Consider the following 50,694-nt stretch of genomic DNA (forward strand, 5'->3'; position numbering starts at 1 on the left):
CTGAGTGGTCACAGTCCTGGCATTTTTCGCACCACGCTTTGGCGAACGCTTGGCCGAAGGCGTTGCAGCCGCGCCATCTGCCGCATCGCTGTCGGAAAGATCGGCAATGCGCTTATCCGGGCGCAGCGCCTTGAACGATGCCTGCCGCAGCAACTTTTGCCCACCGATGCCGCGGTAGAACACTTCCACCACGAAGCGTGGCGCAAACCAGGTGGCGCCGCGCAAGTCGGTGTCGTCGGTGGGAACGTGCGCAGTGGGTTTACGGTCACCACCACCCTCCAACTGCTGGGTGACTTCGCGCATCAAGGCATCGGAAAAGCCGGACCCAACGCGGCCCACGTACAACCAGCCATGTACCGGGTCCGGCGTGGCCAATAACAGCGAGCCAAAGCCACTGCGGCTGCCCTTGGGCGCGGTATAGCCGACCACCGCATATTCCTGGCTTGCCAGCTGCTTGGTCTTGCGCCAATCGTCGCTGCGCCCGTCGCGATAGGGGCGATCGGCACGTTTGGAAATGATGCCTTCGAAATGTTGCTCGCCGGCGACCTGGAATGCCTCGGTGCCATCGCCTTCCACATGTGAGCTGTAGGCCAGATGCGTGCTGGACGCCGCCTCAAGCACTTGCTGCAACAAGTGCTTGCGCTCGCGCAGCGGCGCCTCGCGAATGTCCACGCCGTCCACGTGCAGCAAATCGAACACCGCCAGTGCCAGCGGCATTTGGCGTTCGCCAGACAGGGCGGCCTGCAGCAGGTTGAAGTCTTCTTTGGTGCCGCGTCCGGCAATCAATTCGCCATCGATCTGCGCGCTGCGCAGGCCCAGCGACCGGATTGCATCGGCAATCTCCGGCGTCTTGTCGGTCCACTCCAGCGCATTGCGCGACCACAGCCGCACCTTGCCTGCGGTGACCGTTGCCAGGATGCGGTAACCGTCCCATTTGATTTCATGCAGCCACTGCGCGCCTTCGGGCGGGGACTGGCCCAGCTTGGCCAGCTGCGGCGCAAATGCGGCATCTTCCATCTCGGCACGCCGTGCATTGGTCAGCGCCAGCGCCTTCTTCGCCCAGCCGCCGCGCTTTTTCGCGGCCGGCAGCGGCACCGTCTTCAGCGTTTTTCGCTGGGGCTTGCCCGCGCCTGCGCGGCGCACATCCTCCGCGGGCGCGGCAGCGACATCGGCCAGCAGATCGTCTGCTTCCAGCCTGCCCGCATAGGCATCGTCCTCCTTGAATAGCAGCCACTGCGGCTGCCGCGCCGGCTTGCTGGAGCGCACCAGATGCCAGCCGCCCTTGAGCTTGTTGCCGAACAATTCGAAGCGCAGATGTCCCTTGGCCAGCTGCGCTTCCGCATCGCCCGTGGTCGCCCACACGCCATGGTCGAACTGCGCCACATGCCCGCCGCCGTATTCGCCTTTGGGAATCTCGCCCTCGAAGCTCGCGTAGTCGACCGGGTGATCTTCGACCTCCACTGCCATGCGCTTGACCTTGGGGTCGTAGCTTGGCCCCTTCGGTACCGCCCAGCTCTTGAGTGCATCGCCAACCTGCAGGCGGAAGTCGTAGTGGCGGCGACTGGCGTGGTGCAACTGCACGACGAAGATCGCGCGCCGCCCTTGCGGCAGGGCCTTGCCCGGCTCTGGCTCACGGGTCTTGTCGAAGCTGCGCTTGCGGCGGTACTCGCTCAGGCTCATGGCAAACCTTCCCGCTTATTTGCCCAAGTGCTGACGCACGCTGGCAGCGGCCGGGCCAACCTTCTGCACGGCGGCGCGTAACTCCTCGGCGCTGACGCCCAGGGTCTTGGTCCAGTACTGCAGCTCGTAGGGTTCATTGACGTTGATGCGGTCGCGGTCTGGCGAGCCAACGTTACGTTTGTCGTCACTCATTGCATGCTCCTGTATCGTCATTGTCGGGTCTGCTAACGTCAGCCTGTGGCCAAGTAGCGCCTGTAGCGACAATGCGAAAGCGCTTGAACAGGCGTCGTGAAAGGCCCGTTCACGCTGTGTGCAAACCCCTGTTCCATAACGGCCGCCCCCGGGCCACATGCCATAATGCCGCGCGCCCTTCGGGCAGCGTGTCCACTCTTTATTCCGAGGCCATACCTCTGTGAGCAATACCTCTTCGAAACTGGATTCCATCGCGCAAGCCAAAGCCAAGCTGCTGGACGAACTGCAGAAGCTGGAAGAACAGGAGAAAACCGAGCGCGCGAGCGAGGCATCCTCTGCGCATGCCACCATCGTCTCGCTGCTCGAACAGTTCGCCGGTCACTTCAACACCAAGCAGCGCAACGACATTGCCGCCTACTTGGGCACCACCGCTGCCCGCAAGGAAGTGGTCAAGAGCGGCCGCAGCGAAGTGAAGCCCAAGTACGAGCTGCCGCACACCGGCGAAACCTGGTCCGGCCGTGGCCGCACCCCGAAGGCCTTCGCTGCCTGGGAAGGTTCGGTGTCGTACAAGGAATGGAAGGCAAAGAACCCGGACCTCAAGTTCCCGCTGGTTCGCGAGTAAGACCAAGGCCCACATGACTGCAGCGTTGCACGGTCGGCTGCGTCCTTCGCTTGGCGAACCGCGCAGCTTGTGGGTAGAATCGAAGCACGTGGGGCGGTAGCTCAGCTGGGAGAGCGTCGCGTTCGCATCGCGAAGGTCGAGGGTTCGATCCCCTTCCGCTCCACCATTGCATCAAACGCACGAGCCCTGGAAACGTCATGTTTCCGGGGCTCGTGCGTTACTGGAGGGCGCTGCTGGGCGAAGAGCTGTGCAAGGCAACTGGTCGCCGTGGCGCCGGGATCACATCGCGCGCGCTAACGTTCGGCTTCACTCCAACGGTGGATCCAGACCATGAGCAATAAAGGCCAACAACCCGACGAAGTCGCCGACGATGCGCACGGCGTGACTGAGAGCCAGCAGGACCGCCAGCACGACGATGCCGCCAAGCAACGCCCGGGCCAGGAAGATCTGAAGGTGCACGACGAACACAGCCGCCGCCCCAAGGGCAAAGTTAGTCAGGGAGAGTGAGTTGGCCCAAGCCGCAGCCTGGCACCGCGCAGTACCCGGGCCGCTGATACGGTCGCCCCCCCCCGCACCATCGCCCGCGCGGCCTTGCAACGTATCAGGCGACTGTCAACGCGGGGTCTGCAGGACTAGACTCAAGCGCCGGACGCGCCAGTGCTCCTGTAGCAAGATCAGGACAGGCACCCGCCGGTATGCCGGTGTCCAGAGAGCAGTGCCATGGCAGCACTACAATTGCATCCGCCAGCGCCTCGCCGCTTTATTCCTTCATCGCCTTGATGGCGCCTTGTTCCGGTGGTGCTTCGCATGCAGATACCCGACGCACCCGCGTTGAACCTGATCCACGCAACGCTGCTCCCAGGTGGCGTCAACGCGAATTTCGGTGCGCGCCTGCCGGCCAACGAAGATGAGCGCGTGGATGCGCTGCATGCGTACCGCCTGCTGGACACCGCAGCGGAGCCAAGCTACGACGCGTTCACCTCGATTGCGGCCACGCTCTTCCGCACGCCGATGGCACTGATTTCGCTGATCGATACACATCGGCAGTGGTTCAAATCCAAGGTCGGCATGCAGCCGACCGAGACACCGCGCGAACTCTCGTTCTGCGCGCACGCCATTCTCGAACCCGATCAGGTGATGGAAGTCGGCGACACCCTTCTGGACCCACGCTTCACGCACAATGCGCTGGTTACGGGCGAGCCGCAGATCCGTTTCTATGCGGGCGCGCCGCTGCTGACTTCCGACGGTATCGCGCTGGGCACGCTGTGCGTGCTGGACCGCACCCCGCGGCGCCTGTCGGTCGCCGAGCGCGACGCGTTGCAATCATTGGCCAAGCAAGTCGTCAATACCATCGAACTGCAACAGGCCGCTCGGCTGGTGGAACTGGATGCATTGCGCGACGTGCTCACCGGGCTATGGAATCGCGCCGGCCTGGAGCACGCCTTACATGCGCTTGCAGACGCGCCCAGCGCGCCACCTGACGCCGCATTAGGCTTCATGTTGATCGAACTGGATGGCTTCAAACGGCAGAAATTACAGGCCGGCGCAGCGGCGGCAGATGCCACCTTGCTTCAGTTGGCTGCCGTGCTTGAAGCGCAGCTGCCGCCAGAGGCGATCTTGTCACGCCTGGCCTGCGACCAATTCTGCGTGGCGCTGCCGACAACGACGGCATCGGCGGTACTCGCTGCTGCCGAAGGCGTGCGCAAGGCCGTGGAAGACGCACCCTGGCCTACCGGCCCGTTGACCATAAGCGCCGGGCTGGTGGACGTTGCCGCGCACGCTGCGCTTGAGAGTAATACCTTGCTGGCACGCGCCCGTCATGCGCTACAACAGGCGCGTCGCGATGGCCGCAACCGCGTGCAGCGCTTCGACGGATGGCACCTGCGGGACTGACCAGCGCACTCAGCGCTGATCGTCCTGCCACACTGCTATAGCTCAGGCCGCCAGCGCGTCGGTATTGCCGGCGATCTCGTCCACCTGCAGCACCTGCTCCATGTCCAGCAACACCACAAAGCGCTCGCCGACCTTGCCCATGCCGCGCAGCAAATCACGGCGGATATGCGTGCCGAACGAAGGTGCTGCTTCGATGTCCTGATCGGCCAGTTCGATCACTGCATTGACCGCATCCACCAGCACGCCGATCACCTGCGTGCCTTGTGCCTGCTCGGTGGCCAGAATCACGATGCAGCTGCGTTTGCCGATTGCGCTGTCCGCACGGCCCAGCCGCGATTGCAGGTCCACCACCGGCACCACCGCGCCGCGCAGATTGATTACCCCGCGCACGCACTCCGGCATCGACGGCACCGGCGTGGGCGTGCGGTATTGAATAATTTCGCGAATGCCCAGAATGCTGGTGGCGAAGGTTTCGCCATCCAGTTGGAAGGTCAGATATTGCGCGGCGGCATTAGCGTCGCCGGGCATCACATCAAGTGTCGCTGCGGTCATGGGTCGCTCTCTCAGAAACGCGCGAATTGGCCTTCGTCGGGGCCCTCGGACATCGCATACGCCGGCGCTGCATTGCTGCGCCAACCACGCGTTCCTGCAGCACGCGCCGTACGCGCGGCCACCTGCTTGCCGCGCTTGGGTGGCACAGTGCTCGCGCCCTGCCCGCCCAGGCGGAAGAACGCCATGCTCTGCTGCATCTGTTCGGCCTGCGCGCTCATCTCCTCAGCGGTGGCGGCCAGCTCTTCGGACGCGCTGGCGTTCTGCTGGGTTGTCTGGCTCAGCTGCACGACTGCCGAGTTGATCTGGCTGACGCCGGAGGATTGCTCTTCGGAGGCGGCGGAAATTTCCTGCACCAGATCGGAAGTGCGCTTGATGTTGGGCACGATCGAATCCAGCAAACGGCCGGCACGATCAGCCAATTCCACACTGGAACTGGCCACCTCACCGATCTCCTGCGCGGCCACCTGGCTGCGTTCGGCCAGCTTGCGCACTTCGGCAGCCACCACGGCAAAGCCCTTGCCATGTTCGCCGGCACGCGCCGCGTCGATCGCGGCATTGAGCGCGAGCAGATTGGTCTGGTACGCGATGTCGTCGATGATGCCGATCTTCTGCGCAATCTGCTTCATCGCCTGGGTGGTGGCAACCACCGCTTCGCCACCTTCCACGGTTTCTTTCGCGGCCTGGGTGGCCATGCCGTCGGTGACGCGTGCGTTTTCGGTGTTCTGGCTGATCGAGGCGGTCATCTGCTCCAGCGAGGCGCTGGTTTCTTCCACGCCGGCCGCCTGTTCGCTTGCCGCCTGCGACAACGACTGCGCAGTGGCGCTGACTTCTTCTGACGCACTGGCGAGCGTTTCGGCGCTGGTGTTGACCTCGCCGACCACCTGCGCCAGCTTCTGCACCATGGTGCGCATCGCTTCGAGCAATTGCGCGGTTTCATCGCGGCCATGCACATCGATACGCATGGTGAGATCGCCTTCGGACAAGCCGTTGGCCACGCCTACTGCACGGCGGATCGGCCCGGTGACGCTGCGGCTGATCACCACGCCGAGAATGGCACCGAGCAACACGCCGCCGCAGATGATGGCGACCAGTAGCCGGGAACTGCGCGTGTGGATTGCATCGGCTTCTGCGTTAGCCGCGGCGGCGCTGCGCTCGCGCAGGCCGCTCAGGTCGGTCATCAGGTTATCCACTTCGTCCGAACTGGCGCGCACCGCACGCGAGAGCACGGCCAGTTCCGGATTAGCCTCGCGCAGCGCTTCGCGGTTGGCGGCTTCGATAAAGCGGCCGCGCTCGTCCAGATACTTCTGCCAGGCGCGATCGAATTGCGCCAACTTGTTCTTGCCTTCTTCGCTTTGGAAGCTGGCGCGCGCACGGGTCATGTAATCGACCACCTTGGCGGTGTGTTTGTCGATGTTCTGAACATGCGACTGGCGCTCTTCCGCGCTGCTGGCCAACAACAGATTGGCGCGCGCACGGCCGGCATAGATGAGATTGATGTTGGCTTCCTTGACGTTGGACATACCGAGCAATTCGCGCTCGTACAACGAACTCGACAACGCATTGATGCGGCCGGAGTTGGAATAGCCCACCCACCCGATGCATGCGCCGATCGCCGAGACGATCAGGAATGCCACGATCAGTCTGGTTCCGATTCTGAAGTTGCCTAACATTTAGGGAGTTCTCTCAAAAAGATGCGTGGGCGACATGCGCTGCATGACGGCGATGGCGCTGTGCGGACCGCGGGCTGCGATGCGGCTCGTCAAACCAATCGTTAATGGCTATCGGCGACGACAAAACACGCTTGAGAGGCGGGCATTGCCATACTGCGTATTCATGCAACCGGATCTGCGCTTTTGTGACAGGTCATGCGCTCGCAGCACCGTGTATTCGGAAAAACCCTACCCGGCCCGAGGGCTGTCCAGAGCAATCCGCAGCGACATCACGGGCGCGCAGCTAGGCTTCGTCCATGACGTCTATGCCCCTGCCCCGCGCGTTTTACGCGCACGATGCACGCCACGTTGCGCCGCAATTGCTCAACAAGGTAGTGGTCAGTGCCGACGGACGCCGTGGGCGGATCACCGAGGTGGAAGCCTATTGCGGCAGCGAAGACCCGGCCGCGCACTCGTTCCGCGGCATGACCCCGCGCACGCAGGTGATGTTCGGTTCGCCGGGGCACCTGTATGTGTATTTCATCTATGGCATGCACTGGGCGATCAATGCCGTATGCGGCGGTGCGCCTGGGCATGCGGTACTGATCCGCGCACTGGAACCGCTAGCCGGTCTCGACAGCATGCAGGCCGCACGCGGCGCCGCGCCCCTCAAAGTATTGACCACCGGCCCAGGCCGCCTGGCACAAGCGTTCGATGTGAATGCTGCCGACAATGGGCTGGACCTCACAACTGGCGCTGCGCGGCTGTGGATCGAAGACGACGGTGTGCCGCCACCCGCCAATCCACTGGCGACGCCACGCATCGGCATTCGCAAGGCGGTGGATGCGCCATGGCGTTGGGTGGTTGCCGACAGCCGCTATGTGTCGCGTCCGCTTCCGCGCGTGGCTGGTGCAGGCACTGCGCTTTCGCGCGACTGAGCCAACCAGCGTTCCATCGGCGATTGCTCGGCCGCGCCAGGCACGCGCTGCAACACGCGCAGCGCCTGCTCGGCCTGCTCGGGGGTGAGTTCCTGCACCGCTTGGAAGCGATCTGCCGCCCACACCGCCATCGGCAGCCCATCCAGAAATGCAACACGATTGCCCGGCACACGCGCGACACGCTCGCCTGGCAACAGGCTGCCGAGCAGATTGCTGGGGTCGCTTGCACTCACGCAGATCCACTGTTGCGGCAATGCCTGTGCACGCACACGGCGCAAGGCCGCAATCGCATCCGGCAACGCGAACTGCTCGCCGGACAGCCCGGCGATAAAACGCCCGCCGCGGATTTCGCCACGCGCTTCCAGCCGTTGGTACATGCGCAGCAATTCGCGCCACGGCGGCAGCCACGCCGCCTCGCGTTCGAGCACCCGCCAGCACACCACGCCATAGCGACGCAGCAAGGTGCGCGCCACGTGTTCGAGGGTTTCCTGATGCCGCTCGCCGGCTTCGGCCAACGGCAACTCTGGCAATGCACGCACCGGTGCCCAGCGCCCGGCATCGCGAATGCCCAGCGCACTTGCACGGCGACGGTGACGCGACAGCGCCGAGGGCCGCTTGGACGCCGGCACCAGCAGCGCGCGCAGGCCGGCGTAGCTGTCGCAGTGCGCACGGCCGCGCATCACCAGCTCGCTCAATGCATCTTCCAGCTCGGTGTTCATCAGATGCGCGGCATCGGCAATTTCGTCGAAGAACAACGCGCCTTGCTGCTGCAATACGCCCATGACGCGCTGTGCGCGGGACCCTAGTGGTGCGTCGTCGGCATCGCGCGCCAGCGCACTCCAGCGCTGCGCTTCGCGCCGCGGCAGCAGCACGATCGGCGTGCTGCGCAGCGCGGCGCCGCTGCGGCCGCCGCCGGGCCGCAAGCGTGCCCACAGCGTGCGCCCCGCGGTGCACAACTCGTCCAGCCAGGCCGGTTGATAGTCGCGCACGCGCGCTGGCAACAGCTCACTCTCCCACAGCACCGCAGGCGCCTCGAAGCCTTCGAGCTGCCCGACCACACCGGCCAATGCATCCGGCCCTGCCACGCGGCTACTGCTGTCCACGTGCTGCCACTCGAACAGAAACCGTGCGTAATCGCGCTGCGACACCGGTTCGATCTCGCGGCGCAATCGCCCCAGCGTGTAGCGATGGATGCGTGCCAGCAGATGACGCTCGCACCACTCTTCTGCCTGCGCGTGCGCACTGAACTGCCCGGACATGACGTAGCCCTCGCGCTGCAAGGCCGCCAACGACAGCGCAATCTCTGCGTCCGGCACCTGCAACGCGTGGGACAAGGCTGGCACCTGTGCCGGCCCCACGGCAGACAGGCGCCCGCGCAGCAGTTCGCGCACTGCCCAATCGCGCTCCCAGTCGGCAACGCGGCAATCGGCTGGCGCCTGCAATGGCGGCTGCGCAGTGGCTTGTGGATACAACGGCAGAAACCAGTCGATACGCTCGGCACTGATCCACAGCGCCGGACTTCCATGCAAGGCAATGCAGGCGGCGCGGCCGGCCGCAGCCAGCGCGGACAACCAAACCTGCCACTGGGCATCGGTGGCCTCTTCGACCGGCAACACGCCGAGTCCCACCAGTGCCTCGTGCATTTCTTCGGCATCGCGCGGCTGTGGCCAGGCTTCTTCGCGCACGGCCTCGATGGCCTGCGGATCAAGCCGCCCTAAGTCGTCGCTGCTTTGCGGTGTGTAGCGGCGACTTTGCACGGCCTGGGTGCGGCGTTCTTCCAGTGGTGCATCGTCGAGAAATGCATAGGGACGCGCATTCAAGGCTTCGGCTGCCAGCGGCGAGGGTGCGGGCAGATCGCGCGCAATCAGCGTGATCGCGCCGGATTCCAGCCCGCGCAACACCTGCAGCCAGCCTTCGCTGTCCATGGATTGATGCAGGCAATCTTCCAGCGTCTGCGCTACCAGCGGATGGTCCGGCACCTCGCGTTCGCCGACCAGATTTTCTGCGCAGGCCACTTGATCCGGGAATACGGTGGCCAGCAAATCCTCCGACTTCATCCGCTGCAACTGCGGCGCCACCTTGTTGCCGCCGCTGAAGCGCGGCAGCGCCATCGCATTGGTCGCGTTCCAACGCCAGCGCACGCCGAACAGCGGCGCATCCAGCAATGCCTGGATTAGCACATGCTCGGCCGATGACGAATGCAGGTAGCGGCCAACCTCTTCCAGCGCAAAACTGTGACTGGTGGACAGCGACAGCACGATGGCATCTTCGGTGGCTGCCGCCTGCAATTCGAAATTGAAGGTGCGGCAAAAGCGCTTGCGCAATGCCAGCCCCCACGCACGATTGATGCGGCTACCGTAGGGCGAATGAATCACCAGCTGGGTGCCGCCGCTGGCATCGAAGAAACGCTCCATCACTAGGCACTGCTGGGTGGGCATTGCACCCAGTGCGGTGCATGCGTTGGCCAGATAGTCCACCAGTTGACGCGCCGCTTCGGCAGACATCGCCAGTTCTTTGTGCAGCCAGTTGCAGGCCGCCTGATGCGGTGCGGTGTCCAGCCGCGCAGCAAGTTCACCACGCAGGCGCGACACCGCCGCCGACAGCTCGTCGCTGCGACCGGGCGCTTCGCCCAGCCAGAACGGAATGTTCGGAGGCGCGCCCTTGGCATCTTCCACGCGCACGCGCCCCGCCTCCACACGCAGGATGCGGTAGCTGGCGTTGCCGAGCTGGAACACATCGCCGGTGAGGCTTTCGACGGCGAAATCTTCGTTCACCGTGCCGATCTTTTCGGCCTGCGGTTCCAGCACCACGCTGTAGTCGCCGGTTTCGGGAATGGTGCCGCCGGAGGTCAGCGCGGTCATGCGCGCGCCGCGCCGTGCATGCAGGCGCCGATGCACCGCGTCGCGGTGCAGATACCCGGCGCGCGGACCAAGCCGCGTACTGAAGCCATCGCACAGCATGCGCACCACGCTGTCGAAGGTGGCGCGGCTCAACCCGGCGAATGGCCACGCGCGCCGCACCAGTGCAAACAGCGCATCTTCGTCCCAGTCCTCGCACGCAACTTCGGCCACGATTTGCTGCGCCAATACGTCGACCGGCGCCAACGGAATGCGCAAGGCATCCAGTTCGCCACGACGGATGCTGTCCAGCAGCGCGGCGCATTCGACCAACTCGTCGCGGGTCTGCGGAAATAAGCGCGCCTTCGGCGTACCGCCGACCTTGTGCCCGGAACGCCCGGCGCGTTGCAGGAAGGTGGCGATCGATCGCGGCGAACCGAGCTGACAAACCAGATCGACATCGCCGATATCCAGCCCCAACTCCAGCGATGCGGTCGCAACCAAAACGGTCAGATCGCCAGCCTTGAGCCGTTGTTCGGCCAACAGGCGCGTCTCGCGCGACAGACTGCCGTGATGTGCTGCCACGCGCTGCTTGCCGAGCAGATCGCCCAGATGCCGCGCCGCGCGCTCAGCCATGCGCCGCGTATTGACGAACACCAGCGTGGTGCGATGTTGCTGCGCAAGCGCGGTCACATCGGCGTACACCTGTAGCCATTGGTCGTTGGACATCACCACGCTCAACGGCGTGGGCGGCAACGCCAGCGCTAGATCGCGCGTGCGGGTGTAGCCGATATCGACAACCTCGCACTGCCGCAGCAGGCCGTCTGCGCTGACGCCGACCAGAAACTGCGCCACTGTCTCGATCGGCTTTTGCGTTGCCGACAGCCCTACCCGCGTGATCGGCTGCGCGGCCAGCCGCTGCAAGCGCTCCAGCGTCAGGCTTAGATGGCTGCCGCGTTTGTCCGCAGCCACCGCATGGATTTCATCGACGATCACGGTGCGCACGTGCCGTAGCGCCGTGCGCCCGGATGCCGACCCCAACAGCACATACAACGACTCCGGCGTGGTCACCAGAATATGCGGCGGCGTGCGGCGCGCCTGCGCGCGCTCGCGTTGTGGCGTGTCGCCGGTGCGCACCGCCGTGCGGACCGGCACATCCGACAAACCATTCGCGACCAGCGCCGCGCGGATGCCTTGCAACGGCGCGTCCAGGTTGAGGTGGATGTCGTTGGACAAGGCCTTCAACGGCGACACGTAAACCACGCGGGTTTCGTCGGGCAATACGCCACCGTTGGCCAGCCCGTCGCGAATCAATACATCGATAGCAGCGAAGAATGCGGTCAGCGTCTTGCCCGAACCGGTTGGCGCGGCCACCAGGGTGTGGCGCCCGGCCTGGATCGCCGGCCACGCCGCAATCTGCGCCGGAGTCGGCGCAGCGAAGGTCTGTGCGAACCAACCTGCAACCACGGGATGAAATTGCTGCAGAACAGAGTGCATGGGCGATACCAGTTGCGAATGACCCGCTTCGGGCAGCGAGCCGCATGAGGTCAAGACGGAAACGTAGCTTTACTGCTGGAATGTTCTCGTGAGGTGGCGCCATTGCCGCGCGGATGCAAGTCGGCATCTACAGCGGGCGGTGAATGGATTCACCGGCATTCACAGGCGTCTCCCGAGCACCTCACTACGCTCCCTCGCTCCCCAGGCAACCTCGAGAGGGCAGCATCATGAAGGCAAGCGGCAATACCATCCTGGTGACGGGCGGCGGTTCGGGGATCGGGCGGGCACTCGCCCAGCGCTGGCATGCGGCGGGCAATCGCGTGATCGTCGCAGGGCGTCGCCGCACCGCGCTGGAAGGGACCGCAGCGGGTCACGCCGGCATGCAGGTGCGCACGCTGGACATCGACGATGCCGACGCCGTCCAGGCGTTTGCGCGCGAGCTAATAGAGGCCTTTCCCAATCTCAATGTGCTGGTCAACAACGCAGGCACCTACGCCAGCGAAGATCCCCGGCGACAGCGCGGCCTGGCCGATGCCGAACGCATGCTCCTGACCAACGTGCTCGGTCCCATCCGCTTGATCGACGCACTGATCGAGCATCTGCGCGCGCAGCCGGATGCGGCCCTGCTCAATGTCTCCTCGGGCACGGCCTTCGTGCCCTATCCGGCCGCGCCCACCTACAGTGCTAGCAAGGCCGCGCTGCACAGTTACACCGCCGCGCTGCGGCCATTGCTGCAGGGACGGGTGGAAGTGATCGAGATCGTACCGCCGCAGGTACAGACGGAGCTGACGCCCGGCCAGTCGCAAGATCCGAACTCGATGCCGCTCGACGCCTTCGCCGATGAGGTCATGGCGCTACTGCATCCCGACCCCGCGAGCGCCCGCTCGCCTGCCGAAGTCTGCGTCAGCCGGGTTCGCCCGTTCCGTGATGCCGAGCGCAACGGTCAGTTCAACGCGACCCTGGCAACGATTGTTGCGCACCTGCCAGCTGACTGAGCCAACGTTGCCAGGCCTGCGCACAGCGCGCTTGCTGTAACAGCAACCGAACAGCATCCCAGCACCGGGCATCGACCTAAAACGGCAACACAAGAGGCAAGTAGCTGCTGCACGCCACGGCACATCGGGCGCTTGCGGTATCAGCCAGCGCGCCGGACGGCGGCTCCTCGCGCCAGCCGCCAATTCGAGGAACGCTGCACCTCCAGCACGCCCACGCAGCTCCAGGCAGCGCTGCTCGCGCACCATCTGCCCTCAACGCCGCAACGGCGGAATGCGCATGCGGATCGAAGCCATCGACCACGTTGCGCTTGTCGGGCAAGCAAGGCCATGGCATTGCCGTTATATGCCTTGGTGCCGGCCTCTGCCGCCCACAAGGCGAGGCGTTCGCAACGCTGCGGCGCCTGGACAGCGATTGTCCACCGGCTACATGCCATGGCACATTGGCGCCATGCCCAGCCTGATTCTTTTCATGATTGCCGGCGCCGCGCTGTTCGCGTTCTGGAACTCTTCGCGCGCTGCTGCCGAACGTGCCGACATCCTCGGCCGCAATGCCTGCCGCGCGGCCGATGTGCAGTGGCTGGACCAGAGCGTGCATTCCACCAACATCCGTATCTGCAGGATGCCCAACGGCTGGCTCGGCTTCGAACGCACCTTCCGTTTTGAGTATTCCTATGACGGCGCGGATCGCCATAGCGGCAAGCTGGTATTGCGGGGCGACCAGCTGATTGCCTTCACCGGCCCGCAGGTCGCCACCGTACGGGCGTTGCACCCGGAGCAAGAGCGGCTGGAGTGACGGGTAGATGTGCAGCGTGGGCGATTTGCAGCGGCAGCGAATGTCGCGCGCTGGTGCTGACGCCGCACGCCTCACACCGTCGCAGTGCCACGTGACGCGCATTACGGTGTTGAACGGCCAGCTCCGTTGTGATTTGAGCCCCAGCAACTCTCGCTGCGCGTCGTTACCGTGTAGGGATCGGGCCAAAGAATTCCGGCATCTGGCGGCCCTCCAACGCCGATCACTTCACTCTGCGAGCACGGAACTAGCAGGCACCGCTTCGTAGCCATTCCCTCTGCCACTCAACCAGCACACCTGTTGCTTGCCCTCTCGACGCAGGTGCGCCTGCGCAAATACGCATAAGGGGTCCAGCAAGTCGGCATCCTTCAACAGACGCGACTTGTCACCAACCGCGATGCTAAGAAAGTGCGCCTCATTCGGCGTATCGGCGTAGCTGCGCGCGAAAAGACAGCGCGCGCCGTCCACAAAGCGATAGAGGTCGTACGCGTAGTAGTAGTCATATGCGCCGGAAGCATCCGGAGTACTGCAATCGACATGACGGGTCCGCTCCACGTGCACTGAAAGCCTCACATCGCTCGGACCTTTAACGCGTACGCCCACCACTCCTACCGCGGCTAGAAAAACAGAGTGCGCAGTCGCCAGGCGGCTATGGACAGCAAGCAAGAACCAAAGTGCACGCGTCGTACGTGTGATTCCCGGCACCGGCCGCACCCGCCTGGCGGCGATGCGATCATTTTGTGCGTTGCGCCTACTTCACCACGCGCAGATGCGGGCGCTTACCGCCACTCGGTGGTTCGTCCGGCTTTGGCGCGCTCGGCGGCGACGCACCCGGATCAGGCGGCTCGCTGCTGGTACCGGGGATGTCGTCCGGCAGCGCCATGCCCTGCCCGGTCTCGCGTGCGTATACCGCCAGCACCGCGGCCATCGGCACCATCACCGGGTGGCTCACGCCACCGAAGCGCGCGGTGAAGCTCACGCTTTCGTTGTCAACCTGCAGGCCAACCACGGCGCGCTCTGCGATATTCAATACGACGCGGCCGTCCTTGACGGCACTGGCAGGCACCTGCACACCGGGCAGGCCTGCATCCACCAAAACGTGCGGCGTCATGCCGTTGTCGTTGATCCATTCGACCAAGGCCCGCAACAGGTACGGGCGATGGCTGGTCATGCGGGGGAAATCTTCACTCATTGCATCATTTTACCCGCACACGACTCGTAGCGGCGGCTACGCGTGTGGAAGTCGGTCTGTTGGCATACAGCCGTCGCATCAGCCCGGCAGATCGCGCAGCTTCTTTTCCTGATCCGTCAGGCTGCGGATGAAACCGGGGTTGCGGAAAATGCGGTTGCCGTAATCCTCGATCGCCTTGCCATCCTTGGGCAGGCTGATCTCCAGCGCGTCCAGTCGCCAGATGATCGGCGCCATCGCGCAATCGGCCAGGCTCATTTCCGGATTGAGGAAGAATTTGCTGGCCTTGAACAACGGCACCGATGCAGTAAGCAGTTCTTTCAGACGCTTGCGCCCGGCCTCGGCCTGGGTCTTGTTGCCGAGCTGGACCGCTTGTACCTGCGGCACCCAATCGTGCTCAATGCGCAGCATCGCCAGGCGCAGACGCGCGCGCGATAGCGGGTCAACCGGCATCAGCGGCGGATGCGGATAGCGCTCGTCCAGGTACTCGCTGACGACCGACGCGGCGTACAGCACCAGGTCGCGTTCGACCAGCGTCGGCACCGAATGATAGGGATTGAGATCGATCAGATCTTCGGGAGGATTTTGCGGGTCGACCGGCACCAGGTCGTAGGTCACCCCTTTCGCCGCCAGGACCAGACGGACCCGGTGGCACAACACGTCGTCGTTGGACGAAAACAAAGTCAAGGTATTCCGCATACGCACACTCGTCGCCATTCAAGGCTCTCCGACGACCGGAATCCGCCGGTCGCATCGGTGCAGCCGGCCCAACGCCGACCGTCACCACGGTCTATCGAGTGTGCAATCACGTCACGCAAAAGCCAAGAGTGATAGGGCTTATTAACGTTCCGATAAGGCGGTTGTTGCGCTGTTACACGGAAACTGGGTGACGTGCGGGTGCCACAACGATATTGCAGGCCTCGACGTTGATGGCTTCAACAGAGGCGCTGCTGGTTTACCGGCCCTCACCCCAACCCCTCTCCCGACGGGAGAGGGGCTACGCTCTTCCACATGGGAAGAGGTTCAGAGGCTCAACGATACGGTGACATTTCAAGACATCTGCAGACACCTGCCCTGCATTGCATTCCCTCTTCATTGCGAGCAATGACAGCTGACGGCTACGCAGCGTTCAATGGACGTCCTTCCAATATTCCTTCTTCAGCAAATAGGCGATAAAGGTGAGCAGCGCCAGGAACAGTACCACCCACACGCCCAGGCTCTGGCGCTTCAGTGCAGCCGGTTCGCCGGCGTACTCAAGGAAGTTGGCGATATCGCGCACGGTCTGGTCGAACTCCACCGGCGTTTGGCGACCGGGCTGCCCCAGCTTCAAGGCTTCCACCGGCTTGTCGCCGGTCGCCTTGTCGGGCGGGCCGAATTGCGCCTGCTGCAAGCCTTGCAGCTCCCACAGCGGGTTGGGCATGGACGCGTTCGGGAACAGCTTGTTGTTCCAACCCAGCGGGCGAGTCTGATCCAGATAGAACGACTTGAGGTAGGTATAGACCCAGTCCGTTCCGCGTACGCGTGCGATCAAGGTCAGATCCGGTGGCGCCTTGCCGAACCACTTGGTCGCCGCATCGTGTGGCATGGTGCCTTCGATGTGTTCGCCGACTTTGGCACCGGTAAAGTTGAGGTTGGTCATGACCTCTTCTTCGCTCAAGCCCAAGTCGCTGGCCATGCGCGAATAACGCAGGTATTTCAGCGAATGGCAGCCGGAGCAGTAGTTCATGAACAACTGCGCGCCGCGTTGCAGCGAAGCGCGGTCGCTCAGGTCGTTGCCTGCCTGTTGCACTCCTCCACCTTCGGCTGCCATTACGCCACCGGCAATCAACAGGCCGCAGAGCAAGGCGACTACGCGCGACTTCCATGACGTCACGTTGGAGTTAGTCATGGGTGGTCACCCGTTCCGGCACCGGCTTGGTTTTGTCCAGCCGCGTCCACACCGGCATGGTGATGAAGAAGGCGAAATACAGGAAGGTCAGCACGCGCCCCACATAGGTCTCGTGCGCATCGGTACCGGGGCCGGAACCAATCACGCCCAACCACACGAAGCACACCACCAGCACACCCAACGCCGCCTTGGAAATCCAGCCGCGGTAGCGCACCGAGCGCACCTTGGCACGATCCAGCCAGGGCACCAGGAACAGGATCGCGATGGCCGAGAACATCACCAGCACGCCACCGAGCTTGTTCGGCACCACCCGCAACATTGCATAGTACGGTGTGTAGTACCACACCGGCTTGATGTGCTCCGGTGTCACCAACCGGTTGGCCTCGGTGAAGTTGTCGTGCTCCAGGAACAGGCCGCCAAACGCCGGCGCAAAAAAGATGATGAAGGCCGCGATCAGCAGCAGGAACCCGACACCAACCAGATCCTTGACCGTGTAATACGGATGGAACGGAATGCCATCGGCCGGCTTGTGCGCATCCCAACGATTGCCCTTGGGACCCTTCTTGATGTCCACGCCGTCTGGATTGTTGGAACCCACTTCGTGCAGCGCGCCGATGTGCAGCACGATCAACAGCAGCAGCACCAGCGGCAGCGCGATCACGTGCAGCGCAAAGAAGCGATTGAGCGTGGCATCGCCGGGCAGGTAGTCACCCATGATCCATTCGGTCAGCCCATTGCCGATCACCGGAATGGCGCCGAACAGCGAGATGATCACCTTGGCGCCCCAGAACGACATTTGCCCCCACGGCAGCACGTAGCCCATGAAGGCTTCGGCCATCAGCACCAGGTAGATCAGCATGCCGAGGATCCACACCAGCTCGCGCGGCTTCTGGTAACTGCCGTACATCAAGCCGCGGAACATGTGCAGATACACCACGATGAAGAACAGCGAGGCGCCGGTGCTGTGCATGTAGCGGATCAGCCAGCCCCACTCCACGTCGCGCATGATGTATTCGATCGAAGCGAATGCATCGGCGGCGCTGGTCTTGTAGTGCATCGTCAGGAAGATGCCGGTGACGATTTGATTCACCAGCACCACGATGGCCAGCGAGCCAAAGTAGTACCAGAGGTTGAAGTTCTTCGGCGCGTAGTACTCGCTGATATGCTTGCGGTACATGGGCATCAGCCCGGGCGCGCGCTCGTTGACCCAATCGAAGACGCCGTTGGCGGTACGGACCAGAACATTGCTCATCAGGCAGCCCCCGTGCTTTTGGCCGACGTACCGGCATTGTCGGGATCGACGCCGATCACCAAGGTGTTGTCGTCTACATAGTGGTGGGGGGGCACCAGTAGATTGATCGGTGCCGGCACGCCGTCGAAGACGCGGCCGGACATGTCGAACCGCGACTTGTGGCAAGGGCAGAAATAACCGCCCTTCCATTGCGGGTCGTAAGGCTCGGGGCGGATCTCGGCGACCATCTCCGGCGAGCAACCCAGGTGCGTACACAGCCCGACCAGCACCGAGATGTCGGACTTGATCGAGCGGTATTCCGGGTTCTTCAGCACGTACTCCGGCTGCTGATCCTTGTTCTCGGACTTGGGGTCCTTGAGCCGGTCATCCAGCGACGGGAGTGCGTCGAGCATTGCTTTGGAGCGCTTGACGATCCAGATTGGCTGACCGCGCCATTCAAGGACCATGCGCTGGCCTTCCTGCAAGGCGCTGATGTCGGCGGTTACCGGTGCGCCGGCCAACTTGGCACGTGCACTGGGATTCCACGACTTCACGAACGGAACTGCGACGAATCCTGCTCCGACCGCACCAACCACGGCGGTTGTCGCGCTTAAAAACCGACGACGCCCGAGATCAGCAGGTGCGTTAACCCCATCGTTGGCCATCCGGCTCTCCGATCTTGATTAGGTAGCGTGAGGCTGCCAACGGCTGGCGGGGGGTCCAGCCGCGATGAATCGACCGCAGTGTAGCGGAACGCTTAATGCACAGACAATGCAATGTACGCAGTCAGCCACATACGATGCAACGGCCGATGCAGAGGAGCGCCGATCATGTGGATCGCAGAGCACGTGGAAGGTGTGTTCGGCTGTGACGTAGTGCCGTACGTCGCCCGCGATAGCAATGCGTGCGTGCTGTGGCCCGTAGACATGGTGCAAGCGCAGCAAATACGATCGCCCACAATTCGCCGCGAGTATTGCAACGGACATCGCCAATACGAAAGCAATCTGCCCGCCGCACTTTGCCCAGCGCTCTGACGAGCATCACCATATAGTGTGGCTGCGAACGTAACCAGCAATCGTCGGGCAGCCCTGGATTCCGCAGGGGCGAGGTGTATGCGACGTGCAAGACCCGAGCACCAGCCGCGCTCGCCTGCTGGCCGGCCGCACCGTCGTTCGTTAGCCGCGTTAGTTAGCCACAGTCGCGTGGCCACGATAGCGGCCGGCCAATACGCCCACACGTTGCACGTAACGCTGGGTCTCGCTATATGGTGGCACGCCGCCATAACGGTCCACCGCGCCCTCGCCCGCGTTGTAGCCGGCAGCAGCCAGGGTAAGGTCGCCATTGAAGCGTTTCAGCAGCCAGGACAGATACTGCACGCCGCCGCGAATATTTTGCGTTGCATCATAGGCGTCACTGACACCGAAGCGGCGTGCGGTACCCGGCATCAACTGCATCAGGCCTTGTGCGCCAGCGCGACTGAGCGCAAGCGGGTTGTAGGCCGATTCGGCGTGGATGATGGCGCGCACGATCGATTCCTCTACCCCAAACTCGTGCGCCGCCGCTGCGATTTCCTGCTGATAGGCGTTGGTGTTGAGGCGGATCGCACCGAAGTTGACGCCAGGCTTGGCACCGCAGGCGTAGCAGGTTTCGATAAAACTGTAATGGATGGTGCGCAGGCCTTCGATGCTAGCGACCTGGCGCGGACGGGTGCTGGTGTAGTGGCGCACACCGTCCTTCATATAGGAGTACACCTGCCCGCTGACCACCCTGCGTGGGTTGACCGCTGCTGCCGCTGGCGAGGGCACCACCGAGGTGGCCGACGCCGGCAACGCACGCGGCGCCAGCGTCGAAGCGACCTCGGCAGCACGGCGTGGCGAGTGGCTGACCGGCTGGCTGATGATAGTGGCCGGCGCGCCGCTGTCGATAGTGGCCATGCTGCGCGCAGGGCTGGCGGACATGCCCGCTGCCGCTGGCACGGACGGTGGCAAACGACGGACAGAGCGATCCGGCGTGTAGCTGCTGATGACGCTGCAAGTAGCGCCACTCTGGCGCTTGCTCAGATAGCTGGTGATGCCGTCGCCGCTGACGCACTTGTACAGCGTGCCGGCGCTGACCGGCGCAGCCGACAACGTGACAAGCAGTAGCCCCAGCAATCTTGACTTCCCCTTCATGCGGCGCAGTGTCCCAGCTTGCCCAGGGCTTGCCAAGTGGCGGCCAGCCTTACTGCGGGAGCCGATCCAGTTGCCCGCGCAATGCGTTCAGCGCCTGGGTCAGCGCGGTACGCGCTTCGGCCGGCGCAATCGCGTCGAACGGCAGGTCTAGCAGCAACAGGTTGGCCGCCAGCGCGGGCATGCTCGGCGCACCAAGACCCAGCCAGCAACGCGCAGGGCCATCCGCCTCCAAGGCACCCAACCAAGGCGGGATGCGGGCTGCCAATGTCTCCACAGTCCCGGCCAGGCGGACCCGCGCCCGGCACGGGAACGGCGCCTCGCCAATGGCTTTGCGCAACAGCTGCAGCGGTTCCTCGGGCAATGCGCGGGCGGTGAACCGCGTGCCGGTGGCGACCGCCTGATCGATCCGGTCCACGCGCAGGCTACGCCAGTCCTGACGCTCGCAGTCCCAGACCAGCAGATACCAGCGCCGCCCGTAGTTCACCAGCAGCGCCGGCTCGACGTTGCGGGTGAAGGCCGCGCCGGAATGGCGCCGATAGTCCAGCCGCAACGTGACCCGGTCGCGGCAGGCAGCGGCAAGCTGTGCGAGCAAGGCCGCATCGACCAGCGGTTCCGTTTCGGCGGCCGGCATGCTGGCCATGGCGGCATGCGCGGCACTGGCACGCTGGCCGCTGCGCGGCAGCAGCGGGTCCAGTTTGGCCATTACGCGTGCGGCCGCGGCATCCATGCCGCGCACGGCCGGTGCGGCGGCGCGCAAGGCAACCGCCACCGTCAGCGCCTCGTCTTCTTCAAATAGCAGTGGTAACGCCGCCGCGCCCTGCCCCAGACGGTAACCACCGCCGCTGCCAGGCGCGGCGCGCACCGGGTAACCCAATTCGCGCAGGCGCTCGATATCGCGCCGCAGACTGCGCGGATGAATGTCCAAGCGCTCTGCCAGAGCCACGCCAGACCAGCTGCGGCCACCTTGCAGCAGGGAAAGCAGACGCAACAGACGGGCAGCGGTAGAAGCCATCGCGCCACCGTATTGCGGACAGAAACTGTCCGCAAGCGCCCCGTAAGATCGGCACATCAGCCATGACCCGCTTCGTCACCGCAGTCAGCGTGGAGACCGTAATGCCCGACGACCGCCATATCACCCTCTTCCATAATCCCCGCTCCCGCTCGCGTGGCGTTCTGGTGCTGCTGGAAGAACTGGGCGCGACCTACAGCGTGCACCCCATCGATCTGGAAAAGGAGCAACAGCGCACGCCGGAATTCCTTGCGATCAACCCCATGGGCAAGATCCCGACCATTGTTCATAGCAGCAGCGTGGTCACCGAACAGGGCGCCATCTACCAATATCTGGCAGAGCTCTACCCGGAAGCCGGTTTGTCGCCCGCGCCGGGCGATGCCGACCGTGGTGCCTACCTGCGCTGGTTGGCGTTCTATGGCTCGGCCTTCGAACCGGCGATCATGGATCTTGCGCTCAAGCGTGACGCGCCGCCGCGCTCGCTCTCGCCCTACGCCAGCGCCGACACCGTGCTGGCGGTGGTTGATGCGCAGCTGGCAAAGGGCGATTACGTGCTGGGCTGTCGCTGCAGTGCGGCCGATGTGCTGTGGGGTGGCGCGCTGGCGTGGATGGTGGAATTTGGCCTGATCGACCCGCCCGCACCCACCCGCGCCTACATCGCCCGGATGGCTGCACGCCCGGCAGTGGCGCGCGCCCAGGCGGTCGATGCCCCCGCCGGGGCGGACGCTGCTGGCGCAAGCGGGTAAACTGGGCGGCTATCTTCTACCCGTCTGGAATAAGCGCCATGCCCGGGACATCCGTTTCCGACCTGTCCACGGCCACCGCCGTGGATGCACCCGCCCTGTTGCCATTGCCCGTGGCGCGCCCGTCCGCGCCTGCCGTGGTGCGCGGCAAGCTCTATATAAAGACCCACGGGTGCCAGATGAACGAGTACGACTCGGCCAAGATGGCCGACGTACTCGCTGCTTCCGAAGGCCTGGAGCTGACCGATAACCCGGAAGATGCGGACGTGGTGTTGGTGAACACCTGCTCCATCCGCGAAAAGGCGCAGGAAAAGGTCTTCAGCCAGTTGGGGCGCTGGAAGGCACTGAAGGCCGGCGGCAAGCCGGTGATCATCGGCGTTGGTGGCTGCGTGGCCTCGCAGGAAGGCGAAGCCATCGTCAAGCGTGCGCCTTACGTAGACCTGGTGTTCGGCCCGCAGACTTTGCACCGGTTGCCGGAGCTGATCCGTGCCCGGCGCGAATCGGGCAAGTCGCAGGTGGACATCAGCTTCCCGGAGATCGAGAAGTTCGATCGCCTGCCCGAGCCGCGGGCCGATGGCCCGTCGGCGTTCGTGTCGATCATGGAGGGCTGCTCCAAATACTGCTCGTTCTGCGTGGTGCCCTACACCCGTGGCGAAGAAGTCAGCCGGCCGTTCGAAGACGTGCTGGTGGAAGTGGCGCAATTGGCAGCGCAAGGCGTGCGCGAGATCAACCTGCTCGGCCAGAACGTCAATGCGTATCGCGGTGCGTACGGCGCCGATGCCGGCGACGCCGCGCAGTACGCCGATCTGGGCTTGTTGATTCGCACCATTGCGCAAATCGACGGCATCGGCCGGATCCGTTTCACTACTTCGCACCCGCTGGAGTTTTCCGATTCGCTGGTGGATGCGTACCGCGATGTGCCGCAGCTGGCCAACTATCTGCATCTGCCGGTGCAAGCAGGCAGCGACCGCATTCTGTCGGCGATGAAGCGTGGCTACACCGCGCTGGAATTCAAATCCAAGATCCGCAAGCTGCGTGCGGTGCGCCCGGATATTTCGATCAGTTCGGATTTCATCGTCGGCTTTCCCGGCGAAACCGAAGCGGACTTCGAAAAGACCATGAAACTGATTGAAGACGTGGGCTTCGACCAGAGCTTTTCGTTCGTGTATTCGCGTCGCCCCGGCACCCCGGCATCGGACCTGCAGGACGACACGCCGGAAGCGGTGAAGCAGGCGCGTCTTGCGCGTCTGCAAGCCCACATCAGCGCGCATGCGGCAAGCATTTCGCAATCGATGGTGGACAGCGTGCAACGCGTGCTGGTGGAAGGCCCCTCGCGGCGCGACCCGAACGAATTGACCGGCAAGAGCGAGAACATGCGCCCGGTGAATTTCCCGGGCAACCCGCGTTTGATTGGGCAGTTCGTGGACGTGTTGATCACCGAGGCGATGAGCAATTCGCTGCGTGGGCGCATCCAATTGGACGACAGCGCGCGGTGATGGCGCGTGGGCGCTGCGCAATGCCGCGCCCCTTCAAGCAGCGCAACGACGCGCCGAAGCGTGTCGGGCGCAATGGTCAAAATTTCACCACCCATCTGCAGCGCCTTGCAGCGTAAGGCCTCGCTGCACTTACCCACAGGCTTTGCCGAATTCGATCCACATCCTGTGTGGACAACCCAGTCGGCACTGGCGTTTTTTTCACCACCGGCCCAGCAGACCCTGTGCCAGTAAGCGCGACGAATTTTATCCACAGGTTAGTGATGCGTGACTCCACAGCGCTTGTGGAAAACCTGCGCGCTTCTGCAGACGGCTGCATGTCCGCAGTACCGCGCAGCCCGGTGTGTTGGTGGGATCACATGCTGCGCGCTACCCTTTTGATCCCGCCCTGCCGACGCGCACCTGCGTGCGCTGTCCAATCTAATCATGAACGCATCAGCACACCGCGACTTCACCCTGAAGCCCGAGGATACCGAGCGGCTGGCCAATCTGGCCGGCCCGTTCGATGCGCATCTGCGCCAGATCGAACTCAAGCTTGGCGTCGAGATCGCCAACCGCGGCAACATCTTCCGGGTCACTGGACCGGAGCCGGCCATCACCGCCACGCAGTCGCTGTTGACCGCGTTATATCAAGAAGCCGCTGCCACCACCTTCGACACCCACGCGATCCATCTGCGGCTCAACGATGCCAATCTCGACCAGGTCGTCGAGCGCGCGTATCAGGCGCAGGATGTCGCCATCAAGGTCAAGCGCGGCACCGTGCGTGGCCGGGGTGCTAACCAGGCCAAATACCTGCATGCGATTGCCACGCACGACATCAATTTTGGTATCGGCCCGGCCGGTACCGGCAAGACCTTCCTGGCGGTAGCGTGCGCGGTAGAGGCGCTCAACGAATCGCGTGTGCAGCGCTTGATCCTGGTGCGCCCGGCGGTGGAAGCCGGTGAGAAGCTGGGCTTTTTGCCAGGCGATCTCAGCCAGAAGGTCGACCCGTACCTGCGCCCACTCTATGACGCGCTGTACGAAATGCTGGGCGTGGAAAAAGTGGTCAAGCTGCTGGAGCGCAACGTCATCGAAATTGCGCCGCTGGCGTACATGCGCGGCCGCACGCTAAACGATGCGTACGTGATTCTGGACGAGGCGCAAAACACCACCATCGAGCAGATGAAGATGTTCCTGACCCGCCTGGGCTTCGGCTCCACGGCGGTGGTGACCGGCGACCTCACCCAGATCGATCTGCCCAAGCACGTCAAATCCGGCCTGCGCGATGCGATCGAAGTTCTGCGCGAAGTGGAAGGCACCAGTTTCACGTTTTTCGAAGCACGCGACGTTGTGCGTCATCCCTTGGTGCAGCGCATTGTGACTGCCTATGACAAGCGTGATCAGCAGGAAAACGCGACCAAGGGCAACGCTGAGTGAGCCCTCGCATTGCCAGTCTGGTGTTGGCAAGCGGACTGGCAGCCGTGGGGGCGATCAACGCGACCGAAGCGCCACGTCCTTCTGGCATTTCGATCGTGGATCGCGATGTGATTCCGGCAACCCAGGTCACGCCACCGTGCGTTTCACTGGCCGCCGAGCAGACCAGCGTCAGCATTCCGACTGCGTATCTGGAAGACCTGGCAAATCAGGCGCAAGGCGACATGCAGAACAGTAATGATCCTGCGCGAGTCGCGTACTGGAAGGGCCGCAGCGCGCGCTGGCTACTGGACCTGGCGGGAACAGTGCGCGATGCAAAGGGCTGTGACAGCTCGCCGATCGCGCACGCGCATCGCTCGAGCCAACGGCTGGCCGTCACCCTGTTGGAAAGCGGTATTGCGGCCGTCTGGGTGCACGATCAGCCCGGGTTTGTTTCAAGGTTGCGGGCGCGGGACTACAATCGCGATTGCGCGCGCGGTCCGCTCGGCAGTTCCAGTTACCGCGTGGCCAACGGGCCCGCGGTGATGCTGCTGGTCACCTGCATGCGTTGACCCTTTAGCTCAGGAAGCCTTTGCCATGACCCGTGGACCTGTCCGCCTCGACGTTGCCGTCAGTTACGCGCTGCCGCGCGCCGGCTTGCCGTCGGCGGTGAGCTTTCGCAAGTGGGTGGCCGCTGCGCTGAAGGGACGCATCCGCGAGGCCGACCTGGCAGTGCGCGTGGTCGACGAGAAGGAAGGCTGCTCGCTCAATCATCATTACCGCGGCAAGGACTACGCCACCAACGTGCTGAGCTTCCCCGCCGAGCTGCCGAAAGGTCTGCCCCAGGGCATCAAGATGCCGCTGCTGGGCGATTTGGTGATCTGCGCACCGGTGGTAGCACGTGAGGCCGCCGAGCAAGGCAAATCGCTGGCCGCACACTACGCGCACCTCACCGTGCACGGCACCTTGCACCTGCTCGGCTGGGATCACGAAGACGACAAGGAGGCCGACGCGATGGAGCAACTCGAACGCGAGATCCTGGCCGACCTCGGCATCGACGACCCGTACGCGGGAGAGCAGTGATGCGTCGTTGCATTGCCGGTGCCCTGCTACTGCTGAACGTACCCGGCGCATGGGCACAAACTGCGCCGGTGCGGCCGGACCTGCCGGCGTTGATCGAATGCCGCCAGCGCATCGGCGACTTCAGCGCGCTGGCGCCGGTGCTGGCCGACCCGCTCAAAGCAGTCGCATTAGGCTGGACGCCGCTGGATCAATCCAACCTGTTCATGACCGAATACACGCTCAACACGCCGATCAGCGTGTTCGGCCACAGCACCACCCACATCGCGTTTTCCGGTGCCAGCGTCATGGCGATCCTGGACCTGCCCGACCCGCGCCCGCTCGCCAAGCAATTGAACCTGGAACTGGGCGTGGATAACGCCGAGAAGGTGATGTACGGGCGTGAGTTGGTCAGCGAAGACACCACCAACCCCAAGACCGGCGAGGCGATGATCGAATCGGTCGTGCTGAGCGTGACCAACGTCAAATCGCATCCCGGCAAGACCGTGGTTGGCTGCGGCTACAGCCTGGATCTGCCCTAAGAGCCGCCAACAAAACGATTGCGCCGCCGTGCGGGCACGGCCGGCGCGCGGAATCGGCATGTACCACTCGTACACTGCGGTTCCGAGCGCGGCGTGCACACCGGTCTGACGACCGCTCGCTATGTTTTTGTTAGCCGACCTGAGCCTCACCAGGCAACGGCGCATCCACAGCGCCTTGCCGGCTTCCTGCTAGACTGATGGCTAACGCCTGGTTTGCCGGGTGCCCTTCCCCGTCACGATGTCCGAAGACGACAGTAGCCAATCCCCCGAAACACCGGAAAAACGCCGTAGCTGGCTCGAGCGCCTCAGCGCTGCCTTCTCTGGCGAACCCCACACCCGCGACGAACTCGTCGCCTTGCTGCGGACCGCCGAACAGGACGGTCTTATCGCCGCAGACACCTTGCGCATGATGGAAGGCGCGATTTCCGTGTCCGAGCTCACCGTGGGCGATGTAATGATCTCGCGCTCGCAGATGGTCTCGCTGCCAGTGGAAGCGCGTTTTATCGACCTGATGAAGCAGGTGGTCGAATCCGGCCATTCGCGCTTCCCGGTCCACGGCGAGAACAAGGACGAAGTGCTCGGCATCCTGCTGGCCAAGGACCTGCTGCGCGGCGTTGTGGCCGACAACGGCCCTGGCAATGTGCGCGAATTGCTGCGCCCGGCGGTGCTGATCCCCGAATCCAAGAAGCTCAACGTCTTGCTCAAGGAATTTCGCCTCTCGCGCAATCACATGGCGATCGTGGTGGACGAGTACGGCGGTGTCGCCGGGCTGGTCACCATCGAGGACGTGCTGGAGCAGATCGTCGGCGAGATCGACGACGAGCACGACGATGCCGAAGAAGAGAATTCGCTCATCGCGATCCAGGCCGATGGACGCTATGTGGTTGATGCGTTGACGCCGATCGAAGACTTCAACGAGCGCTTCGGTGCCGAGTTCCCCGACGACGAATACGACACCGTCGGCGGGCTGGTCACCGATGCGATCGGGCATCTGCCTGAAACCGGCGAGGAGCTTACGCTGGGGCGGTTTGCGTTTCGGGTGGCCAAGGCCGATGCGCGGCGCGTGCATGCCTTCCACGTCACCATTCTGCCGCCCGACCCGCAGGACGACGCTTGAACCTGTCGCATGGCATGACCGTTGCAGCGCACGTGCGCTGCAGCGCCCGGCGTTGGGCTGCATGCTGGCTGCTGGTATTGCTGGCGCTGTTAGTGACGCCGGCTACTTTCGCGCAAGCGCCCGCGCCGGACGCCGCTACTGCTCCCCAATCGGCGCCACGCGTCGGCGTGGTGACCATGCAACCTGGCGACGTGTTCTTCGAGCGCTTCGGCCACGATGCCATTGTGGTGGTCGACCCGCGCACGCAACAGGCCACCTCCTACAATTTCGGCTTCTTCGACCCGAGCGAGCCGGATTTCGTGCCGCGTTTTGCGCGCGGCGAAATGATGTACTACCTGGTCGCGCTGCCGCTGGAAGAAGACCTGTCGCAATATCGCGACGCTGGCCGCGGTGTCAGCATTCAGTGGCTGGATCTGCCGCCCGACCAGGCACGTGCGCTGGCCGACGGTCTTGCGGTGCGTAGCCAGCCGGAAAATGCGCGCTACCACTACGATTACTTCATGGCCAACTGCGCCACCATGGTCCGCGACACCCTGGACCGTGCGATGGGCGGCGCGCTCAAATCGCAACTGGCCGGCCGCTCGCGTGGCAACACCTTCCGCAGCGAAGCGATTCGCCTGGCCTCGCCTGCCCCATGGATGTGGCTGGGCTTCGACCTGGGCCTGGGGCCGTACGCAGACCGTCCGTTGTCGCGTTGGGAAGAAGCCTTCGTGCCGATGCGGCTGGCTGACAGCCTGACCCAAGTGCACAACAGTGCCGGTCGCCCGTTGGTGCAATCCACGCAGGTGTTGCTGCCGCATCGCATCGCGCCGGAGCCGGCCGAACAGCAGCGACACTGGTGGCCTTGGCTGTTGACCGGGCTCATCGTCGCCGCAGGTGTGCTGGCCTTGGGTCGCAGGCAGCGCCTGCTGGCCGGACTGGCGTTACCGCTGTGGCTGTTCTGCGCCATCGGCGGCGGGCTGTTGGTGTATCTGTGGGGATTCACCGCGCATCAATCGGCATGGGCCAACCGCAATCTATTGCTGGTCAACCCGCTATGTGTCTTGCTGTGGTTCGGTGGCATCCGGCTGCAGTTGGGCCATCGGCCGGGCCGCTGGTTCACCGTGCTGTCCTGGGTGGTTGCGGCAGGTGCGCTGGTGGCGTTGCTGATTCACTGGCTGTCGTTCCAGGCGCAGGACAACCTGCAATGGGTCATGCTGCTGTTGCCGATCCACACCGCGCTCGCAATTGCCCTGCGGCCGCGTGACCTGCCCGTCCGCACGCGCTGACTTTAAGGATGCGCCCATGAACAATCACGGCCATCACCACGATAATCCGTCCTGCGTCATCACCTGCGCCTACTACGACGGTGAAGGCAGGCGCCACGACATCAGCCTGGAACAGATCAGCGATGTGCTGCAGCGCCCGGATGGCTTCGTCTGGGTGGGTCTGTACGAACCGCAGGAATCGGTGCTGCACAAGTTGCAGGACGAATTCGGCCTGCACGATCTGGCGATCGAAGACGCACTCAAAGCGCATCAGCGACCCAAGGCCGAGAGTTACGGCAATTCCTTGTTCGTGGTGGTCAATACCGCGCAGTTGGTCAACGAGCGCATCCGCTATGGCGAGACGCATGCGTTCCTGGGTAAACGCTTTCTGCTGACCGTGCGCCACGGCGCATCGCTGTCGTACGCGCCGGTGCGTCATCGCGTTGAACGCGAGCCGGCGATGCTGCACATGGGCCCGTCGTTCTGCCTATACGGCGTGCTCGATTTCGTGGTCGACAATTACCTGCCGATCATGGACGAGTTCCGCGACACGCTGGAACGCCTGGAAAAAGACATTTTCGCCGATGACTACAAGCGCGAAACGGTGGTGCGCCTGTATGAGCTCAAGCGCGAACTCAACAAGATGAGGTTGGTGGTTGCGCCGCTGCAGGATGTGCTCTCGCACCTCAAGCGCAACCCTGGCTCACTGATCCACAAAGAAGTGGGCATCTACCTGCGCGACGTGCTTGATCACGCCGTGCGCACCAGCGACGCCATCGACACCTTGCGCGAAATGCTGGGCACTGCGCTGAGCGTCAACCTTTCCATGGTCACGCTCGCCCAGGGCGAGACCGTCAAACGCCTGGGTGCCTGGGCCGCCCTGCTGGCCGCCCCGACCCTGATCACCAGTTGGTACGGCATGAACTTCACCCACATGCCAGAGCTCGACGCCCGCTACGCCTACCCACTGCTGGTCGCCGGCATCGTGGGCTCGTGCCTGGTGTTGTATCGCCTGTTCAAGCGCGCTCGGTGGCTTTAGGGCCGCGGTGCGGCCCGAGATTCGAGATCGGGCATTCGGGATTGGTTTGAGCAGTTGAGCAGTTGGCTGGTTGTTGATTTTCAACCTGGGCCAGGATGCTCGTAAGTCGCGATCGTCTGCTCTTACGAATCCCCAATTCCGAATCCCAAATCCCCGCCGTCAAGCCACATAAATCGTCTTGATGTTCATGAACTCGTGGATGCCGTGATCGGCCAGTTCGCGGCCGAAGCCGGAACGTTTTATGCCGCCGAAGGGCAAGCGTACATCGCTCTTGACCACTGAATTGACGAATGCCGCGCCGCACTGCAACTGCTGCGCCACGCGTTCGCCGCGCTTGGCATCTGCGCTCCACACGCTGCCGCCCAGACCGAAGGTGGTGTCGTTGGCGACGCGCACCGCTTCTGCTTCATCCGCAACCCGAATGATCGAGGCGACCGGGCCGAACAATTCTTCGTCGTAGGCCGGCATGCCGGGGGCGACATTGTCGAGGATAGTTGCCGGATAACCGGCATGCGAGCCGGCTATGGGTTCGCCGCCCAGCAAGACCTTGGCGCCCTTTTCCACGCTGGCCTGCACCTGCTTGTGTAGTTCGTCGCGCAGGTCGGCACGTGCCATCGGCGCCAGCGTGGTGCTCTCTTGCTGCGGGTCACCGAGGACACGCTTGGCTGCGGCGGCGACGAAGCGCTCGATGAACTGGTCGGCGATCGCATCCACCACGATGAAACGCTTGGCGGCGATGCAGGTTTGCCCGCTGTTGTCGAAGCGCGACTTCACGGCCGATTGCACGGTGTGCGCCAGATCGGCGTCTTCCAGCACCACGAACGCGTCGCTACCGCCGAGCTCCATCACGCACTTCTTGAGTTGGTCGCCTGCATTGGCGGCCAGCGAGCGACCGGCGCGTTCGCTGCCGGTCAAGGTCACCGCGGCAATGCGGTCATCGCGCAGTACATCGGCAGCCTGGTCGTTATCGATATGCAGTACATCGAATACCCCCGGCGGAATACCGGCAGCGTCGAGCAACTCCTTCATGGCATCGGCGCAGCGCGGCACATTGCTGGCGTGCTTGATCAGCGACACGTTGCCGGCCATCAGGCTGGGTGCCAGAAACCGGAAGGCCTGCCACAACGGAAAATTCCACGGCATCACTGCGAACACGCAGCCCAGTGGTTCATAGCGCACGTAGCTGGATTGCGCTTCGGTGGGAATGTTGTGCGGCGCCAGATATTCGGCGGCGTGTTCGGCGTAATACGTGCAAGCCTGAGCGCACTTGTCGATCTCGGCCAGCGCCTCGCGGCGCAGCTTGCCCATCTCGGCAGTCATGATGCGCTGCAGGTCTTCGCGTTGCTTGGTCAGCTCTTCGCCGACGCGCCGCAGCAACGCGCCACGCTCGCCCAGCGGCAACGCAGCCCAGGCCGGAAATGCCTTGGCGGAGGCGGCCAGGCGCGCTTCGATAGCAGCGGCGTCAAGCGTCTGCTGGGTGTGCTCGACCTGGCCATTGGCCGGGTTGACGGTGTCGTAGGACATGGCGTTCTCCAATAGCAAGGCCGCCATGCTAGTCGCCGGAAAGTTGTAGCCGCGTCACAACCGCCTGAAACTGCTGCAACAGTGTGTTTGCGTGCACGTGTTCGCTAACCACACCTTGGTACGCGTGGAGATCAGCTTGGTCTGGGTGCGCGAGAGAAAAACAGGCAGCAAGGCATCGCATGTCTCCTGACCTTAAGACTGACCTCCTGCAACGCTCAACCTTCGCGCTGCAACGCCAGTTGCGCATCGCGCAAACGGCGTTTTTCGCTGCGCGCCAGCAACCACCAGCCGATCACCGCAGCCACCGAGACCGCCAGCACCATCACCGTGGCAAGGGCGTTGATCTTGGGGCTGATGCCCAGGCGCACCGACGAGAACACCTTGATCGGCAAGGTGGTGGAATTGGGCCCGGCCAGGAAACTGGCGATCACCACATCGTCCAGCGACAGCGTAAAAGCCAGCAGCCAGCCCGATGCCAAGGCCGGCGCGATGATCGGCAAGGTGATCAGGAAAAATACCTTTAACGGTGTGGCGCCGAGATCCATCGCCGCTTCTTCCAGCGAGCGGTCCAGTTCCTGCAGCCGCGAGGAAATCACCACCGTGACGAATGAGACGGTGAAGGTGACATGCGCCAGCCAGATCGCCACCGCGCCGCCCGGCGCCATACCGAGCACGCCGCCCATCGACACCAGCAATAGCAGGATCGACAAACCAATGATCACCTCGGGCATCACCAACGGCGCGGTGATCAGTGCGCCAAACAGGGTTTTGCCGGGGAAACGCCGCATGCGCACCATCGCCATCGCGGCCATCGTGCCCAGCACCGTCGATGCGCAGGCCGTCCAGAACGCCACCTCCAAACTGACCCAGGCGGCGTCCAGCAATTGCCGGTCACGCAGCAATTCGCCATACCACTTGGTCGAAAACCCGCCCCACACCGTGGCCAGACGGGAGGCATTGAACGAATACACCATCAGCAACAGGATCGGCAGGTACAGAAACCCAAAACCCAGCGCGAGTACGCCGCCACCGAGCAGGCGCCCACCGCGGGAGGCACGCATCACGTCTGCCGCCCTTCCAGCTCACGCTGCTGGTAGCGGTGGAAGATCACGACCGGCAGCAACAACAACAGCAGCATCACCGTGGCCACGGCCGCTGCCACTGGCCAGTCGCGGTTGTTGAAGAACTCGCCCCACAGCACGCGCCCGATCATCAAGGTGTTCGGCCCACCCAGCATTTCCGGAATGACGAATTCGCCCACCGCCGGAATCATCACCAGCATGCAGCCGGCCACGATGCCGTTACGCGACAGTGGCAAGGTGATGCGCACGAATGCGTGCCATGGCCGCGCGCCCAGATCATAGGCGGCTTCAAGCAGGCGCTGATCATGCTTGACCAGGTTGGCGTACAGCGGCAACACCATGAACGGCAAATAGCAGTACACGATGCCGATGTAGGCGGCGATTGGCGTGTACAACAACTGCAACGGCTGCTTGATCAGGCCCAACGCCAGCAATGCCTGATTGAGCACGCCATTGCCGTCGAGAATGCCGATCCATGCGTACACGCGGATCAGGAACGAGGTCCACGAAGGCAGCACCACCAGCATCATCGCCACGTTGCGGGTTGCCAATGGCAGCCGCGCGATCACGTACGCCATCGGGTAACCGACCAACAGCGCCAATGCGGTGGAAATGGCAGCGATCTTGATCGAACTCAGGTACGCGGCCACGTACTGGCTGTCGCGCAGCAAGGCCAGATAGTTGCCCAACTGCAGTTTGAGGCTCACCGCGCCGTCGGCTGCGACCGCGAACAGCGGCGTATACGGCGGCATGGCGGTGGCGCGCTCGGCGAAGGAAATCTTCAGCACGATCAAAAACGGAATCGCAAAGAACACCAGCAGCCACACATACGGTGCGGCGATCACGCCCCAGCGCGCGCCCGGCAGCCCGCGACGTAACAATCGCTTCATGCGGTCAGCACCACGCCGTCGTCTTCGCCCCAGCTCACCCACACGGTGTCGCCCCAGGTTAGCGCTTCGCTGGCCCAGCGCTGGCGATTGGCGAAGTTGGCCATCAGCTTGACCCCACTCGGCAAGCGCACGTGATACACCGAATGGCTGCCGAAATAGGCGATATCTTCGATCACACCCTGCGCCTTGTTGCAGGCCTGCGTTGGCGCGCCCTTGCCGATGACGAGCTTTTCCGGGCGCAGCGCGAACGCCACCGCCTGCCCTTCGAAGCCGGTGATGCCGTGACCGATGTGGATGCAGGCATCGAATGCAGACGTCTTCAAGGCGACGTAATCCGGTTGGTCTTCGGCAATCACTGCATCGATCAGATTGACCGAGCCGATGAACTCGGCCGCAAAGCGATTGGCCGGTTGCTCGTAGATTTCGTCGGGCGTGCCGATCTGCTGGATCCAGCCCTGATCCATCAGCGCGATGCGGGTGGCCATGGTCATCGCCTCTTCCTGATCGTGGGTGACCATGACGCAGGTGACGCAGGAGGTTTCAATGATGTTGACCAGCTCCAGCTGCATCTGCGAGCGCAGCTTTTTATCCAGCGCGCCCATCGGCTCGTCCAGCAACAACAGCTTGGGTCGCTTGGCCAGCGAGCGCGCCAGAGCCACGCGTTGCTGCTGCCCGCCGGAGAGCTGATGCGGCTTGCGCTTGGCTAGCGTGCCAAGCTGCACCAGCTCGAGCATCTCGCCGACACGGGTGGCGACCGCAGTCTTGGACACGCCTTCCTGCTTCAACCCGAAAGCGATGTTCTGCTCTACGCTCATATGCGGAAACAGCGCATACGACTGGAACATCATGTTGATCGGGCGTTCGTACGGCGGCAGCGCGTCGATGGGCTGGCCATCCAGGACGATGCGCCCTTTGGTCGGGCGCTCGAACCCCGCAAGACAGCGCAACAGCGTGGATTTGCCGCTGCCCGAGCCGCCCAGCAGCGCGAAAATTTCGCCCTTGCGGATCTGCAGGCTAACATCGTCGACCGCGACGAATCCGTCGAACTCCTTGCGGACCGCGTTGATGCTCAGGTAACCGCTGCCGTCAGGAGCAACGTGCGGCTGCGGCGTGGTCTCGGGCGATGCCATCGAACCTCTCATTCTTCCCAATGCAGGCTGCCAACACAGCGACCGACGACCATCGTGGCAAAACGCGAGCGCGGCACTGTGCTTGAATCCGCCGCGCAACTGCCACGGTCGCCTGGCAGTTGCGCAGTTGCGTTGCTAGCGGCGCTCAGCGCGCGCCCTGCGCCTGCTCGCTCCAACCCAATCCCAAACTCTTCTGCAGGGCGACGTAGTTCACCAGCAATTGCACCTGCGCCTGCGCGGCGGCGTCCTGTGCCGACAACTGCTGGCGCTGTACATCCAGCACATCGATGGATGAGGTGGCGCCGGCATCGCGACGTTGCTGCATCAGCCCGGCCGAGCGCGTGGCCGAGGCTTCGGCCTGGCGCGCGACCACCAGCTGCTTGCGTGCTGAACCGAAGCGCGCCAACGCCGAATTGGCATCCTGCAACGCAGCCAACACCGTACCTTCGTACGCCGCCGCACGACCGGCATTGCCGGCGCGCGCCTGCTCCACCTGCGCGCGGGTCTTGCCGAAATCGAAGATCGACCAGCGCAGCATCGGCACGGCCAACGTGGTCAGCGCATCGGAGTTGAAATCGCTCGGCGAGCCGGCGACCCAACTCAATCCGCCCAGCAGACTGACCTGCGGGAAATAGCCGTTCAAGGCCTCGCCGATCTGCGCACTGGACGCGGCCAGCTCACGCTCGGCCTTGCGCACGTCCGGGCGCCGGCGGATCAGCGCGCCGGCATCGTCCACGCGCACCTGGGTGGGCAACATCGGCAGCGGCTGCGGCGTAGCCAGCTGCGCATCCAGCGCGCCAGGCTCGCGTCCGACCATCAGCGCCAGCTGGTCCAGCGCTTCCTGCGATTGCATTTCCAACGGCAGGCGCTGCGCTTCCTGCTGCTGCACCTGAGTGGCGATCTGCTCGACCTGCAGGTCCGACGCGGCGCCCTGCCCACGACGTTGCTGCACCAACTGCAAGGTCTGGCGGATCTTGCCCAGGTTGGCATCGGCAATCGCCAGGCGGGCCTGCAAGCCGCGGTAGTTGAGGTAGACCTGCCCGACTTCGGCGGCCAGCTGCACTTGCGCATCGGCCAGCTCGGCCTCGGAGGCTTGCGCCTGTGCCAACGCACCTTCGGCGGCGCGGCGGCGGCGGCCGAAGAAATCCAGCTCCCAGCTCGCATCGAAACCGGCGCTGTAGATCTGGGCCTTTTCCAGATCCAGCGCCTGGTTGCCGGCAGCCGGTGACTGGCCGGGCTGGCCTTGTTGCTGCAGCCCACCCAGCGTATCGACGATGGTCTGCGGCGGCTCGGCGTAGGCATATAGCGCGCTGGCATTGAGCTTAGGCAAGCGCTCGGCGCGGCGTTGCTGCGCCAGCGCGCGGTTGGCGCGTAACCGCGCCTGCGCGGCGCGCAAGTTGGGGCTGTCGGCCAATGCCTGGGTGACCAACTGGGTGAGGGTCGGGTCGTGCAGTTCTTCCCACCAATGGTTCAACGGTGCGGCGGCGACCACATCCGCACCACTGGCGCGATGCAGCGCCGGCGCCTGTATCGCCGCATCGGCTACGGCCGGCGGCTTGGTGTAGTTGGGGCCGAGCATGCAGCCGCCGAGCAGCAGCGTGCTCAACGCCACCGCCAGCGGCATGCGGATCAGGCGCATGGAATCAGTGCATTGCAAGGTGCGCCCCCTTGGGTAACGGCTTGAGCAAAAAGGCCAGCGGAATCGTGCAGACCACGATCACGCCGAAGATCCAGAACAGATCGCTATAGGTCATTACCAGGGCCTGCTGCTGCACCAACCGGGCCAGCTGCGCGACCGAGCGAATGGCCGCCTCGCCGCCGGCGCTGGCCTGCATCTGTGCAGTGATCCCAGCCAGAAAATCCTGCGCACGCGACGAATTGGCAGTGACGGCGCTGCCGATGGTTTCGGTGTGGAAGGTCATGCGGCGCTCCTGAAAGGTGGAGATCAGCGCCAGACCGACCGAGCCGCCCAGGTTGCGGCCGGCATTGAACAAGCCGGAGGCATCGCCTGCCAGTTTCGGCGGAACCGACGAAATCGCCGCCTGATTGAGCGACATCATTGCCAGCGCCAGGCCGCATCCCTGCAGCAACTGCCCGGCAACAAAATGCGTGCCCACGGTGTCGGCGGTCAGCGTCAGATTGGCGAAGCAGGCAGCGGCAAAACAGATCAACCCGGCAATCACCAGAATGCGCACGTCCACCGTTTCCAGCAGCTTGGGCATCATCGGCATCAGCAGCACGGTCGGCAGCCCGGACAGTAGCAGCACATAGCCAGCCTGCTCGGTGTTGTAGCCGGAGATCACCGCCAGGAACTGCGGAATCATGTACATGACGCCGAACAGGATCATGCCCACCGCCATCACCATAATGAAGACCGCGCCGAAGCTGCGATGCACCAGCAGCGACAGCCGGATCACCGGAGGCCGGCGCCGAAATTGACTGATCACCAAGGCGATGAATCCGCTCAGCGCAATCAGGCTCAGCGTATTGATCTCGCTGGACTCGAACCAACGCTCGCGCTGGCCTTCTTCCAGCACCACAGTCAGCCCGCCAAGACCGGCAGTCAGCCCATAGATGCCTAACCAATCAGCATTGAGCAGGCCGGCCCAGTCGCCTTTCTCATGCGTGAGGCCGAGCAGGAGCAATGCGACCAGACCAACGCAGATCGGCACGTTGATGAAAAACGCGTAGTGCCAGCTGACGTTTTCGGTGAGCCAGCCACCGAGCAGCGGGCCGACCACTGGGCCCATGATCACGGTCATGCCGAACAGCGCCGTGCCCATGGTCTGCTGGCTCGGCGGTAGCCGCGTGGCCACGATGGTCAACGCAGTCGGAATCAAGGCACCACCGGCCAGACCCTGCCCCACGCGCCCGATGATCATCATCGTCAACGACGTCGATAGCCCGCACACCACCGAAAACGCGGTGAACATCACCGCGCAGATCAGCAAAAAGTTGCGCAGGCCCAGCGTGCGCACGAACCAACCGGTCAGCGGGATCATGATGATCTCGGCGACCAGATACGCGGTGGAGATCCAGGTGCCTTCGGTGCCGCTGGCGCCGACTTCGCCCTGGATGGTGGGCAGCGCGGCATTGACGATGGAAATATCCAGCGTCGCCATGAACGAGCCGATGGTGCCGGCCAGCACCGCCAACCAGGCACCCGGCTCGGCCTTCTCGCGCTGGGCGCTACCGCCGGCATGCGGGCCGGTGGCGGCAGTTGCACTCATCGCGCGCGCTCCTGCTCCTGCACGCGGTCGGATTCCTCTTCGGCACGCTGCTTGGCGTCCTTGGCCGAGCGCGTGTCGACGGTAACTTCCACCGACATGCCCGGCACCAGCACCTTGCGCGCCTCGTCGCCGGCCAGCACGCGAATGCGCACCGGCACGCGCTGCACCACCTTGGTGAAGTTGCCGGTGGCGTTTTCCGGCGGCAGCAACGCGAACTGCGAGCCGGTGCCCGGCGACAGGCTCTCGACCTTGCCGTGCAGCTTAACGCCAGACAGCGCATCGACCTCGATTTCGGCCGGCTGGCCGGGGCGCATCAGGCCGACCTGGGTTTCCTTGAAATTGGCGACCAGATACAGCGATTCCTGCGGCACGATGGTCATGGTGCGGGTGCCGGCGCCAAGGAACTGGCCTACCTGCACGGTCTTGTCGCCGACCCGGCCGTGGATGCGGCTGGTCAGACGGGTGTCTTCCACCGCCACGCGTGCCTGGTCGGCGTCGGCGGTGGCCTGCTTCACGCCCGCCTGCGCCTGCTCCAGCTGCGCGCGGCTGGCCTGGATCTGGCTTTCGCCGGCCTTGGCCTGCGCCTGCGCAGCGTCGTACTGGGCGCGTGCGCGAGCAAGATCGTGCTGCAGGCTTTCCTGGTGCTCGTGGGTATCAGCGCCGGAGGCGGCCAACGGCGCAAAGCGCTTCACTTCGGCCTGAGCGAACTTGAGGCTAGCAGCCGCTGCGGTGACCTGGGTACGCGCCTGCAACAACGCCGATTCCTGCGCGGAGACATTGGCGGTGGCAGCGACGATATCGGCCTGACGCGCAGCAATTGCGGCTTCGGCTTGCTGCAAGGTGGCCTGATAGGTGCGATCGTCGATCTGCAGCAGCGGCTGGCCGGCCTCCACGATCTGGTTGTCGCTCACCAGCACCTTGGTCACGTAACCGCTGACACGCGGCGCCACGGCCACCGAATCGGCCTGCAGATAGGCGTTATTGGTCTGCTGCATGTAGCGGCCCTTGATCAGGTAATAGGCCAGCCACACCACCAGCAAGATCAGCACCAGCACCCCGACCAGGATCAGCGTCCACTTCACCTTGGGGTTCTTCAACGGCGAGGGCTTGGGCGCCTCCTGCTCGTCGCGCGCGCCGGCACCCTGCGCATCCGTGGCCGAAGACTGGCCGTCATTGGACTGATGGTCGTGATTGCTCAAAGGATGCGTCCTGTGTGATTGGCGAGGCACGCCATGCGTCTGCCAGATCAGCGGCTTCAGCGAAGGCGGCGCAACCATACAATTATTTGTACCGCCCAGTACAGCTTACGTGACGAGCCGATCGGGTGGCATATGGACTGATGGTCACCTGAGCAAGCGGCCATCGCTCTAAGCCGCGCGGCGCAATATGTCTGAACTGTTAGAGGTCGATGCCGGACGAGCGCCTCGCTACGCAGCGCAGCGTTCTGTCGCGCACTCCGTACGCGCCGGCTCAACGACCGGTCTTGATCTCGGTCCACAGCCGCGTGTACAGCCTGTCCACATCCGGCGGATTGATCGCGTAGGTAAACATCTTGGCGGTCACTTCTGGCGGCGGATAGATGGTGGGGTCGTTACGGATTGCGGCATCCACCAGCGGCGTGGCGGTGCGCACGGGGTTGGCGTAATGGATGAAGTTGGTATTGGCCGCGGCCACGTCCGGCTTCAACAGATAATTGATCAAGGCGTAGGCGTTGTCCGGGTGCTTGGCGTCCTTCGGGATGGCCAACATGTCGAACCACTGCGGCGCGCCTTCCTTCGGAATGGCGTACGCCACCTTGATATTGTTGCCGGCTTCCACTGCGCGGTCGCGCGCCTGGATGATGTCGCCCGACCAGCCCACCGCCAGGCAGGTGTTGCCGTTGGCCAGCGAGGTCACGTACTGGCTGGAGTGGAAGTTCTGCACATACGGGCGAATGGTCTTGATCAGCGCGGCAGCTTTTTCGATCTCGGCCGGCGCGGTGCTGTGCGGATCGAGCCCGAGATAATTGAGCGCGATCGGAATCATGTCCGAGGGCGTGTCCAGAATGGTCACTCCGCAATCCTTGAGCTTGGACAGATTCTCCGGCTTGAACACCAGATCCCAGCTGTTGGCAACATCGGTGCTGCCGAAGATCGCCTTGAGTTTGTCGACGTTATAGCCAATACCGGTAGTACCGATCATGTACGGCACGCCATAGGCATTGTTCGGATCCTGCGCTGCAATGCGGCGCATCACGTCCGGATCCAGATTGACCAGATTGGGGATCTTGCTCTTGTCCAGCGGCAGGAAGACGCCAGCCTGAATCTGCCGGCCGAAGAAGTTCAGCGTGGGCACCACAACGTCGTAATCACTACCGCCGGCCAGCAACTTCGTTTCCACCATCTCGTCGCTGTCGAACACGTCATAGGTCACCTTGATGCCGGTGCTCTTTTCGAACGTTGGAATGGTGTCTTCGGCGATGTAATCCGAATAGTTGTAGACGTTAAGCACCTTGGCCTGCGCAGCGGTCTTGCCGGGCGCGCCACTGCCGCCACAGCCGGACAACAGGGTGATGGACAGCGTCAGGGCGAGCAGTCGCAGCGTCATGTGGGTCTCCGGGGCAGCGCGATGTGGGCGGCCGGTGGCGAAGCCGGCCTTGCCCCAGCCTACTCACCGCGCCCGGGTTTGCCCAGCGCAGCCGGGACTGGCACAGGCGGACATCGCCGCTTGGCGGGCGCGGCAGCTGCTGGATTGCGCCGATGCTCGCGCATGGAGTCACCGATCTCTTCCATTTCCCCAGCAGTGCTCTCGGTGCGTGCGCGTCGCGTTATCTGCCCAGCGCCTGCGCGGTGTCCTCCAGCGCAGCCCAGGCTTTGTCGAACAACTCGTCCACCTGCTCGCGGGTGATGATCAACGGCGGCGACAGCAACATGGCATCGTAGGTTGCGCGCAGGATTAGCCCGCGCCGCAGGGCGAAATCGCGGCACATCGCTCCCACACGCCCACGCCCCGGGAAATACACGCCGCGACGCTGCTTGTCCGGCACCAGCTCCAGCGCGCCGACCAGCCCGGCAATGCGCGCCTCGCCAACCAGCCGGTGCTCGCCTAACGCGGCCCAGCGCTGCGCCAGGTACGGCGCAACCTGCGTGCGCGCAGTTTCGACAATGCCTTCATCCTGCAGCAGCCGCAGATTCTCCAACGCCACCGCCGCGCACACCGGGTGCCCGGCGTACGTGCCTCCGTGCGCCAGTTCACCGCCTTGGGTCTTGAGCACACCGGCCACGCGGTCGTTGAACATCGCTGCCGCCAGCGGGATGTAGCCGGAGGTGATGCCTTTGGCCAGCGTCATCACGTCGGGCTGGAAGCCGAAATACTCCGCGCCGAACCACTCGCCAGTGCGCCCGAACCCGCAGATCACTTCATCGGCGACCAGCAGCACATCGTAGTGCCGGCAAAGGCGCTCGATTTCCGGCCAGTAACTGCGCGGCGGGAGATATACGCCGATCGCGCCCATGATCGGCTCGCCAATAAACGCGGCCACATTTTCCGGCCCGAGCTGCAGAATCTTGTCTTCCAGACGACGCGCCGCCAGCAGCCCGTATTCCTCCGGATCCATCTCGCCGCCATCGCCGAAGTGATACGGCGGCGCGATGTGGTGGATATCGGCAATCGGCAACCCGCCCTGCGTGTGCATGCCCTTCATGCCACCCAGGCTGGCACCGGCCACGGTGGTGCCGTGATAACCATCATGTCGACCGATGAAGATGCGTTTTTGCGGCTGCCCCTGCACCGCCCAGAAATGTCGCACCAACCGCAGAATGGTGTCGTTAGCCTCCGACCCCGAATTGGCGAAGAACGCATGATTCAAATCGCCGGGTACCAATTCCGCTAGTTTCGCAGCCAGCTGGATGGTGGGTTCGGTGGTGCACTGAAAGAAGCTGTTGTAATACGCCAACTGCTCCATCTGCCGCGCCGCGGCCTGCGCCAGTTCCTTGCGCCCGTAGCCGATATTGACGCACCACAAGCCACCGAACGCATCGAGCAATTGGTTGCCATCGGCATCCCAGACATACACGCCCTCACCACGGGTCAGAATGCGTGTACCCTTCTGCGCCAATACCGCGTTGTCGTTGAACGGATGCAGATGATGGGCAGCGTCGAGCTGCTGCAACGCGCTGAGCACAGAAGGATCCATGACCTGCTCCGCGTGTGGGGAGTTACAAGCATACCCGTCCTGTGTTGCGGCCTCGTGGATGGCATGAGACGTGACAGTCGCGATCTGCTGCGTGCCTGACACCGCGCGCACTGCCTGGCATTGCTCTGCGTTGCATTGTCTGCGCTCGACTGGCGCTATAGCGCAGCGGAAAATCGAGACTTCGCCGCAAAGTCGAAGTGCTATCGACAAGCGCTCTCAGACATCAAAAGAAACCGGACACCGTACCCCCATCGGCCCTTGGGGCACCTTCTCTCCCATAAAGGGGGACAATGTCCCGGCGGGAGAAGGGAACGCGGCGCGGCGCAAGAACTCCTCACACATTCAACAACAAAAACTCCCGTTCCCACGAACTGATCACCCGAAAGAACGTCTCGTACTCCTTCCGCTTCACCGAAATATAGGCACGCACAAAACGCTGCCCCAATATCTCCTGCAACGCATCGCAGCCTTCCAGCTCATCCAACGCTTCGCCCAGCGAACGCGGCAAATCGTAGCCCTGCTCCTTGCCATTGCTGCTGATCGGCGCGGTGGGTTCGAGCTTTTCGCGAATGCCCAATAATCCGCACGCCAGCGTCGCCGCCATCGCCAGATACGGGTTGGCATCGGAGCCGGCGAAGCGACTTTCCACCCGGATGTTCTGCGGTGCATCGATCGGCACCCGCAGCCCGCAGGTGCGGTTGTCGAAACCCCACAGCACATTGCTTGGCGAGACTTCGCCAAACATCAGCCGGCGATACGAATTGACGTTCGGTGCCAGCAGCCCCATCGCCATCGGAATGTATTTCTGCAGGCCGCCCAGATAATGCGCGAAGGTATCGCTGAAGCCGCCCTCGCGCTTGCCGCTGAACACGTTCTTACCAGTGCCGGCATGCAGCAGGCTCTGGTGAATATGCATCGCACTGCCGGGCTCGGTTTCCATTGGTTTTGCCAGGAAGGTGGCGTACACGCCGTGCCGCAGCGCAGCCTCACGCATGGTGCGTTTGAACAGGAAAACCTGGTCCGCACGCGACAGCGCATCGGCATGGGTGAAGTTGACTTCCAGCTGCGCAGCGCCGGATTCGTGGATCAAGGTATCCACGTCCAGTTCCATCGCATCGCAATAGTCGTACATCAGGTCCAGGATCGGGTCGAACTCGTTGACTGCGTCGATCGAATACGACTGCCGCGCCGTTTCCGGGCGACCCGAGCGGCCTGCCGGCGGCAATAACGGAAAGTCGGGGTCGGTGTTCTTCTGTACCAGAAAGAATTCCAGTTCCGGCGCCACTACCGGTTGCAGCTTGACCTGCGCATAGGCATCCAGCACGCGGCGCAGCACATTGCGTGGGGCAAGTTCGTGCGGCTCGCCATCTTTGGTATAGCAATCGTGGATGACCTGCGCAGTAGGGTCTGCCGCCCACGGCACCATGCGAACGGTGCTGGCATCCGGGCGCAGATGCATGTCCGAATCCGAGGGCGAGGTCAGTTCGTAATAGTCGTCCGGGAAATCGCCGGTGACGGTGGTGGCGAAGATGCCTTCGGGCAGGCGCGTGCCGTAATCGTGCGAGAACTTGTCGGCCGGAATGATCTTGCCGCGCGCGTTGCCGGTGATATCCGGCACCAGGCATTCCACCTCGGTGATGCTGCGCTCTTTAAGCCAGCGGCGCAGTGCGCTCTCTGGCTGCTTGGGCGTGGCTTTGCGCGAACGTGTGCGGATGGACATACAACCTCACTTGCCGCGTTCCGCGGCGTATTGGCGACAGGCCTCGCCGAAGGCCTGAAAGATGGCACGGTAGAACGGATGCTGTGTGACACGCCATTCCGGATGCCACTGCACCGCCAGCAAAAAGCCTGGGCCGGGCCCTCGAAAGGCTTCGATCAAACCATCCGGCGCGGTAGCCTCGACCAACAGCCCCTCGGCCAGCGCGGCAATGCCCTGCCCGTGCAGCGAATTCACCCACACCTGCGCGCTGTCGTTCATGCCGGCCAACCAGCCGTCAGGAGATAGATGCACCACGTGCGCCTGGCCGTATTGCGTGTCCAAGGGTGCCTTGCGGTCTTCGCGGTGGTCGGCCAGGCCGGGCACCGCCTGCACCCGCTGATGCAGGCGCCCGCCCAAGGCCACGTTGACCTCCTGCAAGCCGCGGCAGATCGCCAGCACCGGCAGTCCGCGTGCCAGTGCCTGCGGGATCAGCCCAAGGGTGGTGGCATCGCGCGCCGGGTCGTGCGGGTTGCCTTGCCAGCTGGGCTCATCGCTGTAGTGGTGCGGCTCGACATTGCTGACCGCGCCGGTCAACAGCAGCCCATCCAGCCGCTCCAGCCACACGCTTGCCTCCAACGACGGCTGCAGACTGGGCAACAGCACCGGCATCGCTCCGGCGGCCTCGGCCACTGCGCGGATGTATTTCTCGCCCGCGGCCAGAAACGGATGCGCCCCTTGCAAGATGCGATCGGTCGGCAGGCCGACCAGCGGAACGACAGCCATGCGCAAGAATCCGATGCGGTGGAGGTAAACGTCGATACGGTCGAACTTAGCGCGCCATCGCCGGCATTGCCAAGCGCGCCGCTGCGCTTGCGATTGCTCACGTGCGCTTTGCTACTCTGCGCGGCGACTTCGCAGGTGTTGCCCATGGCTTCCGAGAACTCCATCGCGTCCCTGCCCGCTGCCGATGCCGACACCTTGGCGCAGATCGTCGGCTGCGAAGCAGTCGATCTGTTATTGCCCGACACCAACGGCGTGCTGCGCGGCAAGCGTGTGACCGCCGATACACTGAGCAAGGTTTATCGCGATGGCGTGTGCCTGCCGATGTCGCTGATCGCCACCGACATCACCGGCAACACCGTGGAAGAAACCGGGCTTGGCTACGCCATCGGCGATGCCGACCGTCTCTGCCGGCCACTTGAAGGTACGCTACGCCCGGTGCCATGGGCGCCACGGCCGATGGCGCAGTTGCTGCTGGCGATGCATACCCCCGAAGGCGGTCTGTTCGAGGTTGCCCCGCGTGCGGTGTTGCAGCGCGTGTTGCAGGGATTTAAGGCGCTCGGCCTGACCCCGGTGATTGCCGTGGAGCTGGAGTTCTATCTCTTCGATGCGGTGGCCGATGCGCAGGGGCGCCCGCAGACACCGCGCGACCCGCTCACCGGCGAACGCAACGACAGCACCCAGGTGTATTCGCTGCAGGATCTGGACGACCAACGCGGCTTCACCGATGCCGTCACCGCAGCCTGCAGGCAGCAAGGCATTCCGGCCGACACCGCCGTGGCCGAATACGCGCCCGGCCAGTTCGAAATCAATCTGCAACATCGTGCCGATGCGGTGGCCGCCTGCGATGAGGCGATCCTGCTCAAGCGCACCATCAAAGCGATTGCGCAGCAGCAGGGCAAGCTTGCCAGCTTCATGGCCAAGCCCTTCCCCGGCCAGGCCGGCAGCGGGCTGCATCTGCATGTGAGCCTGCTCGATGGCGCCGGGCACAACGTGCTGGCCAGCGCTGCCAACGCGCCTGCAGACCCGCTCCGCCACGCCATTGCCGGGCTGCAGCGGCATGCCGATGCCTCGCTCCTGATATTTGCGCCGCATGCCAACAGCTATCGGCGCTTCGTCAGTAATGCCTTCGTGCCGCTGGACGCGAGTTGGGGTTTCAACAATCGCACCGTGGCGCTGCGCATCCCGCATAGCGATGCGCATAACACCCGTATCGAGCACCGCATTGCCGGGGCCGATGCCAATCCGTATCTGGCCGCCGCAGCCGTGCTGGCCGCGATGCTGGACGGCCTGCGCAAGCCAGCCGAACCCACTGCGCCCATCAGCGGCAATGCGTATGCGCAGTCGGTGTTCAAGCCGCGCACCTGGCAAGCCGCGGTGGATGCGTTCCTCGGCAGCGACTTTGTCGGCGAGCAGTTCGGTACGCAGTTTCAGCATGTGTTCGGCCAGCAAAAACAACGCGAGTTGCTCGACTACCAGGCGCTGGTGCCCGACCTGGATTACGCGCGGTACCTGCGCACCGTGTGATGGCTCGCCCGCACGCGCCCCCGCCGCAGCGCGATCCACCGGACACCAGCTATCCGGACAGCTGGTACGCGCGCAGCACGCCTGCCCTGCCCCAGCAGCCTCGCCTGCAAGGCGACGGGCATGCCGATGTCTGCATCCTCGGCGGCGGCTATACCGGCCTGACCGCCGCGCTGGCGCTGGCAGAGGCTGGTTACTCCGTCATCGTGCTGGAAGCCCGACGCGTGGGCTGGGGTGCATCCGGGCGCAATGGCGGCCAGGCCATCGTGGGCTATGGGTGTGAGCAGGAAACGCTGGAAGCGCTGGTCGGCAACGACGATGCACGCCTGCTATTCGATTTCTCCCGCGACGGCATGCGCCTGCTGCGCGCGCGCATCGCCCGCCACGCCATCGCCTGCGACTGGCGCGACGGCCATGCCCATGTGCCGCTGAAGCCACGTCAGGTGCGGGCGCTGCAGAACGGCATCGTGCGCATGGCCGAGCGCTACGGCTACCCGCTGGAATGGTGGGACCGCGCGCGCACCCGTCAGGTGCTGGACAGCCCGCTGTATCAAGGCGCCATGTTCGACCCTGCCAGCGGCCATCTGCATCCGCTGTCCTATGCACTGGGCCTGGCCCGTGCCGCGCTGGCCGCCGGCGTGCGCATCTACGAAGACTCGGCCGTGACGAAGCAGCAGCCCGGCACGCGCGTGGTCATGCACACCGCCCACGGCAGCGTCACCGCCGGCTTCGGCGTCATCGCCGGCAATGCCCTGCTGCACGGCATCGCCCCGACGCTGGAGCAGCGCATCATGCCGGTCGGCACCTACGTCGGCGCGACGCCGCCCCTGGGCGAAGCGCGCGCACGCGCCCTGATTGCCAACGACATGGCGGTGGCCGACACCAATTGGGCACTGGATTACTACCGGCTCAGTGCCGACCACCGCCTGCTGTTCGGCGGGCGTGCCAGCTACTCCTCGCGTCCGCCCGCGGGCCTGCAGCGCCTGATGACCCAGCGCATGCACACGGTATTTCCGCAGCTGCACGGCGTGCCGCTGGAAACCCTGTGGGGCGGCTACGTGGACATCTCGCGCAACCGTGCACCGCACTGGGGCCGTCTGACACCCAACCTGTACTTCGCGCAGGGCTTCTCCGGCCACGGGGTGGCTGCCACCGGCCTGGCCGGCCAGGTCATCGCCGAGGCCATCGCCGGCCAGAGCCGGCGCCTGGACGTGTTCGAACGCATTCCGCACCGTCCATTCCCAGGCGGGCAGCGGCTGCGCACCCCGCTGCTGGTAGCGGCGATGAGCTGGTATCGGCTGCGCGATGCGCTGTGGTGATCGGCACGCTCTGGAACGCGGTGCTCAAGTTTTGACGGGCAGGGCCGTTAGCTTACCTGACAGTTCGATCCAGACGGCAAGCCGATGTCACCAGGTACCTTACATCACAATAGTGAAAATGCAGTCTTGCCGCAGCGCGTGCTGTTGGTAGAGAACTCGCGCACATTCACGAGCATGCTGCGCGAAGCCATTGAGCAACGCGTGGAACTTGCGGTCACAGTCGTCTCGACCCTGGCCGAAGCCGCGCGGGTCTTGGACGAAGAGGACGGCTGGTTCCTGGTTCTGACCGGCCTGGTGCTGGTGGATGGCGACCGCGACAAGGTCGTGGAATTCTTTCTTTCGCGCAAACTACCCACCGTGGTGGTCAGCGGTGTGTACGACGAAGATCTGCGCCAGCGCGTGCTGCAGCAGCAGATCATCGATTACGTCTTGAAAAATGCACCGGGCAGCATCGAATACCTGGCCTGGCTGGTGCAGCGCCTGGAGCGCAATCGCCGCATCGCCGCACTGGTGGTGGACGACTCGCTGTCTGCACGCACCTATGCCGGCGCGCTGCTGTCGATGTACGGCTACCGCGTGGTGCTGGCGGCCGACGGCGCTGCCGGGCTGGAAGCGATCGAACATGACCCCGATATTCGTCTGACCATCGTCGACCAGGAAATGCCCGGGATGGATGGCGTGGAATTCACCCGCCGGCTGCGTGCGATCCGCTCGCGCGACAAGGTGGCGGTGATTGGTATTTCCGGTAACAGCGATTCATCGCTGATCCCGCGCTTTTTGAAGAATGGCGCCAACGATTTCCTGCGCAAGCCGTTTTCGCGCGAAGAATTCTTCTGCCGCGTGTCGCAGAACGTGGACCAGCTGGAACTGGTCGGCACGCTGCAGGATCTGGCCACCCGCGACTTCCTCACCGGCCTGCCCAACCGGCGCTATTTTCTGGAACAAAGCCAACGGGTCATTCCCAAGCTGCTGTTGGAGGACCAGACGGTGACCGCGGCGATGGTGGATATCGACCACTTCAAACACATCAACGACACCTGGGGCCACGAAGCCGGCGACCAGGCGTTGCGTGCGGTGGCCGCTTCGGTCTCCGGGCATGCAAGGCCGCAGGATCTGGTGGCGCGCTTCGGCGGCGAAGAATTCTGCCTGCTGGTGCCGGGCCTGGATGCGGCCAACGCCACCACCTATTTCGAGACACTGCGTGAACGCATCAGCGCCCTGCGCGTGCGCGTGGGCGAAGAGACGCTCAGCATGACGGTGAGCATCGGCGTGTGCATCGCCAGCGAAAGCGACCAGTCGTTGCATTACCTGTTGAACGAAGCAGACAAACACCTGTATCTGGCCAAGGCCGGCGGGCGTAACCAGGTGCGTCTGGCAGGCTGATCCTTCCGTCATCTGCTGGCCTAGCAGGCAGTTGCAGACGACGCGCTTGACTACATATGTTGGCTCAAATCAACGCACGCCCGACACATGCGGTTTGCAGTGCGCCCATCGCGCCGGGCAAGCTGCTCCGATGGCGCTGCTTGATGTGGTAGGACGATCTTGGATGTCGTAGATCATGATCACTAAGGCAACGTGGACATGATCACGGCGCTGCCACAGCACCCTCATGCGCGATCGCCTCAGCTTGATCCAGCGCCAACGCGTTGCTACCCGATCCGCACGCTGGTGTGCCCGCTGTCACCTGCGATCAACGGCGCCAGCGCCGCGCCACCACCAGCGCGACCAGGCTCAGCACCGCGGCGCCGCCCAGGTAATACCCCACCGATTGCACGCCATAGCTGGCCGCCAGCTGCGTGGCCACATACGGCGCCGGTGCCGCGCCAAGAATACTGGCCAGATTGAACGACAACGATGCGCCGGTGTAGCGCACCTCGGTGGGATACAGCTCGGCCAGCAGGGTGCCGCAGGGGCCGTAGGTCAGCCCCATGAAGAAAAACCCCAGCGACAGGAATGCCAGCACCTGTAACGGGTGGTTGGCCTGAAATAGCGGCGCAAATGCCAGGCCGAAGGCCACGATGACAATGCTGGCCAACATCATTGCCAGCGGCGCACCGTGGCGGTCACCGAACTTGGCCGACAGCGGAATGCCCAGCGCGAAAAATACGATGCCGGCCATCTGCAACAACAGGAATTGTTCCTTGTCGTAGCCCAGCGTCTTGGTGCCGTAGCCCAGTGCGAACACCGTCATCAGATAGAACAGCACGAAGGTGGCGAACGCGCCCAGCGTGCCGATGATCAGTGCCGGCCAATGCTGCGACACCACCGTGCCCAGCGGCAACTTCACGCGCGTCTTGCGGTCCAGCGTCTTCTGGAAATCCGGCGTCTCGGTGATGCTCAGGCGCACCCACAGCCCCGTCAGCACCAGCAACGCGCTGGCCAAAAACGGCACGCGCCAGCCCCACTGCATGAACTGCGCATCGTCCAGCACGGCGCCCATGCCCAGAAAGGTGCCGGTGGACAACAGAAACCCCAGAGGCCCACCCAGTTGCGGAAACATGCCGTACCAAACGCGCTTGCCAGGCGGCGCATTCTCGGTGGCCAGCAGCACCGCCCCGCCCCATTCGCCGCCCAGGCCCAACCCCTGGCCGAAGCGGCATAACGCCAGCAATGCGGGCGCAAATACACCAATCTGCGCGTAACTGGGCAGCACGCCGATCGCCACCGTCGAAAGGCCCATCGTCAGCAGCGCTGCCACCAGTGTGGCCTTGCGCCCGACCCGATCGCCGAAATGACCGAACACCGCCGAGCCTACCGGCCGCGCAACAAACGCCACTGCAAATGTGGCCAACGACTGCAGCATCGCCGCACTGCCATCGCCGGCGGGAAAGAACAGGGTCGGAAACACCAGCACTGCTGCGGTGGCATAGATGTAGAAATCGAAGAACTCGATGGTGGTGCCGATCAAGCTGGCGAACAGCACGCGCGCAGGTGAATTGGTGGGCGTGGCGAGCGGCGCGGCGGCAGTCATCGTTGATCGGCATCCGGGAACAAGACGCCGATTCTGGCAGATCGCAGCGCCGCTTTGCGCAGGCTAGCCGGTCGATAAAAAGTTACAGGCGTGACCGCCGGCGCTTTGGACTCTAAGTCTCTATCGCTCTGATACCGCTGTGTGGATAGGTGCCTGACAACGCTGAGCCAATGATCGTTAACTGCGTCGTCTGCAATGCTGGCTGTGTCTGCGGCTTTGCTGCAGGGCCCTTGCCCGCCCACCATCGCAGGACACGCTGCAAGTACGTCCTTGTATGCTCCTTGGCGGCATCCATGCGGCCAAGGGTCCCGCGACGGTGAGTGGGCAAGGACCAGTCAAGGTGGTCGGTGTGTAGAGCTTTCAATAAAGCAGCCAGGAACTGTCTGGCGCGGTGTCCTCGCCGATTGCGGGACCGTTGGCGGCATGGATGCTGCAATCGAGCCCCAGGGAAGGGTTACGGCGTGTCCCGCGAGTAGTGAGTTGTCCCTGAAAAATCCCCTTCAAGCGCCCCGTGCCGTCTGTGACAGCGGCACGTGGCTAAAGGATGGCCATTCCATCGCCCGCATCCAGGCACGCAAAAACGCGATCCAGCGCAGCAGCCAGCGC

43 protein-coding genes, 1 tRNA gene and 1 other RNA gene (1 of these 45 only partly in view) are annotated in these 50,694 nt (G+C 63.8%); 20 read left to right on the forward strand and 25 right to left on the reverse strand.

Annotated elements, in window-relative coordinates:
- Positions 1-1,680 carry the 5' portion of a DNA ligase D gene (gene ligD, locus NX05_RS11570; RefSeq protein ID WP_039434588.1) on the reverse strand. Its footprint begins 951 nt before the window's first position, so 1,680 of the gene's 2,631 nt are visible here — the first part of the coding sequence; it begins with the start codon at positions 1,678-1,680; the stop codon falls past the left edge of the window.
- A 15-nt stretch (positions 1,681-1,695) separates the two neighbouring features.
- Complete coding sequence (locus NX05_RS22445) at positions 1,696-1,872, reverse strand: DUF3606 domain-containing protein (protein ID WP_010372635.1); 177 nt, start codon at positions 1,870-1,872, stop codon at positions 1,696-1,698.
- Positions 1,873-2,092: 220 nt separating this feature from the next.
- Between NX05_RS22445 and NX05_RS11575 the strand changes: the two genes are divergently transcribed.
- The 4 genes from NX05_RS11575 (at position 2,093) to NX05_RS11585 (ending at position 4,387) form a co-directional block, all read left to right on the forward strand.
- Positions 2,093-2,494 carry an H-NS histone family protein gene (locus NX05_RS11575; RefSeq protein ID WP_003485983.1) on the forward strand — a complete coding sequence of 134 codons (402 nt, stop codon included), beginning with the start codon at positions 2,093-2,095 and terminating at the stop codon, positions 2,492-2,494.
- A gap of 90 nt (positions 2,495-2,584) precedes the next feature.
- Positions 2,585-2,660 (forward strand) — tRNA-Ala (locus NX05_RS11580).
- Between the two features lie 164 nt (positions 2,661-2,824).
- Positions 2,825-3,001, forward strand: a complete 177-nt coding sequence (locus NX05_RS24425) for a hypothetical protein (RefSeq protein WP_017118644.1) — start codon at positions 2,825-2,827, stop codon at positions 2,999-3,001.
- 300 nt (positions 3,002-3,301) lie between these two features.
- Positions 3,302-4,387 carry a sensor domain-containing diguanylate cyclase gene (locus tag NX05_RS11585; RefSeq protein WP_039434586.1) on the forward strand — a complete coding sequence of 362 codons (1,086 nt, stop codon included), beginning with the start codon at positions 3,302-3,304 and terminating at the stop codon, positions 4,385-4,387.
- Positions 4,388-4,429: 42 nt separating this feature from the next.
- On the opposite strand, the gene NX05_RS11590 is transcribed toward NX05_RS11585, so the two are convergent.
- Together NX05_RS11590 and NX05_RS11595 are read right to left on the reverse strand one after the other, a co-directional pair.
- Entirely contained in the window at positions 4,430-4,939 is a 510-nt protein-coding gene (locus NX05_RS11590) for a chemotaxis protein CheW (protein WP_039434583.1), read from the reverse strand.
- An 11-nt stretch (positions 4,940-4,950) separates the two neighbouring features.
- On the reverse strand, positions 4,951-6,609 hold the full coding sequence (locus NX05_RS11595; protein WP_039434581.1) for a methyl-accepting chemotaxis protein: 1,659 nt from the start codon (positions 6,607-6,609) through the stop codon (positions 4,951-4,953).
- A gap of 305 nt (positions 6,610-6,914) precedes the next feature.
- On the opposite strand from NX05_RS11595, the gene NX05_RS11600 reads away from it, so the two are divergent.
- Positions 6,915-7,526 (forward strand): DNA-3-methyladenine glycosylase, encoded by a 612-nt coding sequence (locus tag NX05_RS11600; protein WP_039434578.1) that lies wholly within the window; start codon positions 6,915-6,917, stop codon positions 7,524-7,526.
- Here the strand turns inward: NX05_RS11600 and NX05_RS11605 are convergent.
- Positions 7,466-11,860 (reverse strand): DEAD/DEAH box helicase, encoded by a 4,395-nt coding sequence (locus tag NX05_RS11605; RefSeq protein WP_039434575.1) that lies wholly within the window; start codon positions 11,858-11,860, stop codon positions 7,466-7,468. The genes NX05_RS11600 and NX05_RS11605 overlap by 61 nt on opposite strands.
- A gap of 143 nt (positions 11,861-12,003) precedes the next feature.
- On the opposite strand from NX05_RS11605, the gene NX05_RS11610 reads away from it, so the two are divergent.
- A complete protein-coding gene (locus tag NX05_RS11610; RefSeq protein ID WP_249027755.1) occupies positions 12,004-12,855 on the forward strand; it encodes an SDR family oxidoreductase in 852 nt (283 codons plus the stop codon).
- A 412-nt stretch (positions 12,856-13,267) separates the two neighbouring features.
- Positions 13,268-13,648, forward strand: a complete 381-nt coding sequence (locus tag NX05_RS11615) for a DUF3301 domain-containing protein (RefSeq protein ID WP_010372604.1) — start codon at positions 13,268-13,270, stop codon at positions 13,646-13,648.
- Positions 13,649-13,873: 225 nt separating this feature from the next.
- Here the strand turns inward: NX05_RS11615 and NX05_RS11620 are convergent, their stop codons facing one another.
- The 8 genes from NX05_RS11620 to NX05_RS11655 all read right to left on the reverse strand — a co-directional run bounded on the left by NX05_RS11620 (position 13,874) and on the right by NX05_RS11655 (position 21,136).
- Complete coding sequence (locus tag NX05_RS11620; RefSeq protein WP_039434976.1) at positions 13,874-14,206, reverse strand: hypothetical protein; 333 nt, start codon at positions 14,204-14,206, stop codon at positions 13,874-13,876.
- Positions 14,207-14,396: 190 nt separating this feature from the next.
- Positions 14,397-14,837 (reverse strand): ClpXP protease specificity-enhancing factor, encoded by a 441-nt coding sequence (locus tag NX05_RS11625; protein ID WP_039434569.1) that lies wholly within the window; start codon positions 14,835-14,837, stop codon positions 14,397-14,399.
- 78 nt (positions 14,838-14,915) lie between these two features.
- Positions 14,916-15,551 (reverse strand): glutathione S-transferase N-terminal domain-containing protein, encoded by a 636-nt coding sequence (locus NX05_RS11630; protein ID WP_010372598.1) that lies wholly within the window; start codon positions 15,549-15,551, stop codon positions 14,916-14,918.
- Between the two features lie 412 nt (positions 15,552-15,963).
- Positions 15,964-16,722: a cytochrome c1 gene (locus NX05_RS11635; protein WP_026112891.1), complete on the reverse strand. Its 759-nt coding sequence runs from the start codon at positions 16,720-16,722 to the stop codon at positions 15,964-15,966.
- Entirely contained in the window at positions 16,715-17,974 is a 1,260-nt protein-coding gene (locus tag NX05_RS11640; RefSeq protein WP_010372592.1) for a cytochrome b, read from the reverse strand. The genes NX05_RS11635 and NX05_RS11640 overlap by 8 nt, the downstream gene beginning before the upstream one ends.
- Positions 17,974-18,618: a ubiquinol-cytochrome c reductase iron-sulfur subunit gene (petA, locus tag NX05_RS11645; protein ID WP_026112451.1), complete on the reverse strand. Its 645-nt coding sequence runs from the start codon at positions 18,616-18,618 to the stop codon at positions 17,974-17,976. Before petA ends, NX05_RS11640 begins: the two co-directional genes overlap by 1 nt.
- 519 nt (positions 18,619-19,137) lie before the next feature.
- On the reverse strand, positions 19,138-20,124 hold the full coding sequence (locus tag NX05_RS11650) for a lytic transglycosylase domain-containing protein (RefSeq protein ID WP_039434563.1): 987 nt from the start codon (positions 20,122-20,124) through the stop codon (positions 19,138-19,140).
- Between the two features lie 49 nt (positions 20,125-20,173).
- The gene (locus NX05_RS11655) at positions 20,174-21,136 is read right to left on the reverse strand and encodes a helix-turn-helix transcriptional regulator (protein WP_017112345.1); all 963 of its coding nucleotides are present in this window, start codon (positions 21,134-21,136) and stop codon (positions 20,174-20,176) included.
- 101 nt (positions 21,137-21,237) lie between these two features.
- Here NX05_RS11655 and NX05_RS11660 point away from each other — a divergent pair, with 101 nt between their 5' ends.
- From NX05_RS11660 to NX05_RS11700, 10 genes are all read left to right on the forward strand, one after another.
- Complete coding sequence (locus NX05_RS11660; RefSeq protein ID WP_039434973.1) at positions 21,238-21,879, forward strand: glutathione S-transferase family protein; 642 nt, start codon at positions 21,238-21,240, stop codon at positions 21,877-21,879.
- A gap of 38 nt (positions 21,880-21,917) precedes the next feature.
- Complete coding sequence (gene miaB, locus NX05_RS11665; protein WP_039434558.1) at positions 21,918-23,372, forward strand: tRNA (N6-isopentenyl adenosine(37)-C2)-methylthiotransferase MiaB; 1,455 nt, start codon at positions 21,918-21,920, stop codon at positions 23,370-23,372.
- A 423-nt stretch (positions 23,373-23,795) separates the two neighbouring features.
- Positions 23,796-24,785: a PhoH family protein gene (locus tag NX05_RS11670; protein ID WP_039434554.1), complete on the forward strand. Its 990-nt coding sequence runs from the start codon at positions 23,796-23,798 to the stop codon at positions 24,783-24,785.
- Complete coding sequence (locus tag NX05_RS11675; protein ID WP_039434550.1) at positions 24,782-25,333, forward strand: hypothetical protein; 552 nt, start codon at positions 24,782-24,784, stop codon at positions 25,331-25,333. Before NX05_RS11670 ends, NX05_RS11675 begins: the two co-directional genes overlap by 4 nt.
- Positions 25,334-25,358: 25 nt before the next feature.
- Entirely contained in the window at positions 25,359-25,844 is a 486-nt protein-coding gene (gene ybeY, locus NX05_RS11680; protein ID WP_039434548.1) for an rRNA maturation RNase YbeY, read from the forward strand.
- The gene (locus NX05_RS11685; protein WP_010372566.1) at positions 25,844-26,362 is read left to right on the forward strand and encodes a hypothetical protein; all 519 of its coding nucleotides are present in this window, start codon (positions 25,844-25,846) and stop codon (positions 26,360-26,362) included. Before ybeY ends, NX05_RS11685 begins: the two co-directional genes overlap by 1 nt.
- Positions 26,363-26,420: 58 nt before the next feature.
- Positions 26,421-26,498: non-coding RNA, sX9 sRNA (locus tag NX05_RS22455), on the forward strand.
- A 102-nt stretch (positions 26,499-26,600) separates the two neighbouring features.
- Positions 26,601-27,479, forward strand: coding sequence for a CorC family transporter (locus NX05_RS11690; RefSeq protein WP_008571326.1), 879 nt, complete (start codon positions 26,601-26,603; stop codon positions 27,477-27,479).
- A 14-nt stretch (positions 27,480-27,493) separates the two neighbouring features.
- Positions 27,494-28,747 carry a lipoprotein N-acyltransferase Lnb domain-containing protein gene (locus NX05_RS11695; RefSeq protein WP_116678098.1) on the forward strand — a complete coding sequence of 418 codons (1,254 nt, stop codon included), beginning with the start codon at positions 27,494-27,496 and terminating at the stop codon, positions 28,745-28,747.
- 16 nt (positions 28,748-28,763) lie between these two features.
- A complete protein-coding gene (locus NX05_RS11700; protein WP_039434542.1) occupies positions 28,764-29,765 on the forward strand; it encodes a magnesium and cobalt transport protein CorA in 1,002 nt (333 codons plus the stop codon).
- Between the two features lie 159 nt (positions 29,766-29,924).
- On the opposite strand, the gene NX05_RS11705 is transcribed toward NX05_RS11700, so the two are convergent.
- From NX05_RS11705 to NX05_RS11755, 11 genes are all read right to left on the reverse strand, one after another.
- A complete protein-coding gene (locus NX05_RS11705; protein ID WP_039434972.1) occupies positions 29,925-31,289 on the reverse strand; it encodes an NAD-dependent succinate-semialdehyde dehydrogenase in 1,365 nt (454 codons plus the stop codon).
- Between the two features lie 215 nt (positions 31,290-31,504).
- Positions 31,505-32,353 carry an ABC transporter permease subunit gene (locus tag NX05_RS11710; protein ID WP_039434538.1) on the reverse strand — a complete coding sequence of 283 codons (849 nt, stop codon included), beginning with the start codon at positions 32,351-32,353 and terminating at the stop codon, positions 31,505-31,507.
- Positions 32,350-33,261: an ABC transporter permease subunit gene (locus tag NX05_RS11715; RefSeq protein WP_039434536.1), complete on the reverse strand. Its 912-nt coding sequence runs from the start codon at positions 33,259-33,261 to the stop codon at positions 32,350-32,352. Before NX05_RS11715 ends, NX05_RS11710 begins: the two co-directional genes overlap by 4 nt.
- Positions 33,258-34,391 (reverse strand): ABC transporter ATP-binding protein, encoded by a 1,134-nt coding sequence (locus NX05_RS11720; RefSeq protein ID WP_039434533.1) that lies wholly within the window; start codon positions 34,389-34,391, stop codon positions 33,258-33,260. The genes NX05_RS11715 and NX05_RS11720 overlap by 4 nt, the downstream gene beginning before the upstream one ends.
- Positions 34,392-34,536: 145 nt before the next feature.
- Positions 34,537-36,030, reverse strand: a complete 1,494-nt coding sequence (locus NX05_RS11725) for an efflux transporter outer membrane subunit (protein ID WP_039434530.1) — start codon at positions 36,028-36,030, stop codon at positions 34,537-34,539.
- Positions 36,031-36,034: 4 nt separating this feature from the next.
- The gene (locus NX05_RS11730; RefSeq protein ID WP_039434527.1) at positions 36,035-37,621 is read right to left on the reverse strand and encodes an MDR family MFS transporter; all 1,587 of its coding nucleotides are present in this window, start codon (positions 37,619-37,621) and stop codon (positions 36,035-36,037) included.
- Positions 37,618-38,820, reverse strand: coding sequence for an HlyD family secretion protein (locus NX05_RS11735; protein WP_039434523.1), 1,203 nt, complete (start codon positions 38,818-38,820; stop codon positions 37,618-37,620). The genes NX05_RS11730 and NX05_RS11735 overlap by 4 nt, the downstream gene beginning before the upstream one ends.
- A 271-nt stretch (positions 38,821-39,091) precedes the next feature.
- The gene (locus NX05_RS11740) at positions 39,092-40,207 is read right to left on the reverse strand and encodes a polyamine ABC transporter substrate-binding protein (protein WP_010382478.1); all 1,116 of its coding nucleotides are present in this window, start codon (positions 40,205-40,207) and stop codon (positions 39,092-39,094) included.
- 220 nt (positions 40,208-40,427) lie between these two features.
- A complete protein-coding gene (locus NX05_RS11745; RefSeq protein WP_039434521.1) occupies positions 40,428-41,795 on the reverse strand; it encodes an aspartate aminotransferase family protein in 1,368 nt (455 codons plus the stop codon).
- Between the two features lie 334 nt (positions 41,796-42,129).
- Complete coding sequence (locus tag NX05_RS11750; protein ID WP_010382481.1) at positions 42,130-43,515, reverse strand: glutamine synthetase family protein; 1,386 nt, start codon at positions 43,513-43,515, stop codon at positions 42,130-42,132.
- Between the two features lie 6 nt (positions 43,516-43,521).
- Entirely contained in the window at positions 43,522-44,277 is a 756-nt protein-coding gene (locus NX05_RS11755; protein WP_039434518.1) for a gamma-glutamyl-gamma-aminobutyrate hydrolase family protein, read from the reverse strand.
- A gap of 144 nt (positions 44,278-44,421) precedes the next feature.
- On the opposite strand from NX05_RS11755, the gene NX05_RS11760 reads away from it, so the two are divergent.
- The 3 genes from NX05_RS11760 (at position 44,422) to NX05_RS11770 (ending at position 48,500) form a co-directional block, all read left to right on the forward strand.
- Positions 44,422-45,801, forward strand: coding sequence for a glutamine synthetase family protein (locus NX05_RS11760; RefSeq protein WP_039434515.1), 1,380 nt, complete (start codon positions 44,422-44,424; stop codon positions 45,799-45,801).
- Positions 45,798-47,117, forward strand: coding sequence for an NAD(P)/FAD-dependent oxidoreductase (locus NX05_RS11765; protein ID WP_170962535.1), 1,320 nt, complete (start codon positions 45,798-45,800; stop codon positions 47,115-47,117). Before NX05_RS11760 ends, NX05_RS11765 begins: the two co-directional genes overlap by 4 nt.
- An 84-nt stretch (positions 47,118-47,201) precedes the next feature.
- Entirely contained in the window at positions 47,202-48,500 is a 1,299-nt protein-coding gene (locus NX05_RS11770) for a diguanylate cyclase (RefSeq protein WP_017112538.1), read from the forward strand.
- 307 nt (positions 48,501-48,807) lie between these two features.
- Here NX05_RS11770 and NX05_RS11775 read toward each other — a convergent pair whose 3' ends face one another.
- The gene (locus NX05_RS11775; protein WP_039434510.1) at positions 48,808-50,088 is read right to left on the reverse strand and encodes an MFS transporter; all 1,281 of its coding nucleotides are present in this window, start codon (positions 50,086-50,088) and stop codon (positions 48,808-48,810) included.
- Positions 50,089-50,694: the final 606 nt, after the last annotated feature.

It is taken from the genome of Xanthomonas vasicola, from assembly GCF_000772705.2.
GTDB lineage: Bacteria > Pseudomonadota > Gammaproteobacteria > Xanthomonadales > Xanthomonadaceae > Xanthomonas > Xanthomonas vasicola.

Bases quoted from the DNA above. Each gene is read 5' to 3' on its own strand.
- NX05_RS22445 (WP_010372635.1), bottom strand. From the start codon at position 1,872: ATGAGTGACGACAAACGTAACGTTGGCTCGCCAGACCGCGACCGCATC.
- NX05_RS24425 (WP_017118644.1), top strand. From the start codon at position 2,825: ATGAGCAATAAAGGCCAACAACCCGACGAAGTCGCCGACGATGCGCAC.
- NX05_RS11585 (WP_039434586.1), top strand. From the start codon at position 3,302: ATGCAGATACCCGACGCACCCGCGTTGAACCTGATCCACGCAACGCTG.
- NX05_RS11590 (WP_039434583.1), bottom strand. From the start codon at position 4,939: ATGACCGCAGCGACACTTGATGTGATGCCCGGCGACGCTAATGCCGCC.
- NX05_RS11595 (WP_039434581.1), bottom strand. From the start codon at position 6,609: ATGTTAGGCAACTTCAGAATCGGAACCAGACTGATCGTGGCATTCCTG.
- NX05_RS11600 (WP_039434578.1), top strand. From the start codon at position 6,915: ATGCCCCTGCCCCGCGCGTTTTACGCGCACGATGCACGCCACGTTGCG.
- NX05_RS11605 (WP_039434575.1), bottom strand. From the start codon at position 11,860: ATGCACTCTGTTCTGCAGCAATTTCATCCCGTGGTTGCAGGTTGGTTC.
- NX05_RS11610 (WP_249027755.1), top strand. From the start codon at position 12,004: ATGGATTCACCGGCATTCACAGGCGTCTCCCGAGCACCTCACTACGCT.
- NX05_RS11625 (WP_039434569.1), bottom strand. From the start codon at position 14,837: ATGAGTGAAGATTTCCCCCGCATGACCAGCCATCGCCCGTACCTGTTG.
- NX05_RS11630 (WP_010372598.1), bottom strand. From the start codon at position 15,551: ATGGCGACGAGTGTGCGTATGCGGAATACCTTGACTTTGTTTTCGTCC.
- NX05_RS11635 (WP_026112891.1), bottom strand. From the start codon at position 16,722: ATGACTAACTCCAACGTGACGTCATGGAAGTCGCGCGTAGTCGCCTTG.
- NX05_RS11640 (WP_010372592.1), bottom strand. From the start codon at position 17,974: ATGAGCAATGTTCTGGTCCGTACCGCCAACGGCGTCTTCGATTGGGTC.
- petA (WP_026112451.1), bottom strand. From the start codon at position 18,618: ATGGCCAACGATGGGGTTAACGCACCTGCTGATCTCGGGCGTCGTCGG.
- NX05_RS11650 (WP_039434563.1), bottom strand. From the start codon at position 20,124: ATGAAGGGGAAGTCAAGATTGCTGGGGCTACTGCTTGTCACGTTGTCG.
- NX05_RS11655 (WP_017112345.1), bottom strand. From the start codon at position 21,136: ATGGCTTCTACCGCTGCCCGTCTGTTGCGTCTGCTTTCCCTGCTGCAA.
- NX05_RS11660 (WP_039434973.1), top strand. From the start codon at position 21,238: ATGCCCGACGACCGCCATATCACCCTCTTCCATAATCCCCGCTCCCGC.
- miaB (WP_039434558.1), top strand. From the start codon at position 21,918: ATGCCCGGGACATCCGTTTCCGACCTGTCCACGGCCACCGCCGTGGAT.
- NX05_RS11670 (WP_039434554.1), top strand. From the start codon at position 23,796: ATGAACGCATCAGCACACCGCGACTTCACCCTGAAGCCCGAGGATACC.
- ybeY (WP_039434548.1), top strand. From the start codon at position 25,359: ATGACCCGTGGACCTGTCCGCCTCGACGTTGCCGTCAGTTACGCGCTG.
- NX05_RS11685 (WP_010372566.1), top strand. From the start codon at position 25,844: ATGCGTCGTTGCATTGCCGGTGCCCTGCTACTGCTGAACGTACCCGGC.
- NX05_RS11690 (WP_008571326.1), top strand. From the start codon at position 26,601: ATGTCCGAAGACGACAGTAGCCAATCCCCCGAAACACCGGAAAAACGC.
- NX05_RS11695 (WP_116678098.1), top strand. From the start codon at position 27,494: ATGACCGTTGCAGCGCACGTGCGCTGCAGCGCCCGGCGTTGGGCTGCA.
- NX05_RS11700 (WP_039434542.1), top strand. From the start codon at position 28,764: ATGAACAATCACGGCCATCACCACGATAATCCGTCCTGCGTCATCACC.
- NX05_RS11705 (WP_039434972.1), bottom strand. From the start codon at position 31,289: ATGTCCTACGACACCGTCAACCCGGCCAATGGCCAGGTCGAGCACACC.
- NX05_RS11715 (WP_039434536.1), bottom strand. From the start codon at position 33,261: ATGAAGCGATTGTTACGTCGCGGGCTGCCGGGCGCGCGCTGGGGCGTG.
- NX05_RS11720 (WP_039434533.1), bottom strand. From the start codon at position 34,391: ATGGCATCGCCCGAGACCACGCCGCAGCCGCACGTTGCTCCTGACGGC.
- NX05_RS11725 (WP_039434530.1), bottom strand. From the start codon at position 36,030: ATGCGCCTGATCCGCATGCCGCTGGCGGTGGCGTTGAGCACGCTGCTG.
- NX05_RS11730 (WP_039434527.1), bottom strand. From the start codon at position 37,621: ATGAGTGCAACTGCCGCCACCGGCCCGCATGCCGGCGGTAGCGCCCAG.
- NX05_RS11740 (WP_010382478.1), bottom strand. From the start codon at position 40,207: ATGACGCTGCGACTGCTCGCCCTGACGCTGTCCATCACCCTGTTGTCC.
- NX05_RS11745 (WP_039434521.1), bottom strand. From the start codon at position 41,795: ATGGATCCTTCTGTGCTCAGCGCGTTGCAGCAGCTCGACGCTGCCCAT.
- NX05_RS11750 (WP_010382481.1), bottom strand. From the start codon at position 43,515: ATGTCCATCCGCACACGTTCGCGCAAAGCCACGCCCAAGCAGCCAGAG.
- NX05_RS11755 (WP_039434518.1), bottom strand. From the start codon at position 44,277: ATGGCTGTCGTTCCGCTGGTCGGCCTGCCGACCGATCGCATCTTGCAA.
- NX05_RS11760 (WP_039434515.1), top strand. From the start codon at position 44,422: ATGGCTTCCGAGAACTCCATCGCGTCCCTGCCCGCTGCCGATGCCGAC.
- NX05_RS11770 (WP_017112538.1), top strand. From the start codon at position 47,202: ATGTCACCAGGTACCTTACATCACAATAGTGAAAATGCAGTCTTGCCG.
- NX05_RS11775 (WP_039434510.1), bottom strand. From the start codon at position 50,088: ATGACTGCCGCCGCGCCGCTCGCCACGCCCACCAATTCACCTGCGCGC.